This is a genomic window from Acidovorax sp. Root70, from assembly GCF_001428225.1.
GTDB lineage: Bacteria > Pseudomonadota > Gammaproteobacteria > Burkholderiales > Burkholderiaceae_C > Acidovorax.
Window position 1 is genome coordinate 1 of the sequence record NZ_LMHQ01000004.1, and the last position, 56423, is coordinate 56423.

The window sequence follows — 56423 nt, forward strand, 5'->3', positions numbered from 1 at the left end:
CAAGTGGGAGAAGCCGTCACCCAGATGGACCAGGCCACCCAGCAAAACGCCGCCCTGGTGGAAGAAATGGCCGCGGCCGCCAGCGCGCTGAACGCCCAGGCTGGCGAACTGGTCAACGCCGTGGCCGTATTCAAGCTCGACGCCAGCAGCACGAACAGCAGCTACAGCCAGAGCCGCAGCACAGCAGCCCCCGCCCGCACCCCCATCGCAGCGCCCAGCTACAAAGCCCCGGCCCGCAGCACCAGCCTGGGCAGCAGCGCCAAGAGCGGCAGCAAACCCGCCGCCAGCCTGGCAGCGCCCAAGGCCAGCAGCGCAGCCCCAGCAGCAGCTGCCAAACCTGCCGCGCCCAGCCCGGCCCCGGCGCCCAAGGCAGGGGGAAGTGACGACGACTGGGAGAGCTTCTGACGAGGGCCAGACAGGTCTCGGTATGAAGAATTCAGGTCAAAACGGCCGCAAGCGCAGGTAAATCATGCGCTGATAGCTATCAAAACAGAAGTGAAGAAGCACGCAGAGGGGACACCTTCTGCGTGCTTTTTGCTGGGTGATGTGGTGGCGCTTGGTTCGTGGTTTCGAAGGCAAGTGGGGCCGAGAGCGTTGCCTGCCGGCGCAATGCCTGCTGCAGTGTGGGGCGCAACGGGTCGATGTCGGCGGCGGTGTTCCAGCGCTTGGGCGCAACTTGTACGCAAACGTAACGGAAAGCGCTATGCTGAGCGGGACCGCCGCGGCGCGCGGTCTTTCGGTGAGTGGGCAGCGTTTCTTTTTTGCGCCGTTCTCCCCAGGAGCTCCGCAATGGACCTTGGTTTCACCGCTTCGCGCTCGCGCACGAAGCACCCTCCGGTAGCCGAGGCGACCCGCCGGGCTTCGGCCCGATGGTCTGTGGCGCCTACTACGGCGCCCCCACGACAGCCGCCGCCCACCGCGCTTGCCGCTCCCCGCATGTCTTCTCCCCACCAGTGGCGCGCAGTCAGTCGGGCGCAGCCTTTTGCATTGTTTCCATCAGGAGTGCCGTCATGAACCAGTTCAAGATTTCCACCCGCCTGGCAGGTTTGCTTGCGGTCCTGTGTCTGCTGGTGCTGCTGGTGGGCGCGGCGGGGTTGTATGGCATGGGCAACTCCAATGCGGGGCTCAAGTCGGTGTATGACGACCGGGTGGTGCCGCTCAAGCAGATCAAGGTGGTGGCGGACATGTATGCCGTGAACGTGGTGGACACGGCCCACAAGGTGCGCGACGGTGCGCTGACACCTGCGCAGGGCCTGCAGTCGGTGGCCGACGCGCGCAAGGCCATCGATGCCAACTGGAAGGCCTACCTGGCCACGCAGTTGGTGCCGGAGGAGACCCAGCTGGTGGAACGCTTCAAGCCGCTGCAGGCCAAGGCCGATGCGGCGACCGACGTGCTGGCGGGGCACTTCAGGTCGGGCGACGTGGCGGCCCTGACTGCATTTGCGGCCAAGGAGATGTACCCCGCCATTGATCCGCTGCAAGAGGTGCTGGGCCAGCTGATGCAGGTGCAGCTGGACCGCGCCAAGGCCGAATACGACAGCGCCGCTGCCAGCTACCAGACCATCCGCGCGCTGGCCATCGCGGCGGTGGTGGCGGGGATTGCGCTGGCGGTGTTGATGGGTGGCGCCATGATCCGGCAGATTTCGCGCGCTCTGGGCGACGCGGTGCAGATCACCAATGCGGTGGCGCAGGGTGACCTGACCGTGGCCATCCACGCGCGGGGCAAGGACGAGATTGCCCAGTTGCTCGGCGGCCTCACCGCCATGCGCGACAACCTGGCGCAGGTGGTGGCCGGCGTGCGCGGCAATGCCCAGGGCGTGGCGTCGGCCAGCGCCGAGATTGCATCGGGCAACAACGACTTGTCCATCCGTACCGAGGAGCAGGCCAGCGCGCTGCAGGAGACGGCCGCATCGATGGAGGAGCTGAGCTCCACCGTCAAGCAGAACGCTGACAACGCACGCCAGGCCAACCAGCTGGCAATGAGCGCATCCACCGTGGCGGGGCAGGGCGGCGACGTGGTGGCCGAGGTGGTGACCACCATGAAGGGCATCAACGACAGCAGCAAGAAAATCGCGGACATCATCAGCGTGATCGACGGCATTGCCTTCCAGACCAACATCCTCGCGCTGAACGCCGCGGTGGAGGCCGCCCGCGCGGGCGAGCAGGGCCGGGGCTTTGCGGTGGTTGCCGGTGAGGTGCGCAATCTGGCCCAGCGCAGCGCCGAGGCTGCCAAGGAAATCAAGTCGCTCATCACCGCCAGCGTGGAGCGGGTGGAGCAGGGCTCGCAATTGGTGGACAAGGCGGGCACCACCATGACCGAGGTGGTGGGCGCCATTCGCCGTGTGACGGACATCATGGGCGAGATCAGTGCCGCCAGCAGCGAGCAGAGCACAGGCGTGTCGCAGGTGGGTGAGGCGGTGACGCAGATGGACCAGGTCACCCAGCAGAACGCCGCGTTGGTAGAGGAAATGGCCGCCGCCGCCAGCAGCCTGAGCCATCAGGCCCAAGCCTTGGTGGGCGCGGTGGCGGTGTTCAAGCTGTCGACCGAACAGGCGCGGGCACCACAGCCGGGCGGCGCTGCGACCTCTGTGCCGCACCCCGCGCCCGCTGCGGACCCGCGCAAGGCGACCGGCGGCAATGCGGCGGGCAAGGCGACCCTTGCCCTGCGCTCAGCATCTGCGCCTGCCTCCAAGAAGGTGCCCACGGGCGGCGCCACCCCCTCTACTGCCAGCAGGGCAGCGGGCACTGCACCCCAAGCGGCCCCGCAGGCAGTGGCCGCAGGCGCCGAGGACGACTGGGAGAGCTTTTGACAGGTAGGCAGGCCATTCGGGCACTGTTTGTGGGCTTTGCGCACCGTTTTGGGGCGTAGACTCCCTCCCATCGATTCGTCTCTGGGGGCTACTGCCATAGCGTCCTCCGAGTTGGGCGCCTCCAATTCAGAGGCTTTCCGGCCTTAGCAAGGCTCACCCGCGCGGCCCTGCTTTTTTTTGACGCACCCTGGCAGGCTGGCTAGCGGATTCTTTTCGGTCAAAATTGATACTATCATTTTTATCAAAAATATGATAGTATGCATACATTCCAGCTGCTGATTCCCTGGCTGACTCAGCACCGGTGCCCTGTCTCTGCATCGGCACACCAAGGGCTGGCAAAAGTCCATAAGAACCACGAAAGATCCCCATGAGCAATCTGAAAATCGGAGCACGCCTGAGCCTGGCCTTTGGCCTTGTCCTGTTGATCACGGCCGCCATCGCTGCCACCGGCGTCTGGCGGCTCGCTGTTCTCAAAGAGGCCAGCGTGCATATTTCCACCGTCGAGATGGAACGCAACGCCTTGGCGCAGGAGTGGAAAGCGGCCATCGACCTGAACTGGGTGCGTGCGTCCGCGTCGCTCAAGGCCACGGATGCGGGCTATATCCAGTCGCTCACGGCCGACATGGCCGCCACGTCGCAACGCGCCAGCGCGGCGCAGAAGAAGCTGGAGGCGCTGGTGGACGACGCCACCGAAAGGAGCCTGATGGAGCGCGTGGCGGTTGCGCGCGTGGCCTATGTGGACGCGCGTGCCAAGCTGCTGGAGCGCAAGAAGGCTGGTGAAGATGTGTTTGCCCTGGTGGACAGCGACCTCAAGCCCCTGGCAGCCACCTACTTGCAGTCACTGGCCGATGTGGCGGACAACACGCACAAGCAGCTGGATGATTTTGAAGGCAGCATCATCCAGGCGGCGGGCACCAGCCAGTGGGTGCTGGCGCTGGGCGCTGTGGCGTCGGTGGTGCTGGGGGCGTTGTTTGCGCTGTGGACCACGCGCTCCATCGTGGGGCCCGTGCAGCGTGCCGTGCAGGCGGCCGATGAAATCAGCCATGGCAACCTGTCGGTTCAGATTCGCGACGTGGGCAATGGCCGCAATGAAATGGCCCAGTTGCTGCGCTCGCTGGACGACATGCAGCAAAACCTGTCGCGCATCGTGGGGCATGTGCGTTCGGGCTCCGAGAACGTGGCCACGGCGTCGTCCGAGATCGCCCAGGGCAACAACGACCTGAGCGCACGCACCGAGCAGCAGGCCAGTGCCCTGCAGGAGACGGCGGCATCCATGGAGCAGCTCAATTCGACCGTGCGCCAGAACGCCGACAACGCCCGGCAGGCCAACCAGCTCGCGCAGAGCGCGTCGTCGGTGGCCGTGCAGGGCGGCGAGGTGGTGAGCCAGGTGGTGGACACCATGAAGGGCATCCACGACAGCAGCAGCAAGATCGCCGACATCATCGGCGTGATCGATGGCATTGCCTTCCAGACCAACATCCTGGCGCTCAACGCGGCCGTCGAGGCGGCGCGTGCGGGTGAGCAGGGCCGGGGCTTTGCGGTGGTGGCCTCCGAAGTGCGCAGCCTGGCGGGCCGCTCGGCCGACGCGGCCAAGCAGATCAAGACCCTGATCGACGATAGCGTGGAACGCGTGGCCGCAGGTACCACGCTGGTCGATCAGGCGGGTGCCACGATGACCGAGGTGGTGGGCTCCATCAAACGTGTGACGGACCTGATGGGTGAGATCAGCGCCGCCAGCGCCGAACAAAGCCAGGGCGTGACCCAGGTGGGCGAGGCGGTGACGCAGATGGACCAGGTCACCCAGCAAAACGCGGCGTTGGTAGAAGAAATGGCCGCAGCGGCCAGCAGCCTCAACAACCAGGCGCAGGATCTGGTGAGTACCGTGGCGTTCTTCAAGCTATCGCCGGGGCAGGCGGTGCGGGCAGTGCAGGCGGTGCAGCCGCCCGCATCCGCGTACGTGCCCAAGCCCGCAGGCGCGTCCCCTGCCTTGGCAGGTTCCCGTCGAGCAGCCCCTGCGGCCCTGCCCAAGGTGGTGCCCCCCCGTACGGCCGCCAAGCCTGCGCCGGTGCTGTCGGCAACGGCTGCTGCTGGCACGGGTGGCGGCAATGATGCCGATTGGGAGAGCTTTTGACGGTGGCTCACCGCCTGACCGCCCCCGGGGAGGAGTGGGTCCTGCGGTCGCTGCGCGGGCGGTCAGACCTTGCACAGATGTCGCAAGCGAGCCCAGCCTGGTCAGAGTAAGTCAGGCGGCCTTGAAGGGGCTTCGCGCCTGTAGATCGCCGAGGTAGCTTTCCACCCCGGCGCCTTCGCGGTCCAGAAAGCGCTGTACCGCCTCGGCAAACGCCGGGTGCGCCAGCCAGTGCGCGCTGGTGGCCTGTACGGGCAGCAGCGCGCGGGCCATCTTGTGCTCGCCCTGGGCGCCCCCTTCAAACCGCACAGCACCGTGGGCGATGCACCACTGCAGCGGCTGGTAGTAACAGGCCTCGAAATGCAGGCAGTCCACCCGCTCCAGAGCTCCCCAGTAGCGGCCGTAGGCTACCAGCTCGGAGCCTGATTCAGGGCCTGAGTTTGAGTTATTTTGGCCTGCAGTGCTGGATTCATCTGCGCTGATAGCTATCAAACTGCTAGCAATAGGCCGCCCGTCCCGCTCCCCCACAAACAGCAGCCAGGCCTCGGGCATGTGCGTCGCCATGCGGGCAAAGAAGTCGCGTGTGAGGTAGGGCGGGTTGCCGTGCTCCAGGTAGGTGCGCTCGTAGCAGCGGTAGAAAAAGTCCCAGTCCGCAGCGCTGATGCCGTCCCCGCGCGACCAGCGGAAGCTGACCCCCGCATCGGCCACCCGGCGGCGCTCCTGGCGGATCTTCTTGCGCTTGTCCTGCGACAGGCTGGCCAGGAAGTGGTCAAAGTCCCGGTAGCGCGGGGTCTGCCCATCCGTGGCCGCCTCCCCTTGCGCAGCAGCCGGCGCAGGGGGCTCATTCTTCCAATGAAACTGCACGGTGTGCCGCAGCATCAGGTCCTGCTGCACGCTGGTCAGCACATCGTCATCGCTGGCAAACAGCACGTGCACGGACGAGACGTTCTCTTGCTCGCACCACTGGCACACCGCCTGCACCAGCAGAGCCCGCGCGGCGGCATCGCGTGCCAGCAGGCGGCTGCCCGGCACGGGGGTGAAGGGCACGGCGATGACGGCCTTGGGGTAGTAGGGCACGCCATGCTGCTCATAGGCGCTGGCCCAGGCCCAGTCGAAGACGTATTCGCCGTACGAATGGCTCTTGAGGTACAGCGGGCAGGCAGCCACCAGGGTGTCGCCTTGCCACAGCGCCATGAAGCGGGGCGTCCAGCCGGTGCGGGGCGTGGCGCTGCCGCTGCTTTCCAGCGCCGCCAGGTATTCATGCCGCATGAAGGGCGTGGGGTGGCTTTGCTGCGCCAGCAGGCGGTTCCAGGCCTCTGCGCCCACGTCCTGCACGCAGGGGAGCACGCGGGCGATAATGGCAGCTTCAGCCATGCAGGCCCCTGTGATGCTCCCTTGATAGCGGGCCTGCAACGGCGGTATTCAACCCGGCCGCAGGGGCCGATTCCAGTTCCATGACGCTCTCCATTTGCACTGCGCAGCTCAACTTTGTTGTGGGCGACATGCCCGGCAACGCCCAAAAGATCATTGCGGCAGCCCGCGAGGCCTATGCCCAGGGCGCCCGCCTGTTGCTGACGCCGGAGCTGGCCATCTGTGGCTATGCGGCCGAAGACCTGTTCCTGCGCCCCGCTTTCATTGCGGCCTGTGATGATGCCGTGAAAACCGTGGCCCGCGAGACTGCGGGGTTGAAAGGCCTGGCCATCGTGCTGGGCCACCCGCAGGCCATGGCCCCTGGCGCGCAGGCCTTCAGCGTGTGCTTCAACGCCGCCAGCGTGGTGCGCGACGGCAAGATCGAGCAGACCTACGCCAAGCGCGAGCTGCCCAACTACCAGGTGTTTGACGAGCGGCGCTACTTTGTGCCGGGCAGCAAGCCCTGCGTGTTCGAGGTGGAGGGCCTGAAGGTGGGCGTGCTGGTGTGCGAAGACGCCTGGTTTGCCACCCCCGCACGCGACACCGCCGCTGCCGGGGCGCAGCTGCTGGCGGTCATCAATGCATCGCCTTTCCACCTGGGCAAGGGCACGGAGCGCGAGGCCACGATGTGCGCCCGTGTGGTCGAGACGGGTCTCCCGCTGGTCTATGCCCACCTGGTGGGCGGGCAGGACGAGGTGGTGTTTGAAGGCCGGTCGTTTGCGCTGGCGGCCGACGGCTCGGTGGCGGCGCGGGCGCCTGCTTTTGTGGAAAAACTGGTCTATGCGCTAGTGGAACCTGCCCAGGGTGCTATCAAAATTACAGCGGAGGTGGCCCCTGAGCGCACGCTGGAGGCCGACCTGTGGGACGCCCTGGTGCTGGGCGTGCGCGACTATGTGGGCAAGAACGGTTTCCCGGGCGCGCTGCTGGGGCTGTCGGGCGGTATCGACTCGGCGCTGGTGCTGGCGATTGCGGTGGATGCGCTGGGTGCCGACAAGGTCCGCACGGTGATGATGCCGTCGCCCTACACCGCCGACATCAGCTGGATCGACGCGCGCGACATGGCCGCGCGCATGGGCGTCCGCTACGACGAGATCTCGATCAAGCCCCAGTTCGAGGCCTTCAAGGCTGCGCTGGCCACCGAGTTTGCTGGCTTGCCTGAAGACACCACCGAAGAAAACTTGCAGGCCCGCATCCGGGGCACGCTGCTGATGGCGCTGTCCAACAAGTTCGGCGCCATTGTGCTGACCACGGGCAACAAGAGCGAAATGTCCACCGGCTACTGCACCCTTTACGGCGACATGGCCGGCGGCTTTGCGGTGATCAAGGACGTGGCCAAGACCCGGGTGTTCGACCTGGCGCGCTGGCGCAACGCCAACGATCCGTACGGCACGGGTGCCAGCCCCATCCCCGAGCGCATCATCACCCGCCCCCCCAGCGCCGAGCTGCGGCCTGACCAGAAGGACCAGGACAGCCTGCCGCCGTACGAGGTGCTGGACGCCATCGTGGCCCGCTACATGGAGAACGATGAGCCCATCGAATCCATCATTGCCAGCGGCTTTGAGCGCGCGGATGTGGAGCGCGTGACACGCCTCATCAAGCTCAACGAGTACAAACGCCGCCAGGCGCCCGTAGGGATTCGCGTCACGCGCCGCAGCTTCGGCAAGGACTGGCGTTACCCTATCACCAGCAAATTCAGGGCGTGACGCGTTCGCGCCGTGCCCTCAGCCCGATTTTTTACATCCTCCAGGAGACCCGCTATGAAAATGATCACCGCCGTCATCAAGCCCTTCAAGCTCGAAGAAGTCCGCGAAGCCCTGGCCGAATGCGGCGTGACCGGCCTCACAGTGACCGAGGTGAAGGGCTTTGGTCGCCAGAAGGGCCACACCGAGCTGTACCGTGGCGCGGAATACGTGGTGGACTTTCTGCCCAAGGTGAAGGTCGAGGTCGTGGTCAAGACCGAGGATGTGGACCGCTGCGTGGACGCCATCGTGAACGTGGCGCGCACCGGCAAGATTGGAGACGGCAAGATTTTTGTGACCGCCGTGGAGCGCACGGTGCGTATCCGCACGGGTGATCTGGACGACGCAGCGGTGTGAGGTGACAACCCTCTGAGTCGCTTCGCGCCTTTCTTCTCCCTTCTCTCGAACGGCCGCGCTGTTTGAGAAGGGGGATACCGCCAGCGCGTGGAGGGGGCCCTGGCGCGGCGGTCCTGGCTCGCGCCGCGCCAGTTTTGGAGTGCGGAGAGAGTTAGATCACAGAGCGCAGCGGGATGGCCGCTTGGTCGGGCCCCGCGTCTTGCACCAGCGTGCGCAGCAGGGCCTCTGTGTCGGTATAGGCGTGCAGCAGGCCCATCTGCCACTCGCCCATGAAGCCGCTGGCCACGCTGGTCTGCAGAAAGCCCAGCAGGCCGTCGTAATAGCCCGCCACATTGAGCAGGCCCAGTGGCTTGTCGTGGTAACCCAGCTGGCGCCAGGTCCACACCTCAAACAGTTCTTCAAACGTACCAATGCCCCCGGGCAGGGCAAGGAAGGCGTCGCTGCGTTCGGCCATCATCGCCTTGCGTTCGTGCATGGTCTGCACGATGTGCAGCTCGTCGCACTGGCGGTTCGCCAGTTCCTTGTCCACCAGCGCCTGCGGAATCACACCCACCACCCGGCCGCCCGCCAGGCGCGTGGCTTCGGCCACCGTGCCCATCAGGCCGCTGCGGCCACCGCCGTACACCAGTTGCCCCTGGTGGGTGCCAATCCACTGACCCACGGCCTGCGCCGCCTGGGTATAGGCGGCGTTGTCACCAGGGCGCGATCCGCAATACACGCACACAGAAAAAGCAGGTTCAGGCATGGAAAAACCTCTGAAATAACGCTGCTGCCCAGATGCCCATGCACAGCAGCAAAGCCAGCAGAACCGCCGCACTGCCCATGTCCTTGGCGCGTTTGGACAGGTCATGCCATTCGGGCCCGATGCGGTCGATGGCGGTTTCGATGCCGGTGTTGAGCAGCTCCACAATCATCACGATGATCACCGAGCCCGCCAGCAGAGCGACCTCGACCCAGCTGCGGCCCAGCCAGAGTGACAGCGGCAACAGCACCACGGCAGCGATGGCCTCTTGGCGAAACGCCTTTTCGTTCCACCCGGCCCGCAGCCCTTCCAGGGAATAGCCCGCCGCATGCCAGATGCGGTTGAGGCCGGAGCGTGCCTTTTGGGGGTTGGCGGGTGCCGCTGATGGAGGAGAAGAGGGTTGCATGCGCTTATTTTTTGGGTATTTCGTAGTGCACCAACCGGGTGCCCGCCAGCGCGTCATGCCAGAACTGCTGTGTGGGATGAAACCGGCTGAGCAAGGCCCAGATGGCCACCCATCCCAGTACGATGACGGCGGATTCGCCCCCCGACAGGGAAAACAGCGCTGCCGCTGCCAGCGGGGGCAAAAACCACAGCCAGCTCAACACGTAACGCAGCAAGGCGCGCGTCTGGCTGATGGGTTGCCCGGCAGTGCCCACCACGCGGATGTGCCAGGTCTTCTGCGCCAAGGTCTGTCCCTTGGCCCAGAACCACGTGAAGTAGATGCCGAACACCACGAACAGGAAGGCCTGCAGTGCATGGCGGTTGTCCATGGCATTCCGGGTCTGGCTCAGTGTGCCGAACAGGTAGCCGGCAATGAAAACCACACCGAACATCAGCATGCCTTCGTACAGCCAGCAGGCCATGCGCCGCCACAGGTTGGGAGTAGGGGCGCCCGCCAAGGCGCCAGTTAGGGCGCTGGCAGCGGCCTGCGGCGTGGGGGTAGGGTGAGAAACAGACATTCCAGAGGTCAGGCCCGTCGGGCCGAGGCAGGTTACAAACCTACTGAGGATACAGGCCGGAGGTGTCAGGTGTTACCGGGGGCGGTGTGGGCGAGGCTGTGCTGTCGGCTCCCCCGGTGCCCAGGGGCGGAAGCGCTGCGGGCACCGCACTGGGGATCGCCACAGGCGCCGTTTCCACCCCACCGGGCGAGGCGGCAGGCGCTGCAGGCACGGGCGTCGAGCCCGCCGTCGCCGGGGCTGCCGGTTGGGGGATTGGGGCTGCAACGCGCGGCGAATGGTCTACCACCGGTGGGATCTTGGGGGCATTGGGCCGGTCGGGGCTCGCTTGCGTCGCAGCGGGTACCTGGACCAGCTTTCTGGGCGAGACCGGTCGCAGGGCCGTGGCCGCGCCATGGGGGTTGGGGGCTGCTTTGGAGGCCAGCGCCTTGCGCTCTTCTTCAGACAGTGCCTGGTAGGCCTCCCATTGCGCCCGCTTGCCGTCCCCCGCCAGCCGTTTGGTGACAGCGTAGTTCAGCCGTGCCTGGTTGCGCTGCTGGGCGCTCAGGCTGGCCCAGTCGGTGATGCGGTCATGGAACTTGTGTTGTTCCTCTTCCGAAAGGCTGGGGTAGTTGGTGGCCAGGTCAAGCCAACGGCGTTTTTGGGCTTCGCTGATCAACGCCCAGCGTTCTGCCAGTGGATACAGCGCCAGTTTTTGCGCAGTAGTGAGCGTGCCCCAGCCGGGTCCTGCCTCCGTGGCGGGGGGCATGTTCACGACCGACAGGTCGGCGCGCGCATTGTTGGGGCGTGCCACTGCCGCCTCGGCACCGGCCTCCAGCAATGTGCTGGGCGCCATGCGCATCTGCATCCACGCCTGCCAGCCGCCGGCGCTGAGCGCGCCCAGAAGCGCCAATGCCAGCACAAAGGCTGGCAGCGTGGAAGGAGCTTCAGAGGGGCTTGGGTGCATGCAGTCCAGAGTCAGGCAGGTCAGTTTGGCTGCGCGGAGGTCTTGAGGAATTGTACGAAGCCTGGGTCCGAGTAAGCGGCGGGTGGCAGGTCGTCGGTCAGCAAAGCGGAATCCACCTCGGCCACATCATTGGCGGCGCGCTCGTCCTGGGCAATGTTGATAACCACCAAGCCCACTACCAGTGCCAACAGCGGCACGGCGGATACCAGCGCATTCCACCAGCTGCTGCCTTCGCCGCCACGGCCCAGCGTGGCCGTGCTGCCCGCGCTGACCACTGCAGCCGCAGGGGCGGTGCGACGCACCGGGACGGTGACCTTGCGTTTGGCCAACGCCTGCATGCGAGAGGCACGCAGACGTTCGGAAATGTCATAGGGCAGGGCGTCGGTCCCGCTGGACAGGCGCGCCGTGACGCGCAACGCAAAGCGCTCTGCAGAGGCTTCAGCTTGGGTCGATGGGGTCTGTACAGTGTTTTTCATGGCTCGATTCCTTTGGCCTTCAGTGCCTTGCTGAGGGTTTGTATGGCACGAAAGCAGTGCGTTTTGACACTGCCTTCGGAGCAGCCCATGGCGGCAGCCGTCTCTGCGACGTCCATTTCTTCCCAGTAACGCATCAGGAACGCTTCCCGTTGACGTGGCGGCAATTCGGCAATTTCTTCTTCAATGCCCTGGAAGATCTGTGCCCGGCGGGTCAAATCTTCCGCGCTTTCCGCCTTGTCGCCGTCTTCTGTTCCTGAATACGCTTCGAGCAGATCAAAATCCGTGCCATCTTCACCCGGGCCCTCGAAGTCGCTCATGCTCGAAAATAGTGCATTGCGTGTCTTCTGGCGCCGGAACCAGTCCAGGGTGCAGTTGGAAAGAATCCGCTGGAAGAGCATGGGCAGCTCGGCTGCCGGTTTGTCGCCGTAGTGCTCTGCCAGCTTGAGCATGCTGTCTTGCACGATGTCGAGCGCCGCTTCCTCATTGCGAACGTGGTAGACCGAGCGCTTGAACGCACGCTTTTCTACGCTTTTGAGGAAATCGGAGAGTTCTTGTTCGGTTGCCAAGACGGGTCAGCCCGGGAGGGGATCGGCGCCAAAGTCTTCAGTTTTGAACTGATCGACGCCATAAAGCTGCAGATTATCGCACCCGCTGGAGTTTTTTTTGGCAGTGGAGCGTTTTGTGAGTGTTGCAGTGCGATAATTGACGTTGCAATTCAAAAGGCAAACGGGTCACGGTCCGGCGCGGCAATCATCCCGCCCATGTCCTTGGCCTCAAGTTCCAAGCTGGCTTCACAAGAGCGCGTGCGAGGAGCACCCAAGGTTTTTCGTCAGAGAAATTCACAAAGGTTGATCGATCATGGAAATCTCCAAGGCTGAAATCTCTTCAGCAGCCGCTGCTTCGCAGGGCAACACTTCCCCCGCTTCCGGCTCGCAGGACCTCATGGGTTCTGAGATCCTCATCAAGGCCCTCCAGGCAGAGAACGTCCAGTACATCTGGGGTTACCCGGGTGGTGCGGTCCTGTACATCTACGACGCGCTGTACAAGCAAGACACCATTCAGCACGTGCTGGTACGCCACGAACAGGCGGCGGTGCACGCCGCCGACGGCTATGCGCGCGCCACCGGCGAAGTCGGCGTGGCTCTGGTCACTTCGGGCCCCGGCCTGACCAATGCCGTCACCGGCATCGCCACCGCGTACATGGATTCGATCCCCATGGTGATCATCTCCGGCCAGGTGCCGACGCCCGCCATCGGGCTGGATGCCTTCCAGGAATGCGACACGGTCGGTATCACCCGCCCGATCGTCAAGCACAACTTCCTCGTCAAGGACCCGCGCGATCTGGCAGCGACGATGAAAAAGGCCTTCCACATCGCCCGCACTGGCCGCCCCGGCCCTGTGGTGGTGGACGTGCCCAAGGACGTTTCCTTCAAGAAGGTGCCCTACACCGGCTACCCGCAGACGGTGGAAATGCGCTCTTACAACCCGGTGCGCAAGGGCCATGGCGGGCAGATCCGCAAGGCGCTTCAGTTGCTGCTGGCGGCCAAGCGTCCATACATCTATACCGGGGGCGGTGTGCTGTTGGGCAATGCCACCAACGAGCTGCGCACGCTGGTGGACATGCTGGGCTACCCCGTCACCAACACGCTGATGGGTCTGGGCGCCTACCCCGCGTCCGACCGCAAGTTCCTGGGCATGCTGGGCATGCACGGCACCATCGAAGCCAACAACGCCATGCAGAACTGCGACGTGCTGCTGGCTGTGGGTGCCCGGTTTGATGATCGCGTGATCGGAAACCCCAAACACTTCGCACAGAACGACCGCAAGATCATCCACGTCGATATCGACCCATCGAGCATCTCGAAGCGCGTGAAGGTGGATATCCCCATCGTCGGCGACGTGAAGGACGTGCTCACCGAGCTGATCTCCATGATCCGCGAGAGCAGCACCCGCCCGGATGCCGGAGCACTGGCCGCCTGGTGGGACACCATCGAAGGCTGGCGCAAGCGCGACTGTCTCAAGTACAGCATGGGCAGCGGTGACGTGATCAAGCCGCAGTACGTGGTTGAGACGTTGTGGAACATGACCAAGGACGGGGACACCTACATCACGTCCGACGTGGGCCAGCACCAGATGTGGGCGGCGCAGTACTACCGCTTTGACGAACCCCGTCGCTGGATCAATTCCGGTGGCTTGGGCACGATGGGTGTGGGCATTCCGTACGCCATGGGTATCAAGCTGGCCAAGCCGCAGTCCGAGGTGTTCTGCATCACGGGCGAAGGCTCGGTGCAGATGAACATCCAGGAGTTGTCCACCTGCCTGCAGTACAACACGCCGATCAAGATCTGCTCGCTGAACAACCGCTATCTGGGCATGGTGCGCCAGTGGCAGGAGATTGAATACTCCGGCCGCTACAGCCACAGCTACATGGACGCGCTGCCCAACTTCGTGAAGCTGGCAGAAGCGTACGGCCACGTCGGCATGCTCATCGAGCACCCCAAGGATGTGGAGCCCGCCCTGCGCGAAGCCCGCAAGCTCAAGGACCGCACGGTGTTCATGGACTTCCGAACCGACCCCACCGAGAACGTGTTCCCGATGGTGCAGGCCGGCAAGGGCATCACCGAAATGCTGCTGGGGTCGGAAGACCTTTAAGCCCAATCGGCCCAAAGCGCACGTTTTTTATGCGCTACCAGCTATCGAATAGATAGCATCCATTTTTTGACGAATCTATTGCCTGCCAAGCCCATGCATTACCGTGCATGGGGGAGGGCAGCGAAAAGAGGAATCGCTTCATCATGAAACACATCATTGCTGTCCTGCTGGAAAACGAGCCTGGCGCTCTTTCCCGCGTCGTGGGCCTGTTCTCGGCCCGTGGTTACAACATCGAATCGCTCACCGTGGCGCCCACCGAGGATGCATCGCTGTCGCGCATGACCATCCAGACCACGGGCTCCGACGATGTGATCGAGCAGATCACCAAGCACCTGAACCGCCTCATCGAGGTCGTGAAGGTGGTGGACCTCACCGAAGGCGCCTACACCGAGCGCGAGCTCATGATGGTGAAGGTGCGTGCGGTGGGCAAGGAGCGCGAGGAGATGAAGCGCATGGCCGACATCTTCCGGGGTCGCATCATCGACGTGACCGAGAAGAGCTACACCATTGAGCTCACCGGCGACCAGTCCAAGAACGACGCGTTCCTGCAGGCCATTGACCGCACTGCCATCCTCGAAACTGTCCGCACAGGCGCCAGCGGCATTGGCCGTGGCGAGCGCATTCTGCGCGTGTAAGACAATTCACCCCGTTTTTTCCCAATTTCAACCCCCAACAACGCATTTCAACCGGAGCGACCCATGAAAGTTTTCTACGACAAAGACACCGACCTGAGCCTGATCAAGGGCAAGACCGTGGCCATCATCGGCTACGGCTCGCAAGGCCATGCCCACGCACAAAACCTGAACGACAGCGGCGTGAAGGTCGTGGTCGGCCTGCGCAAGGGCGGTGCATCGTGGGACAAGGTTGGCAAGGCCGGCCTGAACGTGCTGGAAGTCAACGATGCGGTCAAGGCCGCCGACGTGGTCATGATCCTGCTGCCTGATGAAGACATCGCAGCGGTGTACAAGAACAACGTCGAACCCAACATCAAGCAAGGCGCTTCGCTGGCCTTTGCCCACGGTTTCAACGTGCACTACAACCAGGTCGTGCCCCGCGCTGACCTGGACGTGTGGATGGTCGCCCCTAAGGCCCCTGGCCACACTGTGCGCAACACCTACACCCAAGGCGGCGGCGTGCCCCACCTGGTCGCTGTGCACCAGGACAAGTCCGGCAAGGCCCGTGACCTGGCCTTGAGCTACGCAGCTGCCAACGGCGGTGGCAAGGCCGGCATCATCGAGACCAACTTCAAGGAAGAAACCGAGACCGACCTGTTCGGCGAACAGGCGGTGCTGTGCGGTGGTGCCGTCGAGCTGATCAAGATGGGTTACGAAACCCTGGTCGAAGCCGGTTACGCCCCTGAAATGGCTTACTTCGAATGCCTGCACGAGCTCAAGCTCATCGTCGACTTGATCTACGAAGGCGGCATTGCCAACATGAACTACTCGATCTCGAACAACGCTGAGTACGGCGAGTACGTGACCGGTCCTGAAGTGATCAACGAGCAATCGCGCGCCGCCATGCGCAATGCCCTGAAGCGCATCCAGAACGGCGACTACGCCAAGATGTTCATCCAGGAAGGCCGCCTGAACTACCCATCGATGACGGCACGCCGCCGTAACACGGCAGACCACAGCATCGAGAAGGTGGGCAGCCAACTTCGCGCCATGATGCCCTGGATCGCCAAGAACAAGCTGGTCGACCAGACCCGCAACTGATTCTTCATTGCTGGAGCGTCAAAAGGCCACTTCGGTGGCCTTTTTCCATTGGCGTTGGGCACTGCGCGCAGGCGCTACACTGCGGCCTTCGCCTTTTGTGTGCGCGGCGGCCTGCTGTCTTGCGGAAAATGGCTGGATACTATAAATTTAATAGCTGCTCGCGCAATGCGGGTAAGCGCTGGAGGTCTGTTTGATGCATGACGGCAATGAGTCCACCGACAAGCCCGGTGTGATGGTGCGCAAAAGGCGCAAGGGCATCTACATCCTGCCCAACCTGTTCACGCTGGCGGCCTTGTTTGGTGGTTTCTATTCCATCGTCATGGCCATGAATGGCCGTTTTGACCAGGCGGCGGTGGGCGTCTTCTGTGCCATGGTGCTCGACAGCCTCGACGGGCGCGTGGCCCGCATGACCAATACTCAGAGCGCGTTTGGCGAGCAGATGGATTCGCTTTCCGACATGGTGTCCTTTGGGGCAGCGCCTGCCTTGATTGCTTATGAATGGTCCCTTCAGGGTCTGGGCCGCTGGGGCTGGATCGCCGCCTTTGTGTATTGCGCCTGTGCGGCGCTTCGCCTGGCGCGTTTCAATGTGAACACGGGGGTTGTGGACAAGCGCTATTTTCAAGGGTTGCCTTCGCCCGCCGCGGCGGCCTTGGTGGCTGGATTCATCTGGCTGATGACCGAACTGGGCGTGCGTCCCGGCGAAGACCACTGGCTGAGCTGGAGCCAGGTGACCTGGATCATGTTCGCCTTCACGCTCTATGCGGGGCTGACCATGGTGACCAACGTGCCGTTCTACAGCTTCAAGGATGTGCAGATGAAAAAGAGCGTGCCTTTTGCCGCCATCGTGCTGATTGCCCTGGGCATTGCCGTCATCAACATTCACCCTCCCATCGTACTTTTCGGCGTGTTTGTTTTCTATGGCTTGAGCGGTTATGCCGTGTACGCCTGGCGCAAGGCCAAAGGCCAGCACAGCAGCGTGATCAGCACCTCTACCGACGAACCCGACGAGCGCGGTCTGCACAAGTAAGGGCCATGGGGTCCTGACACTTGTGCTACATTGCGATGCATGAACTTGTTTGCTCTGGCACTACTGCTACCTCCCCACGGGCGGAGTCAGTAGGCGCACGCGCACACTATTCCACAAAGGCCCGTATGCACCCGCAACGGGCCTTTTGTTTTGGGCGCCAGTTTTTTCGTTGCGGGCCCCACCCACTGATACCAGGAGAACAACATGGCTGACAAACTGATCATTTTCGACACCACCTTGCGCGATGGTGAGCAGTCCCCCGGGGCTTCAATGACCAAGGACGAGAAGCTGCGTATTGCGCGCCAGCTGGAGCGTCTGAAGGTGGATGTGATCGAAGCCGGTTTTGCCGCCAGCTCCAACGGTGACTTTGAGGCCGTGCAAGCCATTGCCAATGCCATCAAAGAGTCCACCATTTGCTCGCTGTCGCGTGCCAACGACCGCGATATTTCACGCGCTGCAGAGGCTCTCAAGGGTGCGGCGAATGCGCGCATCCACACCTTCATTGCCACTTCGGCGCTGCACATGGAGAAGAAGCTGCGGATGACGCCCGACCAGGTACTCGAGCAAGCCAAGCAGTCGGTTCGCTTTGCGCGCAACCTGGTGGGTGACATCGAGTTCAGCCCCGAAGATGGCTACCGCAGCGACTCTGACTTTCTGTGCCGTGTGCTGGAGGCTGTGATCGCCGAAGGCGCCACCACCATCAACGTGCCAGACACCGTGGGCTACGCCGTGCCCGAGCTGTACGGCAACTTCATCAAGACGCTGCGCGAGCGCATTCCCAACAGCGACAAGGCGATCTGGTCCGTGCACTGCCACAACGACCTGGGCATGGCCGTGGCGAACTCGCTGGCCGGTGTGAAGATCGGTGGTGCACGCCAGGTGGAATGCACGATCAACGGCTTGGGTGAGCGCGCCGGCAACTGCTCGCTCGAAGAGATCGTGATGGCCGTGAAGACCCGCAAGGACTATTTTGGGCTTGAACTGGGCATCGACACCCAGCACATCGTGGCTGCCAGCCGCATGGTGAGCCAGACCACGGGCTTTGTGGTGCAGCCCAACAAGGCCGTGGTGGGCGCCAACGCGTTCGCTCATGCCAGCGGCATTCACCAGGACGGCGTGCTCAAGGCACGCGACACCTATGAAATCATGCGGGCTGAGGATGTGGGCTGGAGTGCCAACAAGATCGTGCTCGGCAAGCTCAGTGGTCGCAACGCCTTCAAGCAGCGCTTGCAGGAACTGGGTGTCAGCCTGGACAGCGAAACCGAAGTCAACACCGCTTTCACGCGCTTCAAGGAGCTGGCCGACCGCAAGAGCGAGATTTTTGACGAGGACATCCTGGCGTTGGTCAGCGACGAAAGTGTCACAGCCGAAAAAGAACAATATGGTTTCGTGTCGCTGTTTCAGCAGAGCGAAACCGGCGAGCAACCCCGCGCACGCATTGTCTTTACCGTCGATGGGAACGAAGTGCGGGGCGAGGCAGAGGGCAATGGGCCAGTCGATGCTTCGCTCAAGGCCATTGAATCGCACGTGAAGAGTGGCGCCGAAATGGTGCTGTATTCGGTGAACGCCATCAGTGGCTCCACCGAGAGCCAGGGCGAGGTCACCGTGCGTTTGCAAAACAGTGGTCGCGTGGTGAATGGCGTGGGTGCGGACCCCGACATCGTCGTGGCGTCGGCCAAGGCCTACCTCAGCGCCTTGAACAAGTTACAAAGTAAAGCCGATCGGGTCGCTGCCCAAGGCTGAGTGATCAATTTATAATTCACTCACTTTCTCGGAAAGTCGCGCAAGGTATTGATCTTGCGCGACTTTTTTTGATTCTGTACACTGCCCCATAATTCTTACCGTTTGGAGCACTTTGATGCACCATCGCCGCAACGCTGCAGTGAATCGATTTTTCCAGTGGATGGGTCTTGCGCTTGTGAGCGCAGCCCTCCTTTCGCCCTCTGCGCATGCGGCAGAGGTCAAAAAGCAAGGGGCTAAAAAGCAGCAGGCGGGCGCAGTCCATGCCAAGCGTGCCGTGGCCCCGCGCAAAGTCGCTGCAAGCATCAAGCCCACACGCGTGAGCGCCAAAACGGTCAAGGCCCCTACCAAGGTGGCCTTTGTGCCGGCCAAACCCTCTTTTGGGCAGATGGCGGGCTTGCACGATGTCAATGACCCGCTCGACCTGAAGTCCAGTGTGGCGCTGGTGGTGGATCAGGACACCCACGAGGTGTTGCTGCGCAAGAACGATCAGGCTGTGCTCCCTATCGCGTCCCTGACCAAGCTCATGACGGGCATGCTCATCTCGCAGGCCAAATTGCCGATGGACGAGCCCGTCACGATCACGCAGGACGACGTGGATACCGAAAAGGGTAGCCGATCGCGCCTCACGGTGGGCACTACGCTGACCCGAGGAGAGATGCTGCACCTTGCGCTTATGTCCAGCGAGAATCGGGCGGCCCATGCCTTGGGTCGCACCTACCCTGGGGGCCTGGAGCTGTTTGTGTCCCAGATGAACGCCAAAGCGAAGGCGCTGGGGATGAACGATACCCACTATGTGGAACCTACAGGCCTGTCCAGCCGCAATCAGTCGAGTGCTCGCGATCTCGCCACCTTGGTGGGTGTGGCGCATGGCGACCCCCTGTTGCGCGAACTGTCAACGTCGCCCGGCTACGAGGTGGCTGTGGGGCACAAGACGCTCCAATACAACAACACCAACGGGCTGGTGAAAAACCCTACCTGGGATATTGGTCTGCAGAAAACCGGCTATATCTCCGAGGCAGGTCGTTGTCTGGTGATGCAAGCCCAGGTGGCAGGGCGCAAGCTGATCATGGTGTTTCTGGACTCAGCAGGCAAATTCAGCCGGCTGGGCGATGCAGAGCGGGTGCGCCGCTGGGTGGAGTCCAACCCTGCGCTGGCCGCGCCATTGCAGGCGGCTCGCAATACCAACGGCTGAGCCGACGGATTCAAAAAAAGCACCTGACAGCGTGATGCTGTCAGGTGCTTTTTTGTTTTAGCGTCCACCACCAAACCGTCTTTGACGGGGCCTTTCGGTTACTCCTCGAGCGACTCGGTGAGCGACAGGGGGCGGCGTACTGTAGGTGCCCCGGTGCGGTAACTACAGTGTGTCGCAAGGTGGGAGCCGTACCTCGCCCCTCAGACCTGTGTTGAACGGTGTTCAACGCAGTTCAGCGCGCTGGTTGCTCAAGGTGTTGGGGTGGGCATCGGGCTGAGGTGTATGGCCCAGCGCCAGTGAAATCTCGTTCGCGGTTGCCTGCAGCTTGGGCAGCCAGCCTTCATCCAGGCGGTCTGCGGGGGCAGAAATCGACAGGCCTGCCACCAGCTTGCCCTGGTCGTCGTACACGCCGGCCGCCATGCAGCGCACGCCCAGTTCCAACTCCTCGTTGTCTCGGGCGATGCCGTATTGGCGTGCCTTGGCCAGCTCCCGCTCCAGCACCGGCAACTGCGTAATGCTGTTGCGGGTATGGCCAGCCAGACCGGTGCGGGTGGCGTAAGCGCGAACGCGCTGGGGGTCGTCCAGTGCCAGGAAAAGTTTGCCGGTTGAAGTCAGATGCAGCGGGGCCCGGCCGCCTATCGCACGCACCACCTGCATGCCCGAACGCTCGCTGTAGGCGCGCTCCACATACACAATCTCGTCCCCCTGGCGCATGCTCAGGTTCACGGGTTGCTGGATCAGCTTATGCAGACTGCGCATGGGGGTCAGCGCGGCGTCGCGCACGCTCAGGCGGGCCTTGACCAGATTGCCCAGTTCCAGCAATCGCATCCCCAGTCGGTAGCTGCCTGATTCAGGGCGGTCCACGAACCGGCCGATGGTCAGATCGTTGAGGATGCGGTGGGTTGTGGAAGGGTGCAGCCCGGTTTTCTCGCTGATTTCCTTGAGGGAAATCGCCTCTTCGCGAGAGGCCAGCACATCGATCAGGGTGAACATGCGCTCAAGTACCTGAACGCTGGGTTTGAGAGGAATGCTGGGATCGGTTTTTTTCATGAGCGGCGATGGTGCGAAGGCCGCCACATTTTATCTTGTGAAATGTGAGTGCGTGTTCAGGGGGTCGCGCGCCCAGTGTCTCCGACCCGATGCCAATGGCCGTCCGTACGGATTTCGTGCGGCAGAAAACGCGCCTTGTAGTTCATCTTGGGGCTGGTTTCAATCCAGTACCCCAAATAAACATGGGGCAGCCCCAGCGCATGGGCTTGCGCGATTTGCCACATGACGTTGTAGGTGCCATAGCTGCAATGGGGTTCCGGTTCGTAAAACGTGTAGACGGCGGACAGGCCGTCATCAAGCACGTCGAGAATGGAGACCATCTTGAGAGCGCCGGGCTCGCCCGATGCATCGGTCTCGCGAAACTCCACCAGCCGCGAGTTCACCCGGCTTTGCAGCAGAAATTGTGTGTATTGGTCGATGCTGTCATGGTCCATGCCGCCGCCCGCGTGGCGGCCGTTCTGGTAGCGCAGATACAGCTGGTAGTGTTCGGGCACGAAACACAGCCGCAGCACGCGTGCCTGCAGTTTTCCGTGGCGCGCGGCAGCGCGTTTCTGGCTGCGATCAGGCTTGAACTCGTTGACCAGGACTCGCAGGGGGGTACAGGCCTGGCATCCGTCGCAATAGGGGCGGTAGGTGAACATACCGCTACGGCGAAACCCCTTGGCCACGAGGTCGGAATACAGATCGCTCTGGATCAGGTGGCTGGGCGTGGCAACCTGCGACCGCGCCTGCCGGTCCGGCAGGTAGCTGCAGGGGTAGGGGGCTGTCGCATAAAACTGCAGGGTTTGCAGCGGAAGGTCGTTGAGTTGCGTCATGCCGGGGCGGTCAAGGAGGGCAGCAGCTTGTCCCAGTATACGGGCTCAAATATCCAGGGAAAGGCAGGCTGTTGCCGAGCGCTGTCTACGTGTTTCAGAAACTTTGAGCGGGGTATTTCCCGGGCGCCCAGCGAAGCCAGATGATGGGTATTTTGCTGACAGTCCACGAGGGAGACCCCATGGCGGCGGCATAGGCACACCAAAGCTGCTAGGGCGATCTTGGACGCATCTGTGGTGTATGCAAACATGGATTCGCCAAACACCGCGTGGCCCAGCGCTACGCAATACAGGCCGCCCACCAGCCGCCCGTCCACCCACGTTTCCACACTGTGCGCGTGGCCTGCTCGGTGCAGGTGTGCGTAGGCATCGATCATTTCGGGCACGATCCAGGTTCCTGCCTGGCCCTCGCGTTCTTTCATGGCACAGGCGGTGATGACGTCCTCGAACGCACTGTCAATGCGGATCTCGCAACGCGCCTGCCGGCGGAACGACTGCAGCCTTTTGCGCAGCGAGCGGTGCAGGCGAAACTCTGACACAGGCAGCACCATGCGCGGATCGGGCGCCCACCACAGAATGGGTTGACCGGGGCCGTACCAGGGGAAGGTGCCTTGCGCATAGGCGGCACGCAGGCTGGCCACGTCCAGACCGCCCCCTGCGGCCAGCAGTCCTGGCGCGGGGTCGCCATCCCCCCAGGCAAGGGTCGGGGCGGGAAACGGGTCGCGGGGTTCGAGCCAGGGCAGTTGCGAGGGCATGCGGACGTGTGTCACAAAGACACCATTGTCTGGCATGCGACTGCTGGTTGGGGGTGGCAAAGGTTCAGGCGAAAAAAAGCCCCGCACGTTTTGTGCAGGGCTTTTTAACTGGCTCCTCGACCTGGGCTCGAACCAGGGACCTACGGATTAACAGTCCGGCGCTCTACCGACTGAGCTATCGAGGAATGATCGGTACAACTTGCAAACTAACTCATCAAAAGGCCCCGCGTACACATGCAGGGCCTGAAAAATTCTTGGCTCCTCGACCTGGGCTCGAACCAGGGACCTACGGATTAACAGTCCGGCGCTCTACCGACTGAGCTATCGAGGAACAAGACTTAGATTATATACACAAAAACACCTGTCTGAAAACTCGTGCGTCTGGTCTCGTGACCTTTGCAAGCGTGCCTGGCGGGCGCGGGCCGCACCGTGCACGCAAGCGGGGTATCAAGGCTCAGGCCTGCGCCACAACCAGATCAGCACGCAGGCCATGCAGGCCGAAACAGCGACGGCCACCCAGGTGCGGGTTGCGCCCATCCACAGTACGGCGGCGCTGGCGGCCATGAAGACTGCTGCACTCCATTTGGCGCGGCGGCTGACCTTGCCGCCTTGGGCCCAGTTGCGCAGCAGTGGTCCGAAGAGGCGGTGGTTCCACAGCCAACGGTACAGGCGCGGCGAGCTGCGCGCGGCCGCCCAGGCAGCCATCAGGATGAATACCGTGGTGGGCAGGCCGGGAACGATCACACCGATGACGCCCATTGCCAGGCACAGCACCGCAAACCCCAGCAGCAGCCACCGCACGGGCCATGGCAGCGGACGTGGGGGGTCTGCAGCGGTGGCGATGTCGGTGGTGTTCGGGTCCTCGGGCAGGGTGGCCATGGCCTTTATTGTCGCCCCGCGCGCGAAGGGCCCGGGGTGTGCCGCCTGCCCGCTGCGTGCAGCGCTGCGCCGCCCGCGCTATGCTGCGCCCCACCGGCCTCACGCCGACTGCCTTCGATACTTCCACGATGACCGTCCATACCATCCTCAAGATGGGCGACCCGCGCTTGCTGCGAGTCGCCCAACCCGTCACCGAATTCGATACCGATGCGCTGCACCTGCTGGTGCGCGACCTGTTCGACACCATGCGTGCCGTCAACGGCGCAGGGCTGGCCGCGCCGCAGATTGGTGTGGACCTGCAATTGGTGATCTTCGGCTCCAACGAGCGCAACCCCCGCTACCCGGACCGCCCGCTCGTGCCGCCCACGGTGCTCCTCAACCCCGTGATCACGCCATTGGGGGCGGAGGAGGAAGAGGACTGGGAAGGGTGCCTGTCCGTGCCTGGCCTGCGTGGGAAGGTGCCGCGCTGGTCGCGCATCCGCTACACGGGCGTGGACCCGTATGGTGATCCCATTGACCGCACGGTGGACGGCTTTCACGCGCGGGTGGTGCAGCACGAATGCGACCACCTGATCGGCAAGCTGTACCCCATGCGGGTGCGCGATTTCACGCAGTTCGGGTTCACGGAAGTGCTGTTCCCGGAGATCGATGCCGCAGAGGACGACTGAGCCTGATGAGCCCTCCCGATTCGGGCTGGAGGGGCGTCAGGACGACAGCTCTTGTAGCAGCTCGGTTTCGATCTGGATCTGACGGGCGTTGTTCTGCAGCTCGGGGCCTTGGATGAGAAACGTGTCCTCCACCCGTTCGCCCAAGGTGCTGACCTTGGCCAGCTGCACGCTCAGGTGGTGCTGCGCCAGGATGCGCGCCACCAGATAGAGCAGGCCTGCCCGGTCGCTGGCCGAGATCGCCAGCAGCCAGCGCTGCGCTTTTTCGTCGGGCCGCAAGGTGACGCGGGGCGCCACCGGAAAGCTCTTGACCCGGCGTGAAACCCGCTTGCGGGTGGGCTCCGGCAGGGGGCCGCCTTCCTCGATCACGCGCATCAGGTCGCTCTCGACCATGTGGGTCAACTCGCGGTAGTGCCCCGGCTGCGATGAGGCCACCACCTGGAAGGTGTCGAGCGCATAGCCGTTGTTGGCGGTGTGCACGCGCGCGTCGAGGATGCTGAAGCCCGCTCGGTCGAAATAACCGCAGATCCGGGCGAACAGGTCGGCCTGATCGGCGGCGTACACCATCACCTGCAGCCCGTCGCCCGCCAGCGACTGGCGGGCGCGCACCACGGGCCGTGCGGAGCCCACATGGCGCGACAGGTGCCGCGTGTGCCAGGCAATGTCGGCCGCGTCGTGGCGCATGAAATAGCTCACGTCGAGCGTTGTCCACAACGCCTTGTGTGCTTCGAAGGGCAGGGCGTTGAGCGCCAGCAGCACCAGCGCCTCGCGTTTGCGGGCCTCGATCTCGGCGGCTGCATCAGGTGCGCGGCCGCCCAGCGTGCGCAGCGTGGCGCGGTACAGGTCTTCCAGCAGCTTGCCCTTCCAGGCGTTCCAGACCTTGGGGCTCGTGCCGCGGATGTCCGCCACGGTAAGCAGGTACATCGCCGTGAGGTTGCGCTCATTGCCCACGCGGTGCGCAAAGGCGCCGATCACATCAGGGTCGCTCAGATCCTGCTTTTGCGCCACGGTGCTCATGGTCAGGTGCTCACGCACCAGAAACTCGATGAGCCGGCCGTCCTCGCGGTCCACGCCGTGCTGGCGGCAAAAGCGCCGGACTTCTTCTGCGCCGATCTGCGAATGGTCGCCTCCGCGTCCCTTGCCGATGTCGTGGAACAGCGCGGCCACATACAGGATCCAGGGCTTGTCCCACCCGCCCGCCAGCTGCGAGCAAAACGGGTATTCGTGCGCATGCTCGGCCATGAAGAAGCGGCGTACGTTGCGCAGCACCATCAGGATGTGCTGGTCCACCGTGTAGACGTGGAACAGGTCATGCTGCATCTGCCCCACGATGCGGCGAAACGGCCACAGGTAGCGCCCTAGCACCGAGGTCTGGTTCATCAACCGCATGGCATGGGTGATGCCTGAAGGCTGCTGCAGGATGCGCATGAACGCATCGCGGTTGACCGGATCGCGCCGGAAGGCGCTGTCCATCACGCCGCGTGCGTTGTACAGCGCGCGCAGGGTGCGCGCCGACAGGTCCTTGAGCCCCACCGTGGTCTGGTAGAGCAGAAAGGTTTCCAGGATCGCATGCGGGTCGCGGGTGTAGAGGTCATCACTCGCCACTTCGATGAGGCCCGCCTTCTCGAAGAAACGTTCGTTGATCAGGCGCGGCTCATGGGTCGATGGGCTCAGGCGCTCTTCGATGTTGAGCAGCAGGATCTGGGTGAGCTGCGATACCGCCTTGGCCGCCCAGTAGTAGCGGCGCATCAGCGTCTCGCTGGCCCGCATGGGCAAGCGTGAGCCATCGGGTGCCTGCGAGCGGTAGCCGAACGACTCGGCCACCGCCGTTTGCAAGTCAAACACCAGGCGGTCTTCGTGTCGCCCGGCCGCCGCATGCAGGCGGGCGCGGATCAGGCACAGCAGCGCCTCGTTGCGCTCGATCTGGCGCACTTCGAACGCAGTGGCCAGACCACTGGCGGCCAGTTCCATCCAGTTGCTGCCCAAACCTGCCGCCTGAGCCACCCACAGGATCATCTGCAGGTCGCGCAGCCCGCCGGGCGACTCCTTGCAGTTGGGCTCCAGCGAATAGGGCGTGTTCTCGTACTTGGTGTGGCGCTGGCGCATCTCCAACGTCTTGGCGACCAGAAACGCCTGGGGGTTCATCTGCGCCCGATACTGGCGCTGGAACTCGGCAAACAGCGCGGCATTGCCGCAGACCAGTCGCGATTCGAGCAGCGAGGTCTGCACGGTGACATCCCCTGCGCTCTCGGCCAGGCACTCCGCCACGGTGCGCACGCTCGACCCGATCTCCAGGCCCGTGTCCCAGCAACTGCCAATGAAGCCTTCCAGCTTTGTGCGCAGGGCACTGCCGGCTTCCGGCGCCGCGCCGTTGGGCAACAGCAGCAGGACATCGACATCGGAATAAGGAAACAGCTGGTCGCGTCCAAACCCGCCGACTGCCACCAGGGCCATGTCCTCGGGCAACTGGGCGCGCAGCCACAAAGTCTGCAACAGGTTGCCCGCCAGCGATGACAGCTTGCGCAGCAGCACGCGGATGCCGCGTGTGGAGGCGCCGGTGGATTGCATGGCCGCCAACAGGGCGGCCTTGTCGCTGCGGTAGGCATCCCGCAGGGCATGGAGTTCAGTCATGGTCGGTGTGCGCTGGTAAAGGCCATGAAAATGCCACGCAAGAATTGTGCGAGCGCCTGTGTGTCAAGGAGTAGCACTGGCGTCGCAGGGCCGGGTCAGGTGGCCGTGGCGGTCACAAACGGCGGCAGTGGCGGCGAGCCGGCCGACAGCGTCATCACCTCGTACCCCGTGGGCGTGACCAGCACCGTGTGCTCCCACTGGGCCGACAGGCTGTGGTCCTTGGTCACGATGGTCCAGCCGTCGTTGCCAAAGTCCTTCACCTCGCGGCGACCGGCGTTGATCATGGGCTCGATGGTGAACACCATGCCGGGTACCAGCTCTTCGAGTGTGCCGGGCTTGCCATAGTGCAGCACCTGGGGCTCTTCATGGAACTTCTTGCCAATGCCGTGGCCGCAGAACTCGCGCACCACTGAGAAGCCGTGCCCTTCGGCGAACTTCTGGATCGCGTGGCCGATATCTCCCAGCCGTGCGCCGGGCTTGACCTGCACGATGCCGTGCCACATGGCCTCAAAGGTCAGGGCGGACAGCCGCTTGGCGGCGATCGAGCACTCCCCGATCATGAACATGCGGCTGTTGTCGCCGTACCAGCCGTCTTTCGTAATCACGGTCACGTCCACATTGACGATGTCGCCCTTCTTGAGCGGCTTGTCATTGGGGATGCCGTGGCACACCACATGGTTGACCGAGGTGCACAGCGACGCCGGGTAGGGCGGGTAGCCCGGTGGCTGGTAGCCCACGGTGGCCGAGATGGTGCCCTGCTGGGCCATGCATTCGGCGCCCAGGCGGTCGATCTCTTTGGTGGTGATGCCGGGCTTGATGTGCGGCGTGATGTAGTCCAGCACTTCGGAGGCCAAGCGGCAGGCCACGCGCATGCCCTCGATGTCCTCGGCGCTTTTGATAGTGATGCTCATGTCGCAATTATCCCATTGGCCCCCCGGCCGCGCAGGCGGCCGGGCCATGCCCGGTAAAATGGAGGGCTCCGGTGCTGGTTGCACGCTGGCGCCCGGAGCCACCCTCTACCCCTGACACCCCCCAACAGGCCGCTACCGTGACCTTGCACATGACCACGCTGGCGGGCGGCAACGCCCTCAGCACCTTCCGCGCCCAGCAACTTCAACCCGCCCTGGAGGCGATCCACCCCAAGATCAGTGGCATTGCAGCGCGTTTCGTGCATCTGATCGCCACCGATGCGGCCCCCACGCCCGCCGAACAAGAACGTCTGGCCGCGCTGCTGACCTATGGCGACCCCTACGCAGGCCCCGAAGACGGCGCCGCGCTCATCGTCACGCCCCGCCTGGGCACGCTGTCGCCCTGGGCCTCCAAGGCCACCGACATTGCCCGCAACTGCGGCATCGCCATCCGCCGCGTCGAGCGCATCACCGAATACCGCATCAGCCTGAAATCCGGCCTGCTGGGCAAGACGCCCGAGCTGACCGCCGAGCAACTGGGCCAAGTCGCCGCCTTGCTGCACGACCGCATGACCGAGTCGGTCGTGGCTGACCGCAGCGCGGCCGCAGCCTTGTTCACCGAACTGCAGCCCGCGCCCATGGAGCATGTGGATGTGCTGGCCGGTGGTCGCGCTGCGCTGGAGGCCGCCAACACCCGCTTTGGCCTGGCCTTGGCCGACGATGAAATCGACTACCTCGTGACCGCCTTCACCGGCCTGAAGCGCAACCCCACCGACGTGGAGCTGATGATGTTCGCGCAGGCCAACAGCGAACACTGCCGCCACAAGATCTTCAACGCCGAGTTCACCATCGACGGCGTGGCGCAGGACAAATCGCTGTTCGGCATGATCCGCAACACCCACCAGTTGGCGCCCCAGCACACGGTGATTGCGTATTCAGACAACGCCTCGGTCATGGAAGGCCACCAGGTGGAGCGTTTTGTGGCAAAAATGGCCGCAAGCGCTAGTGAATCAAGCGCCAATAGCTATCAAAAAAGTAGCGTCACCCAGCATGTGCTGATGAAGGTGGAAACGCACAATCACCCCACGGCCATCTCGCCCTTCCCGGGCGCATCCACCGGCGCGGGCGGCGAGATCCGCGACGAAGGCGCCACGGGCCGGGGCTCCAAGCCCAAGGCGGGCCTGACGGGCTTCACCGTGTCCAAGCTCTGGGGCAGCACCGTGGGCAAGCCCGAGCACATTGCCAGCCCGCTGCAGATCATGGTCGAAGGCCCCTTGGGCGGCGCCGCTTTCAACAACGAATTCGGTCGCCCCAACCTGAACGGCTACTTCCGCGAGTACGAACAAAACGTCGGCGGCGTGCAGCGCGGCTACCACAAGCCCATCATGATCGCCGGCGGTGTGGGCGTGATCGACGCCGAGCTGACGAAGAAGATCGAATTCCCCGCCGGTTCGCTGCTGATCCAGCTGGGTGGCCCCGGCATGCGCATCGGCATGGGCGGCAGCGCCGCCAGCTCCATGGCCACCGGCACCAATGCGGCCGAGCTGGACTTTGACTCGGTGCAGCGCGGCAACCCCGAGATTGAGCGCCGTGCGCAAGAGGTCATCAATCATTGCTGGGCGCAAGGCAGCAACAACCCCATCCTGGCCATCCACGACGTGGGCGCGGGCGGCTTGTCGAACGCCTTTCCCGAGCTGACCAACGACGCAGGCCGTGGCGCGCGCTTTGACCTGCGCGCCGTGCAGCTCGAGGAATCGGGCATGGCGCCCAAGGAAATCTGGTCCAACGAATCGCAAGAGCGCTACGTGCTGGCGATTGCGCCCGAGTCGCTGGAACAGTTCATGGCCTTCTGCGAACGCGAGCGCTGCCCATTTGCCGTGATCGGCACGGCCACCGAAGAACGCCAACTGGTGTTGCACGACCCCGCCGCCACGGCCGAAGACCAAAAGCTGCCCGTGGACATGCCCATGAACGTGCTGCTGGGCAAGCCGCCCAAGATGCACCGCGACGTGAAGACGGTGGAGCGCCAGTTCCCGCCCATGGACTTGACCGGCGTGCCGCTGCAAAAGGCCGTGATCGACGTGCTGGCCCACCCCACGGTGGCGTCCAAGCGTTTCCTCATCACCATCGGCGACCGCACCGTGGGCGGCCTCATCCACCGCGACCAGATGGTCGGCCCCTGGCAAGTGCCCGTGGCCGATTGCGCCGTGACACTGGCTGACTACAAGGGCTTTGCGGGCGAAGCGATGAGCATGGGCGAGCGCACACCGCTGGCCGCCATCAACGCCCCTGCCTCTGGCCGCATGGCCGTGGCAGAAGCCATCACCAACCTGCTGGCCGCACCCATCGAGCTGCCGCGCGTGAAGCTGTCGGCCAACTGGATGGCCGCCTGTGGCGAACCCGGCGAAGACGCCGCGCTTTACGAAACCGTGAAGGCCGTGGGCATGGAGTTGTGCCCGGCGCTGGGCGTGTCCATCCCCGTGGGCAAGGACAGCCTGTCCATGCGCACCCAATGGTCGGAAGGCAGCGACAAGAAGAAGGTCACATCCCCCGTCAGCTTGATCGTGAGCGCGTTTGCCTCGCTGTCCGACGTGCGCGGCACGCTCACGCCCCAGCTCAACGCCACAGAGGCTGACACCACCCTGGTGCTGATCGACCTGGGCAAGGGCCAGAACCGCATGGGCGGCAGCATCCTGGGCCAGACGCTGGACCAGAGCGGCGATGTGGTGCCCGATGTGGACGATCCGAAAGACCTGGTCAATCTCGTCAACGCCGTGAACGCGCTGCGCGCCAAGGGTCAGATCCTGGCCTACCACGACCGCAGCGATGGCGGCCTGCTGGCGGCTGCTGCCGAAATGGCCTTTGCCGGCCATGTGGGCGTGGCGCTGAATGTGGACATGCTCGTGACCGAAGGCGACGGCGTGAGCGACAGCCGCATGGACACGGGCGACGCCAAGAACTGGGCCACGCAGGTGGGCGCCCGCCGCGATGAGTTGACGCTCAAGGCCTTGTTCAACGAAGAATTGGGCGTGGTGCTGCAGGTGCGAACCGCCGAGCGCAACGACGTCATGCAGACCCTGCGCGAGCACGGCCTGTCCAAGTTCAGCCACTTCGTCGGCAAGACGCGCCCTGTGTCCTCTGAAATCGATGCGGGCAAGGGCGAGTTGCAGGTCTGGCGCGATGCCAAGGCCGTGTTCAGCGCTCCGCTGGCCGATCTGCACCAGGTGTGGGATGCGGTGAGCTGGAAGATTTGCCAGCAGCGCGACAACCCCGCCAATGCCGATGCCGAGCACGCCGCAGCGGGTGAGCCTACCGACCCCGGCTTGCATGTGCACCTCACGTTCGATGCGGCCGACAACGTGGCCGCGCCGTTCCTGAACCTCGCCAAACCCAAGGTCGCCATCCTGCGCGAGCAGGGTGTGAACTCGCACATCGAAATGGCGTACGCCTTCACCGAAGCGGGCTTCGAGGCCTACGACGTGCACATGACCGACCTGCAGACTGGCCGCGTCAAGCTCGAAGACTTCAAGGGCGTGGTCGCCTGCGGCGGTTTCAGCTACGGCGACACGCTGGGCGCAGGCATCGGATGGGCGCGTTCCATCACCTTCAACCCGGTGCTGGCCGCGCAGTTCCAGGGCTTCTTTGGCCGCACGGATACGTTCGGCCTGGGCGTGTGCAATGGCTGTCAGATGTTTGCCGAACTGGCGGACATCATCCCCGGCGCGCAAGACTGGCCACGCTTCACCACCAACCAGAGCGAGCGTTTCGAGGCCCGCCTGTCGCTGGTGGAAGTGCTCGAATCCCCCAGCCTGTTCCTGCAAGGCATGGCCGGCAGCCGCCTGCCGATTGCCGTGGCGCATGGTGAGGGCTATGCCAACTTCAAGTACCGGGGTAACGCCGACAAGGCCATCGCCGCGATGCGCTACGTGGACAACCACGGCCGCGCCACCGAGCAATACCCCTTCAACCCCAACGGCAGCGCGGGCGGCCTGACGGCCGTGACCACGGCTGACGGCCGCTTCACGGCCATGATGCCGCACCCCGAGCGCGTGTTCCGCAATGTGCAGATGAGCTGGACCAGCGAGGACCAGGCCCAGTACAGCGCCTGGATGCGCATCTGGCGCAATGCGCGCAAGTGGGTGGGGTGAGCAGGTACAACCCCCTGAGCGGCTGCGCCGCTTCCCCCTTCTCTCAATTCGCTTTGCGAATCGGGAAGGGGGACACAGCCCTCGCTGCGGGGCGGCCCTTGCTTGGCTGCTCTGGCTTTGGGGCCGTGCGCTTTCGACGAAGGGTGACGAGCGCTAGGTGCCGTGAAATTTGAGTCGCACGGACAGTGTTTGTCGGTGGCGAGGGTGACGTTGAACGGGGCTCAGGCCCCGTTGTTGTTGCGGTCTTGTCTGGCGTAGAGACGTCTTGGCGCGTTGCTATAGTCGGCGCTCTTCACCATTCCCAAGGACCTCCCATGGCTTCTGGCAGCCTGCTTGCCCTGCTCGACGACATCGCCACCATCCTCGACGACGTGGCCTTGATGACCAAGGTGGCGGCCAAGAAGAGCGCTGCCATGGCCGACGATGTGTCGGTGATGACCAAGGTGGCCGCGCAGAAGACGGCGGGCGTGCTGGGGGACGACCTGGCGCTCAACGCCCAGCAGGTGACCGGGGTGCGTGCCGAGCGCGAGATTCCGGTGGTGTGGGCGGTGGCCAAGGGCTCGTTCATCAACAAGGTCATCCTGGTGCCCGCCGCGCTGCTGATCAGTGCCTTTGCGCCCTGGGCGGTGACGCCGCTGCTCATGGTGGGGGGCGCCTTCCTGTGCTTTGAAGGTTTTGAAAAGGTGGCGCACAAGCTGCTGCACGCCCAGCACGAGGATGAGGCCGAGCACGAAAGCCACGCCAAGGCCAATGCCAATCCGGCGGTGGATCTGGTGGCCTTTGAAAAGGACAAGGTCAAGGGCGCCGTGCGCACCGACTTCATCCTGTCGGCCGAAATCATTGCGATCACACTGGGCACCGTGGCCTCCGCGCCCTTTGTGCAGCAGTTGACCGTGCTGTCGGGCATCGCGGTGATCATGACCATCGGCGTGTACGGTCTGGTGGCGGGCATCGTCAAGCTCGACGACCTGGGCCTGTGGCTCAACAACAAGGCCAGCAGCGCAGCGCGTGCCCTCGGGTCAGGCATTTTGCGCGCGGCGCCCTGGCTGATGAAGGGGCTGTCCATCGCGGGCACGGCGGCCATGTTCCTGGTGGGCGGCGGCATTCTGGTGCACGGAGTGCCCGTGTTGCACCATGCGGTGGAGGCTGCAGGCACAGCAGCTTCGCAATGGCCCGTGGGCGGGCTGTGGGCGGTGTTGGTGCCCAACCTGCTGAACGCGGTGGTGGGCGTCGTGGCGGGTGGGCTGGTGCTGGTGGGGGTGACGCTGGTGCAGCGCCTGCGGGGCAAGTCCACATCCCAATAGTGGGTATTTCTTGATCTAGGTCTAAGGGTTACTACCGAGGGCTTGAGGTAAGGCAAGGCCGGGTGGGGGGCGCAGCGGTTCAATGCATGTACGGGGGTCGTCCCCGTCCAACCGATGCGAAATACCATGAAAAAGAACCTGCTGGCTGTCGCCGTTCTCTGTGTCCTGTCCTCTGGCGCCGCCATGGCGCAACAGGCCGAGGGCCCCTGGATGGTCCGTGCACGTGCGGTGCACCTGGACAGCGCCAACAAGGACAGCACGCCGCTGGGCCTGTCGGTCAACAACAAGACCATCCCTGAAGTGGATGTGACCTACTTCTTCAACAAGAACATCGCTGCAGAGCTGATCCTGACCGTGCCGCAAAAGCACACCCTCAGCGCTGGCGGCGCCGCCATCGGCACGCTCAAGCACTTGCCCCCCACACTGCTGGCGCAGTACCACTTTGACGCCCCTGGCTTCAAGCCCTATGTGGGCGCGGGCCTGAACTACACGCGTTTTTCCAGCGTCAACCTGCCTGCAGGCGTGAGCATTGACCGCAACAGCTTCGGCCCTGCGCTGCAAGTGGGTGTGGACATTCCGCTGGCCAAGAACCTGTACCTCAACTTCGACGTGAAGAAGGTTTTCATCAAGACCGACGTGAGCGCAGGCGGTGCCAAGCTGGGCACCTTCAAGGTGGACCCCGTTCTGGTGGGCGTGGGTCTGGGCTGGCGCTTCTGAGGGCACAGGGCCCCAGCCGGGGCCCTGCGTTCCTGACGGCAAAAGTTCTCCAAGGGTCTAAAGGGCTGGCGCCTGCGCCAGCCCTTTTTTGTGGGTGCGGAATTGGCCTACATACGGCAGTCAACGAGGCAACGCACAATGGGGTGGGGGAGCGTGTGGGGCGTGCCGCAATGTGGGCGCCCCAGGTGCCTCTGCTTTTGACCACCCGGCGGCGTTGCCGCACCAACGTGTTGACGACCCATGCTCCTGCCTCGCTATTCCGACATCACGCACGGGCTGACCCAGCGGCCCGCACGCATCTCCCCCAAGTATTTTTACGACCAGCACGGCTCGCAGCTGTTCGAAGCCATCACGCGCTTGCCGGAGTACTACCCCACGCGCACCGAGATGGCGCTGATGCAGACGCATGCAGACAGCATTGCGGAGGCCGTGGGCGCAGGGCGCACTTTGATCGAGCTGGGTGCGGGCAACTGCCAGAAGGCTCGCACCCTGTGCCGCCTGGTGCAGCCGGCCTGTTTTGTGGGGGTGGATATTTCGGCGGATTTTCTGGAGCAGGCGGTGCAGGGGCTGCGCGATGACTTTCCGGCACTCGATGCCCGCGCACTCGCGGGCGACATGACGCTGGGGGTGTCACTGCCCGACGACATTCCCCGCACCGGGCGCCTGGTGTTTTACCCGGGCTCGTCCATCGGCAACTTCGACCCGCCGCACGCGCTGGATCTGCTGGCCCACATGCGCGAGCTGATCGACGACGATGGTGGTCTGCTCATCGGCATCGATTTGCCCAAGGACGTGGCGGTGCTCGAAGCCGCCTACGACGATGCAGCGGGGGTCACCGCCGAGTTCAACCGCAATGTGCTGCGGCATGTGAACCGCCTGATCGGCAGCGACTTTGACGTGGCGCAGTGGCAGCACCGTGCGTTCTTCAACACCGAGGCATCGCGCATCGAAATGCACCTGGAGGCCGCCTCTGACACCGAGGTGTGCTGGCCCGGCGGCGGTCGCAGGTTCGACCAGGGCGAGCGCATCCACACCGAGAACAGCTACAAGTACCCGTTGCCCGTGTTCACCGACATGCTTGCGCGCGCCGGTTTTGCGCAGGCCCAGGCGTGGACGGACGAGCGGGGCTGGTTTGCGGTGGTCCATGCCCGTCCTTGACCAGTGGCTGCTATGACCGTGACATCCCCCGCATTCGATACGCTGCTGGCGCGCTACGCCGCGGTGCGCGGTCGCTCGCTGGCCATGGCGGCACCGCTGTCGGCCGAGGATTGCGCCGCGCAGTCCATGCCCGACGCCAGCCCCACCAAATGGCACCTGGCCCACACCACCTGGTTCTTTGAAACCTTTGTGCTCGAAGCCTACGAGCCAGGTTTCCAGCCGTTTGCACCGGCGTTCCGCGTACTGTTCAACTCCTACTACAACGGTGTGGGCGCCAAGCACCCGCGCCCGCAGCGCGGGCTGCTCACGCGGCCATCGCTGGACGAGGTGCTCGCCTACCGGGCCAACGTGGACGCCCGCATGGCACGCCTGTGGCCCGCCGTGGTGCGCGATGCCGCGCTGTGCAGCCTGATCGAGCTGGGCCTGCAGCATGAGCAGCAGCACCAGGAGCTGATGCTCACCGACATCCTGCACCTGCTGTCCTGCAACCCCTTGTTCCCCGCCTATGCCAAGGCGTCTGACGCTGTGGTGCCCGAGGCCGCCGGGGCGCTGGCATGGCACTCTTTTGATGGCGGGTTGGCCGACATCGGCCACGCAGGCAGCGGCTTTGCCTTTGACAACGAGGGCCCCCGCCATCGCGTGTATCTGCACCCGTACGCACTGGCCTCGCGGCTGGTGACGCAGGCCGAGTACCTGGCGTTTGTGGAAGGCGGTGGCTACCGCAACCCGCTGCTCTGGTTGGCCGAAGGCTGGGACTGGCGGACGGCGCAGGGCCTGGAGCAGCCGCTGTACTGGCATTGCGTCGATGGCGCCTGGCACCACTTCACGCTGGCCGGCCTGCAGCCGCTGCAGGGCGAGCAGCCGACGGTGCATCTGTCGTATTACGAGGCCGACGCCTATGCGCGCTGGGCCGGTGCACGCCTACCTACCGAGGCCGAATGGGAGCATGCGGCCGCGCAGGAGGCCGCAGGCATGGCGCAGTGGCATGGCGCTGCGTGGCAGTGGACGCAATCGAGCTATGCCCCTTACCCCGGCTTCCGGGTGGCGGAAGGCGCAGTGGGCGAGTACAACGGCAAGTTCATGGTCAACCAGTACGTGCTGCGGGGCTCGTCCAGCGCCACGCCGCCAGGGCATGGGCGGCTGACCTACCGCAACTTCTTCCCGGCCACGGCGCGCTGGCAGTTCACGGGCATTCGGCTGGCGCGCGACCTTGGCTGAGCACGGCCAGCGCCCGGCGCTGACCGCCATCGCTCCGCCGTGCGCGGGCAGGCATGACGGCGTTGCTAGGTGTTGTCGATCTGTTTGCTATCAAATATGTAGCTGGCAGTGCTTATTCCACTAGCGCTTGAACGCAGAAATCCTCAAAAGTTAGGTGCAGGGTGTCTGGCCATGCGCTTGGGAGGCGCATGGCCCTTTGCACATCACACCTTGTCGAGTGCCTGCGCCAAGTCGGCCTGCAGGTCGTCGATGTGCTCGATGCCGACCGACAGGCGCACCATGCCTTCGCTCACGCCCGCCTTGGCCAGCTCTTCGGGGTTGAGCTGGCGGTGGGTGGTGGACGCGGGGTGCGTGGCCAGCGACTTCGCATCGCCAATGTTGACGAGGCGCGTGAAGAGTTGCAAAGCATCCAGGAAGCGCGCACCGGCTGCACGCGGGTCGGCGTCGCTGTTCTTCACGCCAAAGCTCAGGATGCCCGAGGCCTTGCCGCCCGACTGGCGCTGCACCACCGCGTGGTCCGGATGGTCGGGCAGGCCCGCGTAGCGCACCCATTCCACCTTGGGGTGGCTCTGCAGGTATTTGGCGATGGCCAGCGTGTTGTCGCAGATGCGGTCCATGCGCAGGGCCAGGGTCTCGATGCCTTGCAGGATCAAAAACGCGCTTTGCGGCGACAGGGCCGCGCCCGTGTTGCGCAGTGGCACCACACGCGCGCGGCCGATGAAGGCGGCCGGGCCCAGGGCCTCGGTATAAACCACGCCGTGGTAGCTCACGTCTGGCTCGTTCAGGCGCGGGAAGCGGGCCTTGTGCTGCGCCCACGGGAACTTGCCGCTGTCCACAATCGCGCCGCCCACGCTGTTGCCGTGGCCGCCCAGGTACTTGGTGAGCGAGTGCACCACGATGTCGGCACCGTGTTCGATGGGACGCAGCAGGTAGGGGCTGGGCACGGTGTTGTCCACGATCAGTGGCACGCCATGGTCGTGCGCCACCTTGGCCAAGGCCGCGATGTCGGTCACGTTGCCCAGCGGGTTGCCGATGGACTCGATGAAGATGGCCTTGGTGCGTGCATCGATGTGCTGCGCAAAGCTGGCCGGGTCGCGCGGGTCGGCAAAACGGGTGGTGATGCCCTGCTGCGGCAGCGTGTGGGCAAACAGGTTGTAGGTGCCGCCATACAGCGTGCTGGCTGACACGATGTTGTCGCCGGCTTCCGCAATGGTCTGGATGGCGTAGGTGATGGCCGCCATGCCCGAGGCCACGGCCAGCGCGGCGATGCCGCCTTCGAGCGCCGCGACGCGCTTTTCGAGCACGTCGGTCGTGGGGTTCATGATGCGGGTGTAGATGTTGCCCGGCACCTTCAGGTCGAACAGGTCGGCGCCATGCTGGGCGCTGTCAAACGCGTAGGCCACCGTCTGGTAGATGGGCACGGCCACCGCCTTGGTGGTGGGGTCGGGGCTGTAGCCTGCGTGGACGGCCAGGGTTTCGATCTTCATGACGTATTGCTCCTCCTCAAGGTGAATGGGCGCAGCGGGCGCCGCTGCAGGCCCATTCTTGCATCGGAAGATGCACGGGTCATCGAATCGTTCGTGATGAGCTTATGCGGCGGCCGCTGCGGGCGCGGCGCGGCGCGTGCCCGGCTCCGCCCAGGTGTGTTCGGCCAGGCGCACGGCGTCAGGGATGTGGATGTCGCGCTTGTCCATGTGGATCAGCCCTGCGTCTTCCAGCTCATGCAGCACGCGCGAGAAATACTCGGGCGTGAGCGACAGGCGCGATGCGATGGTGGCTTTGCTCACTGGCAGCGTCAGGCTCAGGCCACCCGGTTCCTGCGGTTCGCCGCAGCCCGCGCAGGCCAGCGCAATGCCGGCGGCGTCGCTGGAGTCTTCGGGCAGCTCGTGCAGCAGGTAGCTGATGACGCGCTGCATGCCGCTGTGCAGTGTGTAGGTCTGCACATCGTGCACCAGCCCGTGCAGGCGCCGCGAGATGCCTGCCAGCATGCGCATGGCAAAGCGCGGATCGGCCTCGATTTCACGCTCCACCGTGGTTTTGTCCACGCTCAGCAACAGGGTCTCGGCCAGTGCCTGGGCGTTGATGATGTAAGGCTTGCCCGTGAACATCAGCGCCTCGGCAAAACTGGAGCCCGGGCCCACCAGTTCGATCACCTTCTCCTGCCCGGAGGGCGAGAGCGCGAACAGCTTGACCTGGCCCAGCACCGTCACGTGGAATTCTTCACAAGGGGTGCCCACGCGGAAAACGCTGTCACCTCGCGCGAAGCGGCGCAGCCGGCAGCCCTTGGCCAGACGTGCCAGCTCTTCGGGGGTGGATTCCTGAAAAAGCGGCAGGGCCGACAGGTAGCGCGGAATGTCAAATTGCCGGATGTCCATGGTGGGGCTGCAGTGGGAGTAATGCAGCGATTACACGGGGACGTTCCCGGCAGGGCCTTGTCCAAAGTCAAAGGTGCATGCTGCACCGCGTCATATTTGCGTGCGCGTGATCTGGCTGTAGACCGCAGCCAGCCGCTGCGCCAGGTCGCGCGGGCGGTGGACCAGCGCGTAGCCCTGCTGGCCGAAGAGGTAGGGCAGGTAGTCGTGCCCTGCATCGTCAATCGTCACCGCAAAAGGCGTGAGGCCCTGGGCTCGGGCCTGCTGCACCGCGTGGCGGGTGTCCTCCAGCCCATAGCGGCCCTCGTACACGTCCAGGTCGTTGGGTTTGCCATCGGTCAGCAGCAGCAGCAGGCGCTGGCGTTCCGGGCGCTCTGCCAGCCGCGCCGTGGCATGGCGAATGGCTGCGCCCATGCGCGTGTAGTAGCCGGGTTTGATGGCGGCGATGCGCGCGCGTGCTGGGGCGGCCCAGGCATCGTCGAACCCCTTGAGGTGCTGGATGCGCACGTTCTGGCGCCGCACCGAGCTGAAGCCCAGCATCTCGAAGGTATCGCCCCCCGTGGCCAGCGCCTCGCCAAACACATACAGCGCGTCGCGGATCACGTCGATGACGCGCATGGGCTGGCCTGCGCCGCCCACGTGGGCGTCGGTGGAGAGCGACAGGTCGGCCAGCAGCAGCGTGGCCAGGCTGCGCTCAGCGCGCACACGGCGTTGCCACACGGCGGGCGACTCGCTGCGCCAGGCGGCGCCATCGGTGGCATGGCGCACCCAGGCATCCACGTCCAGCTCGTCGCCGTCGGGCTGGGCATGGGCGCGCAGCGGCGCGGCGCGCAGCACCTCCAGGCGGCGCCGCACCTGACGGGCGGTGGTGCGCAGCCGGGCGTCGGGGGCAAACGGCGGGGCTTCGCGCGCCACCATGCGCTGCACGGCACAGTGGGCGGGGCGCAGCACGCGGGCTTTCCAGTCCCACTCCGGCTGGTGCTCGCCGGGGCCCAGGGCGATGTCGTCGGCGCTGGCGCTGGGCAGGTCCAGGTCGAAACGCACACGCGAGGCCAGGCGCCGTGCATTGCCTGGGTCTTCGGCAATGGCCAGCACGTCCATGTCGCGTGCGGCGTCCAGCGCGTGGCCGTCGTCGCTGTCGTCGTCGGCGCGCTGCACCTTGGTGAATTCGCCCCAGGAGAGGATGGACTCGGCGCGGAAGAACAACATCAGTGGCGCGGCGTGGCGCTCATCGCGCACCCGTTCGGCCTTGCGGCGCGTGCGGTCGTCGGGGGCGGGCGCGGTGGCATCTTGGCCTTCGGGGGGCTCGGGTGGATCGGTGGGGCGGTGGGTGGCTGCCGCCAGTGCCTGGCCGTTGTCCAGCCACAGCCAGACCGGTGCGGTGGCACCGGGCGGCTGCGCGGGCAGGGCGCAGTCCGGTGCGGTACTGTCCAGCTCGCCACGCAGTGCGCGCTGCACCCAGGCCTCGGCCTCGGCGGCGGGGCCACGCAGGCGGTGCAGCGGCGGGCGCTGGGCCAGCTGCGCGTGCCGCAGCCGGTCGTGGGCAGCGGCCAGGCCGGGGAATGCGGCGCGGGCTGCCTGTTCCGCCGCCAGGTTGTGGGCGAGCCAGCCGGGTTGCGCGGGCCGCGCGGTGTGCCACTGCGAGCCCAGGGCCGCCAGCCACAGGTACAGGTCGCGGTTGAGTGCGCGGTCGGCAAAAACGGCGAGCGTGGCGGGCAGGGCCAGCACGTCGCTTTGGTATTCGGGCAGCGCGGCGCGTGTGCCGGCGCCCGCGGCGCGCTGCAGCCATCCGCGTGGGCCGCCCACGGTGCGGTCAGCGGCCGGGGCGATGCGCATGGCGGCGGGGCCACCCCCGCAGCGGAACAGCAGGCCCAGCGGCTTGCGCACTTCTTCGAGCGTGACGGCGGCCTCCGGGTGGCCGCCGGCGGCCCAGTGCGTAATCAGGCGGTGCCATTGCTGGCCGATCCATTCTTCCATGTCATTGCTCCGTGCCGTTGCTCGCGGCGTGTTGCGCGGGGGCCGAGGGGGTTTCACGTTGCCGTGCGCGCAAGGACTCGCGCAGCGCATCCACACCAATGCTCCACTGCAGCAGAGGCTCGCGCTGCTGGGCCGATTGCGAGTGTTCGCAGGCCTGCACGCACAGCCCACATTGCACACAGGAGAACTTGCGTCGCTTGAACTGGCGCGGCGGCAGGTGCATGGGGCAGGCGCGGTCGCAGGCATTGCCATGGGGTTCGTCGCAACTGCGGCACTGCGAAGGGTGGGCGGCCTGCAGGCCGTACGAGGCCGCTGGGGCGGTGGAAGCAGGCGGCAGGCGCCCGGCATCGCGCGCGAAGCCCACCACACGCCCGCGCGGGTTGGCCATCCACACCAGGCTCTGGAACAGGCCCACCGCGCAGCCAAACCGGCAGAACAGGTGGCGCGCGAACAGGAACTCGGCCGTGAACACAGCCGTGCCTGCCACCAGAAAGCGCACCTGGCCCGGGGTGGATGTGCCGTGCAGCAGGCGGCCCCACACATCGGCAGGGGGCAGCAGGTAGGTCAGCAGCGTGATGGCCCAGGCAAAGCCCATCAGCAGACACAGCAGCGCAAACACGGGCCACCAGCGCCGGTCGGGCGTGAGGCCGCGTTGGGGCGTGGGCTTGGGGTCCCACAGCGAGAGGCGGCCGCAGGCCTTTTGCAGCACATGGTTGAGCAGCTCCACCAGCGAAAAGTGGGGGCAGAGCCAGCCGCAGTAAAGGCGCCCGTAGCGCCAGGCCACGGCCAAAAAGCCCCCCACGATAAGGAGCGCTGGCAGCAGCGCGCGCAGCAGCAGGCGCGCGGCCATCTCGCCGGGGCCGATCAGTCCCTGGCGAAAGGCGTCGATCCCCAGGCTCCAGCGCTGGCCCAACACCCAGAGCTGCACTTCCGTGAGGTCAAACCGCAGCAGGTTCAACGCCGGCGCACACAAGAACAGCGCGAAGAACGCGATCTGAAAGGCGCGGCGCTGGCGTTGCATGGCGGGGGCATCACCCCAGCAGGGCGCGCAGCACCTCGTCCAGCGCAGCGGCGGTGTCGGCGTCGTCGGTGAGCGCGTCCACAATGGCCGCGCGGCAGGCGGTGGCCAGTGGCACCCCCGAGACGGTGAGGCGTGCAGCCATCACCAGCAGGCGGGTGCTGGCCACTTCCTCCAGATCGTGGTCGGTGATCTGGCGCAGGGCCGTGCCCAGGCGCACCAGCGTGGCCGCCAGTTCGGCGCTGGCCCCGGCTTCCGTGCGCAGCACGGCTTCTTCCACCGCCGGGGTGGGGTAGCCCAGGTTCAGCGCCACAAAGCGCTGGCGGGTGCTGGGCTTGAGGCTTTTGAGCAGGCTTTGGTAGCCGGGGTTGTACGAGATGACGAGCATGAACTCTGGCGGTGCCGCCAGCAGCTCGCCCGTGCGCTCGATGGGCAGCACGCGCCGGTCGTCGGCCAGCGGGTGCAGCACCACGGTGGTGTCCTTGCGCGCTTCCACCACCTCATCCAGGTAGCAGATGGCGCCCTGGCGCACGGCGCGCGCCAGGGGGCCGTCAGCCCACACCGTGCCGCTGGTGCCCAGCAGGTGCCGCCCCACCAGGTCGGCGGCCGACAGGTCGTCGTGGCAGCTCACGGTGATGAGCGGTCGCCCCAGGCGCGCCGCCATGTGCTCGACAAAGCGCGTCTTGCCACAGCCTGTGGGCCCCTTGATGAGCAGCGGCAGGCGCTGTCGCCAGGCATGCTCGAACAGGGCGGCCTCGCCGCCCTGCTGGGCATAGAAGGGCAGGGCCGTGGTGGCGATGTGTTGCAGTTCGCTGTGGTCCATGGGGGCCTTTGCCTTGTTTGCCGCTGGTGTGGGGTCAGGCGGGGTTCAGCGACCGGGCAGGCAGCACGCCGCTCTTGGCGCCCTTGCCACCTGCGTCTTCGGTCACCGGGTCACCACCAATGAAGAAGCTCGCGAAGAACAGGAACTGCCCCAGCAGGAAGATCACGCCGCCAGCGATACGCACCCAGTAAAAAATGGTGAGCTGGTCTTGCGTGGCCATGAAGCCCATGGCGTTGGTCAGGGGCATGCGTTGCAGCCAAACCTGCAGGATGCCCGCGCCCGTGAGGGCCAGCACCATGGTGGCCATGCCGATGGTCATGATCCAGAAGCTCCACATCTCGGCAGCCTGGGCCTTCTTGCTGTTGGCGATGCGGCCACGCAGCGTGGGCATGGCGTAGCTGATGAGTGTGATGACCACCAGCACATAGGCGCCGTAGAAGGCCAGGTGCCCGTGGGCTGCAGTGATCTGCGAGCCGTGGGTGTAGTAGTTCACGGCCGAGAGCGTGTGGATGAAGCCCCACAGGCCTGCGCCCAGAAAGCCCAGCACCGCGGTGCCCACGGCCCACAGCACGGCAGCCTGGTTGGGATGCTCGCGGCGGCGGCGTTGCACCATGTTGAAGGCAAACACCGTCATCATGAAGAAGGGGATGGGTTCCAGCGCACTGAAGATGCTGCCGATCCAGTGCCAATAGCCTGGCAGGCCGATGAAGTAGAAGTGGTGGCCCGTGCCCAGGATGCCGGTCATCAGCGCAAAGGCGATGATCACGTACAGCCACTTGTCGATGACCTCACGGTCCACGCCCGTGGTCTTGACCAGCACGTAGGCCAGCAGTGCGCCCAGGATCAGCTCCCACACGCCTTCCACCCACAGGTGCACCACGAACCACCAGTACATCTTGTCGCGCACCAGGTTGTGCGGGTTCACGAAGCTGAACAGGAACATCAGCGCCAGGCCCCACAGGCCCATCAGCAGCACGAGGCTGATGGCGGTCTTGCGGCCCTTGAGCACCGTCATGCTGATGTTGTAGAGAAAGCCCAGGGCCACGATCACGATGCCCACCTTGGTCGGCAGAGGCTGCTCCAGGAACTCGCGGCCCATGGTCTGCAGCAGGTCGTTGCCGGTCAGCTCCGCCAGCTTGGCGTAGGGCACGGTCAGGTAGCCCACGATGGTGAGCGCACCTGCCACCAGGAAGATCCAGAACAGCACCTTGGCCAGCAAGGGTGAATGCAGCTCGGTCTCGGCCTCCTCGGGCACCATGTAGTAGGCCGCGCCCATGAAGCCGAACAGCAGCCACACGATCAGCAGGTTGGTGTGCACCATCCGTGCCACGTTGAACGGGATGTAGGGGAAGAACAGGTCGCCCACCACGTACTGCAGGCCGAGCGTGATGCCAAAGATGATCTGCCCGGCGAACAGCGCCATGGCTGCGATGAAGTAGAGCTTCGAGACCGATTGGCTCTGGTATTTGAGTGTGGAGATATGCATGGTGTTGTTCCCTCTCTCAACCTTCGATGTTGGGTGGCCACTTTTCGTTGTTGATCTCGCCCGTCCACTTGAGGAACTCGACCAGGTCGTCAAGCTGCTGGTCGGTCAGGTTGAACTGCGGCATCTGGCGGCGATGGGCCACGCCGGTGGGCTGCGCCTTGATCCACACCTTGATGAAGTCGCCGCCCCGGCGCTTGTAGACATTGCCCAGCTCGGGTGCGAAGTACGCGCCTTCGCCCAGCAGCGTGTGGCAGCCGATGCAGTTGCGCGTCTCCCAGATCTTCTTGCCCGCCACGACGGCCGGGGTGATGGCCTGGGCGTTGGACCGCTCGGGAATGCGGCGCTCGCTATCGAACACGATGGCGGCGAACAGCAGGGCAAAAAACACCGTGCCCCCGTAGAACATATTGCGGGCCATCTGCTTGGTGAAACCGCTGTGTGACTGGCTCATTCGTAAGCCCTCCTTCGAACTTGAGGGCCTTATCCTCCCAAAATGGTCGGCTTTTTTCCTTGAACGGGTTCAAGGAAAGCGCCTTTGCCTGGGGAAACGGTCTGTAAGCGGTTTTTGAATGAAATGCGCCGCTAGTGCATATGAAATATGCGCTTTTAGCTATTAAATAAATAGCAAAATGGGTGTCTCTAGCGGGGCCAGGCCGTGGCCACCAGAAGAATGAGCGTGGTCAGCACCAGCCAGCCCAACAGCAGCCGCCGCCACAGGGCGGGTGCGTGGCGCAGCTCCATGTAGTCGAGCACGATGAACACGCCCTTGCCTGCGGCCAGAGCCAGCACCACAAAGGCCAGTGGGGTGCCGGGGGTGACACCCGGGTGTTCGCCCAGCCACCAGGTGGTGGCCGTGGCGGCCAGCAGGGCCAGCCAGATCCAGTCGATGCGGTCAGGGCGTTTCATGGTCTTCACCGCAACACGTAAACCAAAGGGAAAAGCAGCATCCACAGCAGGTCCACCATGTGCCAGAACACCGCGCCGGTCTCCAGCGCATGGCAATTGCCAGGGCCATAGGCGCCGCGCCGTGTGGGCCCCCACAGCACTGCAAAGATGATGCAACCCACGGCAGCGTGCAGAAAGTGAAAGCCTGTGAGCATCACATACAGCAGGTAGAAGCTGTTTTCGGCTACGTCGATGCCTTCATTCCACTTGTGCACGTACTCCAGCGTCTTGAGCACCAGAAAGCCGCAGCCGCCGGCCAGTGCACCCAGCAGCCAGCGTGCGCCGGGGCCGGATTGGCCGGCCCGCACGGCATGCACGCTGCGGGCCACGCACCAGCTGGCCGACACCAGTAGCACCGTGTTGATGGCGCCGCTGGACAGGTCGAGCGTGGCCTGCCCGGCGGCAAACAGCGCGCGTTCGCGCACCCGCGTCACGGCAAAGGACGCGAACAGGATGCCGAAGGTGAGGAGTTCGGCCAGCACCAGCAGCCACACCACCAGGTCGCCTGGCAGGCGCTGCACTGGCGCGGGCTCGGGTTTGGAGAGGGTTCCCAGGGAATCACTCGGTGCAGCCATGCCGGTCAATGCGAGGTGCCTTCCGAGCGCGTGATCTTGTTCCACACGTTGTATTTGCCCACGGGCTTGCTCATGGGCAGGCGCTTGACCTCTTTCAAGGTCGTGGCGTCATACACGATGAGCGCGCCGTCCATCTCCCACACGCTGGCCAGGGCGTACTTGCCGTCCTTGGTGAACTCGATGTGCGCCAGGGTCTTGCCCGGCTCGCGCACGGTGGCCACGGGTTGCAGCGTGGCCTTGTCGATGAGGGTCATGGTGTCCTTGGCGGAGCGGCTCATCATCGAATCGGTCCAGGCGTAACGCGTCTTCTCGTGGCTGCGCATGAAGAAGCCAGGGCCAGGGGTGGGGATGGTGGCCACCGGCTTCCACGTGTGCATGTCGATCACATCGATGGCGCCGCCCTGGAGGTTGGGGGAGGCCAGCACCGTGGTCCCGTTCCACGCGAACGTGATGCCCGAGCCCAGGTGCGGCATGCCCGCAATCGGCAGGTCGGCGATCTTGCGGCGCACGTCCAGATTCACCACCTGGGCAGTGGCCGCGCCGTTGCCGGTGCCAGCGCCGGTGGCCGCAGCGTCCTTGGGCCGCGTCGCACCCAGCACGTTGCGGTAGCTCTGGTCGAAGAAGAAGTCGTCCAGCGGCTCGTCGAGCGGCGTGCGCCGCACACCCAGGTAGCCGGGCGTGGCAATCGCCTCGCCCATCTTGTAGTCATGCACCAGGCCGTCGTGGATGGGCGCGGCCTGGGGGTCGTAGGAGATCTCCCAGATTTCGGGGATGTCCTTCAGTGCCACCACGAAGCTGTGGCGAGGCGCAGCGTCGTACACGGCCGACACGCGTGAGCTGGCTTTGCCGTCGAGCGTGCCTGCGTTGTAGGTGCGCACCAGTTGCAGGTCGCTGTCGAACAGGGCCAGCGTGTGGGGCAGGTAGTTGGCGGCCATGACCCAGCGGCCGTCGGCGCTCACGGCCACGTTGCGCATGTTCAGTCCCGCGCGCACTTCGGCCACCACGGCAAGGCGCCACAGGTCGTATTTGGTGATCCAGCCATCGCGCGAGCCAAAGTACACATACCGCCCATCGGGCGAAAACTTGGGCCCGCCGTGCAGCGCATAGCGGCTGGCGAAGCGGGTGATGACCTCGAAGCGGTCGCCGTCGACCAGGCTCACATGGTGGTCGCCGCCTTCCACCACCACAAACAGGTTCATGGGGTCCGCCTGCCACCGTGGTGCGGCGGGTTCATTGGCCGGGGCGGGGTGGAATTCACGCGAGGCACGGATGTCGCTCTCCGCCCAGCGCGGCGCTGGCACCACCGGTGTGCGGATGAAGGCCGCCAGGGCCCGGACCTCGGCGGCCGACAGCGTGCTACCAAAGGCGGGCATTTGTGTGGCTGTGCGGCCCTGGGTGATGACCTGCAGCGCTTCGGCCGCGGGCAGGCGGCTGAGGCTTTCGGGCAGCAGGGCGGGGCCCATGCCCCCGGTGCGTTGTGCGCCGTGGCAACTGGCGCAATGGGTGCCGTAGAGGGTTGCGGCCGGGATGTCCTGGGCCGTGGCGAGGTCGTAGCCCATCCAGCACAGACCGGCCACGAGGGCTGCACGGGCCGCATCGGCCAAGTGCACACGCCAGCGGGGAGTGGGGGTCTCACGCATGGAGCTGCTCCCGGATGGGGATGGTGACGCGCTGGCGCTGCCCATGGGCTGCGGCGCCCTGGGGCTGTTGCAGACCGATTTCGCTGTCTTCGAGGTAGCAGCCGGGGTCTTCGGCCCAGGCGTTGCCGGTGAGCTGCTGGGCGCGCACGCGCGTGTTGCCGCCACACAGCGCGAGGTAGCGGCACTGCGCACAGCGGCCCTGCACGGGGCGCGGCTGCTGCTTGAGGCCGGCCATCAGCGGGTCGGAGGTGTCGCTCCAGATGGCGGAGAACGGGCGCTCGCGCACGTCGCCCAGTGTGTGGTGCCACCACATGGTGTCGGGGTGCACATGGCCCAGGTTGTCGATGTTGGCCACGTTCAGGCCGCTGGCGTTGCCGCCCCAGGCGGCCAGGCGCTGCTCCAGCTGCGGCGCCCAGCGCGGCAACCGCGCCTGCACCCACTGCAGCAGGAAGGGGCCGTCAGCGTCGTTGTTGCCGGTCACGTATTCCTCGGCCAAGCCGGTTTGCGCCGCGTGCCAGGCCCGGTCGAATAGCTGCGTGAGCGCATCGCGCGTGGCCTGGAACTGTGCGTCCTTGCCCCGGTGGATGTTGCCGCGCCCGGCGTAGTTCAGGTGCGAGAAGTAGAACTTGTCGATCTGCTCTGCGCGCATCAGGGCCAGCAGCGCGGGCAGGTCGTGTGCGTTCATCGCGGTCATGGTGAAGCGCATGCCCACCTTCACGCCCCGCTCGAGCAGCAGCTTCAGCGCGTTCAGGCTCAGGTCGAACGCGCCCTGCATGCGGCGGAAGCGGTCGTGGGTGTCGCGCAGCCCATCCAGGCTGATGCCCACATAGTCAAAGCCCATGGCGGCAATGCGGTCGGCCATGGGCGCGTCGATCAATGTGCCGTTAGTGGACAGGCCGGTGTAGAAGCCCAGGTCCCGCGCGCGGGCGGCAATGTCGAACAAGTCCGGGCGCATCAGCGGTTCGCCACCCGAGAGGATGAGCACCGGCACGCCATAGGCGCGCAGGTCGTCCATCACGCCGAACACCTCGTCGCGCGAGAGTTCGCCCGCGTAGTCGTGGTCGGCCGACAGTGCGTAACAGTGCTTGCAGGTGAGGTTGCAACGGCGGATCAGGTTCCAGATCACCACCGGGCCCTTGGGGCCGGTGGCCTTGCGTTCGCGTATTTCGGGATAGGTGCCGGTCGCCTCGGCGGCGGCCAGCTCGCGCATGTATTGGCTAATCCTGAACATCGTGGGTACCTTTCAGGCGCAGTCCTGTCTTCTTGAGGATGGCCGTGGAATAGAGGATGTCGCGTGCCCGGCAGGCAGGGCCCAGCAGCGCAGCCACCACATCGGCCTGCCGCTCGACCTCGTCGCGTGTGCGGCCATGGAGCATGGCGAACAGGTTGTAGGGCCAGTCGGGTAGATGGCGGGTGCGGCGGTAGCAATGGCTCACGCCATTGAGCTGGGCGATCTGGGCGGCCAGCGCATCCACCTGGTGGTCGTCCACATCCCACACGCTCATGCCATTGGCGGTGAAGCCCAGGCGGTAGTGGTTGGGCACGGCGCCAATGCGGCGCACCAGGCCTTCGTCCAGCATGGACGCAAGGCGCTCGCGCACCTGTTCGCCGCTCACGCCCAGCATGGCCCCCACCGCCTCGTAGGGGCGGGCCACCAGCGGCAAGCCACCCTGCACGGCGGCGATCAGGGCGCGGTCGAAGGCATCAAGCGCCATGGCGGGCTCCTTCCGGGGGAATGAGGGGCAGGCGCAGCTCGACGCGGTATTCGTGCTCCTTGGGGAACTGGAACACCGTCAGGCCGGTTGCCTGCTCGATGCGGCGGGCCGCGTCGGCCACGGCGGCTGCAGACTCTCCGGCCAGCACGAACCACATGTTGAGCGATGGGTGGTCACGCCGGTAGTTGTGGGCCACTTCGGGCAGGGCGTTCACCAGCGCCGTGACTTCGTCAAAGCGCTCCTCGGGCACGGCCAGCGCCGCCAGCATGAACTGCCCGCCGGCGCGCTCGATCTGGAACAGCGGGCCAAAGCGCGTGAGCACGCCGCTGGCCAGCAACTGGCGCAGGCATTCGATGACATGGTCTTCGCTCCAACCCAGGGCCGCGCCCACGGCCGCGAAGGGGCGGTCCACCACGGGAAAGCCGCCGTGCAGGTAGTCCACAAGGAGAAGCTGGTCTGGCCTAAGCATGGAGGGCCTCCTGGAGGGCGGCAAACCGGCGTGGGCTGCGTTGGGTGAACCTCCGCAAGGAGAACAGGGTTTCGCGGCGCAGGTGTGCAATGCCGGCCTGCTGTGCGGCCTGCTGGATCAGCGCCAGCACCTCGGCGCGCTCCTGCCCGTGCACCATGCAATACAGGTTGTAGGGCCAGTGCTGCGAGCGCGCACGCTGGTAGGCCAGGGTGATGCCGGGCTGCTGTGCCAGCAGCTTGCCGCAGGCGTCCACCTGGTCCTGCGCTACATCGAATACGGTCATGGCGTTGGCGGTGTAGCCCACCTCATGGTGGCGTACCACCATGCCGAAACGGCTCAGGGTGCCTTGCTCCAGCCAGCGGTGCAGGGTCTCCAGCACGGTGGCGGGGCTCCATCCCAAATGTTCTGCCCAGGCGTCGTAGGGCCGAGCGATGAACGGCAGGCCCTGCTCGGCCAATGCCGCCAGTCCTGATTCGTGGGCGGGGATGGGTATGGAGGCCGTGTGCGTGGTGCCCCCGGCAGCGGCGGTGGTGGCGTTGAGGTCGAAGCCCAGGTCGATGCGGTAAGGCCGCACCATGGGCAGCCGCAGCACGTCAAGCCCCGTGTCCTGCTCAATGCAGCAGAGCATCTGGTCCAGGGCGAGTGCGTCTGTGGCAGTGGCGACAAACCACAGGTTGAGCGGGTTTTCGCGCTCGTAGTTGTGGCTGACGCCCGGGTGGCTGGACACCAGGGCGGCCACCTCGTCCAGCCGCGCAGGGGGAACGGCCATGGCAGCAAGCAGGCCCGCGCCGCCTGCACCTGGCGCGAAAACGGCTCCGATGCGGCCCAGAACCCCCGCGTCCTTCAGGCGCTGGCAATGCGCAATGACCGCGTTGGCGGGGCGGCCCAGGGCGCGCCCCAGCACATCGAAGGGTGCCGGGCAGAGCGGGAAATCGCGTTGCCACGCGTTGAGCAACGGCAGGTCGCTGGTGTGCGCGCACATGCTAGAAACCCATGCGCTGGGCGCGTGCCGTGAAGAAGATACCGCTGGGCGCCTGCGCGACCAGCGATGCCTGCGTGGCCAGCGTGGTGGTGTCCAGCACCTGCACCTTGTCATCGTCGCGGCAGCTGATCCACACAGATTCACCGCGCGGCGTGAATTCCATGTGCATCACGGCCTTGCCGGGCTGCAGCGTGGCGGCCACGCGCTGGGCCACGGTGTCGATGACCTGCACGCGGTGGTAGTCGGGCACGGCGAAGTTCACCCACACCTGGCGTCCGTCGGGTCGCGCCATCACAAACACAGGCTGGCCCGCCACGGGGATGCGGCCCACCTCGGCCCAGGTGGTGGTGTCCACCACCAGCACCTCGTGGCGGCCGATGGCGGGCAGGTAGGCGTGGCGCCCGGCCACGGCCCAGCCGCGCAGGTGGGGCATCTTGAACACCGGCAGGGGCTCCTGCCCCCGGCCGTAGCCGGCGAGGATGCGGCGTGCCACGGGCGCGTCGGCCCAGGTGTCCACCAGGGCCAGGCCGTCTTCGCCAAACAGGCCGGCGATGTAGTGCCGGCCATCGGGGGTGACCAGCGCGTCATAGGGCTGGCGGCCGATGCCGTCGATGCGGGTCACGCGCGGCTGTGTGGGCTGGGTGCAGTCCGCGATGCAGATGGCGTTGGCATCGAACAGGCTGTAGATGAAGCGCCGCCCTGGCAGGTCGGCCAGGCCCACCACGCGCGAACGCTGGCCGTCGGCAGTGAGGGCGGGGATATCGGCCAGCAGTGTGAGCCGTTCGGCGTCAAACACCTTGACGCCGCCGGGCGTGTAGTTCTGTGCGGCCACCAGCGTGCCGTCGGCGCTGATGGCGCCGCCGATGGAGTTGCCCGCCTGCTGCTCGCGGGCGGTGACGCGCTGGGTGAGCAGGTCGATGCGCGTGAGCGCGCCATCGCGGCCGAACACATAGGCGTTGCGGCCATCGCGCGAGAACACCACCGAGGCGTGCGACAGGTCGCCCAGCCCGGTCACGCGGGTGAGCACGGCACGCTGGCTGGTGTTGACGATGAGGACGGCGCCTGTGGCGCGCTCGATGACGACCCCGAGATCGCCCGTGCCCATCAGCGGCAGGGCAGGGGCCAGGGGGGTTGCGCAGCCACTGACTGCTAACAGGGGCAGGGCGGCAAGGCCACCCAGCAGCGAGCGCCGCTGCATCGCCAGGCCCCCCCAGGATGAAAAGCCTGCCGTGTCGGAGGGCTGCGACCGCGCGAAATGGGGAGCGTGGAGGGCGTTCTTCATGGCTTGGATGGCGGCGACTGGGGGAAGCCGCCGAGCAGTTGCCCGGCGATCCACAGCGCTTCTGCCTCGGTAACAAAGGCGCGCCACGGCGGCATGGGGGTGCCGGGGCGGCCGTGAAAAATGGTCGCGGCCATGGATTCGACAGGCTTGTCCGCCAGGGCCGCAGGGGTAAGGGGCGGGCCAAGCCCGCCGGTGAGGTGCATGCCGTGGCACGAGCCGCAGTCCTGCCGCACCATGCGCACCAGCTCGCGCTGGCGCTCTGGCGTGCCCGGCACCTGCGCTGCCGCCCCGGCACAAGCCAGGGCGCAAATCAGCAGCATGGCGGGGCGGGTGAAGGCAGGCATGGAAGGCTCGCGCAGCGGCTCAGGACTTCAGGATGAACTCGATCGCGGCCTTGAGGTCGGCGTCATCGATCTTGTCTGGCCCGTTGGGTGACATCGGAATGGGGCCGAAGACCCCCGAGCCGCCCTTGCGCACCTTGTCGCTCAGCTGGGCGATCACGTCCTTGCCTTTGTACTTGGCCGCGATGTCTTTGAACGAAGGGCCGACAAGCTTCTTGTCCTTGGAGTGGCAGGCCATGCAGCCCGCCTTGTTCAAGGCTTCTTCCGGTCCGGCTGCGCTGGCGGCGCCACTGGCCAGCGCCAGGGCCGCCGCCACGGCCAGGGGCCATGCAATGCGGTGGTTCTTCATGGTGTGTGTGCTCCTGTCGTACGGGTCAGTACACGTCGTGCTGGGTGTTGTAGACGTTGAAGTGGCCCGTGGGCGTGATGAGGCGCGGGTCCTTGATCACGGCCTTGAGCTTGAGCGTCTTGTCGTCCACGATCACCAGAGCGCTTTCCTTGTTCTTGGCGCTCCACACCGAGAACCACACCTCGTCGCCCGCCTTGTTGAACTCGGGCTGCACCACGCGCTTGGCGCCGTCATCCTTCAGTCCGGCCCACTCTGCAACGGGAAGGGTCACAAAGCCCTTGTCCAGGTTCTTGATGTCGTACACCACGATGGACTGCGAGATCTTCGGATCGGGGTTGAGCGGCGCGTCGGAGTACAGGTGCGTGCTCTTGGGGTGGCTCTTGATGAAGAGCGCGCCACCGCCAGGGCCCGTGAGCTTGGCCACTTCCTTGAAGGCGTACTGCTTGTGCTTCTTGGGGTCGGTGCCGATCAGCGAGATGGTGTCGTCGCCCAGGTGGCCGGTGGCCCAGACGGGGCCGAACTTGGGATGCAGCAGGTTGGCGCCACGGCCGGGGTGGGGGATCTTGCCCACTTCGGTGATGGCGGCCAGCTTGCCTTCCTTGGCGTCAATGGCAGCGATCTTGTTGCTGTTGTTGGCAGCGACCATGAAGTAGCGCTTGCTCGAATCCCAGCCGCCGTCATGCAGGAAAGGCGCCGAGCCGATCTCGGTGACCTTGAGCGCATCGATGTTGGAATAGTCCACCATCAGCGTCTTGCCGGTTTCCTTCACGTTGACCACGAACTCGGGCTTGAAGTGCGATGCCACGATGGAGGCCACGCGGGGCTCGGGGTGGTATTCCTGCGTGCCCACCACCATGCCGCGGGTGCTGACGATCTTCATCGGTTCCAGCGTGTCGCCGTTCATGATGGTGTACTGCGGTGGCCAGTAGCTGCCTGCAATCGCCAGCTTGTCTTCGTAGCCTTTGAACTTGGAGGTATCCACCGAGCGGGCTTCCAGCCCCACGCGCACTTCGGCGACGTTGTCGGGCTTTTCCATCCACAGGTCGATCATGTTGATCTTGGCATCGCGGCCGATCACGAACAGGTAGCGGCCCGAAGCGGATGTGCGCGAGATGTGCACCGCGTAGCCGGTCTTGACGATGTTGATGATCTTCTTGGTGTCGCCATCGATCAGCGCCACCTCGCCGGTGTCGCGCAGCGTGGTCGAGAAGATGTTCTCGATGTTGTAGTTGTTGAGCTTCTTCTTGGGGCGGTCCTTGGGCTCAACGATCACCTTCCAGGTCTTCTTCATGTCGGCCATGCCGAATTCTGGTGGTGTTGGTGGCTCGTGCTGGATGTAGCGCGCCATCAGGTCCACTTCCTGCTCGTTCATCTCGCCGGAGGTCAGCCAGTTGGGCATGCCGGCGGGGGAACCATAGGAGATGAACACCTTGAGGTAGTCCGTGCCCTTGGCGGTCGTGATGTCGGGTGTCAGTGGTTTGCCCGTTGCACCCTTGCGTAGCACGCCATGGCAGCCCGCGCAGCGCTCGAAGTAGGTCTGGCGCGCTTTCTCGAACTCGGCCGCTGTCATGGGCGGCGCCTTGGGGTTGGTGCTCTGGTGCATGGGCTCATTCACCAAAGGGGACCCGCCAGCCTGGTAGTTCATTTCGGGTTGCGAGACTCCCTTGCCTGCCTGTGCCATCACCGAGGTGGCCACGGCCATGGCGGCGGCAGCCAGTGCAAGGTGCTGGACGGTTTTGATTGCTTTCATCATCGGTCCTCTGCGTCATGGAGCAGCGATTGGTTTTCGGCAAGGCGCGGCTGCGCTCTGCGGCCCGGCCAACGGCTGTCCTTCGTCTGGTGCGGGCCTGCGTATCGTCCTGCGGGCGGTGTGCGCTGTCCTTGAACTGGTTCAAGGACGCGCGGGCCTGTGTGTCAGAACAATGCATCACCCCACAGACAACCCGAAGGCCACACGATGAGCTTCATGGACAACCCCCAATGGCTGGAGCCGGTGCGTGGCTCGGCCACCGGTGCCCCGGTGCCCACAGGGCGCGTGACCCTGGTGGGCGCGGGCCCGGGCGACCCTGACCTGCTGACGGTCAAGGCTGCGCGCGTGCTGCGCGAGGCCAGCCTGGTGCTGTACGACCACCTGGTGGGTGAGCAGGTGCTGGACCTGGTGCCTGCCACCGCCGAACGCATCTACGTGGGCAAGGAGTCCTCCCGCCACACGCTGCCGCAGGAGGCCATCATCGACCTGATGTGCCGGCTGGCGCTCAGTGGAAGGCCGCTGGTGCGCCTGAAGGGGGGCGACTGTTACGTGTTCGGGCGCGGTGGAGAGGAAGCGCTGGGCCTGGCGCAGGCAGGCATCCCGTTCGAGGTCGTGCCCGGTATCACGGCAGCGCAGGGGGCGGGCGCCAGTGCGGGCATCCCGCTCACGCACCGCGACCATGCCGGCACCCTGGTGCTGGCCACGGGCCACCTGCGCGGCGACAACGACACGGCGCTGGACTGGCCGCTGCTGGCGCGTGCACGCCAGACCGTGGTGTTCTACATGGGCGTGGCCACGCTGCCGACGATCTGCGCCCAGCTCATGGCGCATGGGATGCCGGCCGACACACCAGCGGCCATTGTGGAACGCGCAACGCTGCCCGGGCAACGCTGCCTCACGGGCACCCTGGCGTCGCTGCCCGGTGTGGCCGCCAGCCAGGCGGTCCAGGCGCCAGCCTTGGTGATCGTGGGTGGTGTGGTGGCGCTGCAGCCGTTGCTCGCGCAGGGCATGGCCCGCGCGGAGTGAGGGGAGGGCGGAGGGCGCTTTAGGGGCAGTCCTGGCCCTGGGGTGGGGCTGCCGCCCGCCTTCAGCGCGTGGGCGCTGCGGGCGCGGGCCGGGTGCGGTAGAAGGTCAACGGCACGCCGGGCTCTTGCTGGAGCACCTGGCGCTTGATCTTGCCCACCACGTGCATCTCGCAGGGCTTGCAGTCAAAGCGCAGCGTGAGTTTTTCCTTGCCGTTGATGAGCATCAAAGGTTCGGCCTTGATCGTGCCCTGCACGCCGGTCACGCCCTTGGCCTGCTTGGGGCACAGGCTCATCGAAAAGCGCACGCAGTGCTTGGTGATCATGAGGCTGACTTCGTTTTCCTCCTCGTGCGCCTCGTAGGCTGCGTCGATCACCTTCACACCATGGCGCACGTAAAAGTCGTGCGCCTTGTGGTTGAACACATTGCCCAGGAACGAGAGTGTGTCTTCGGGGTAGGGCGCAGGCGGTTCCACAGGCGTTGCGCGCGGCAGGCGGGCGAAATTGCGGGCACGGTGGGCCTCCAGGTCGGCCAAGGCATCGCGGCGCAGCGCGTTGAGCACCGAGGCAGGAACGAACCAAGGCTGCGACAGCTGCAACGCAATGTCGTGCACCGCAAATACCGTCGCGCCAAAGCGGCCCAGCTGTTCGCGCAGGCTGGCCTCGGCCTTGGCGGCATCGGTGGCGCTCTGGTGGGGCTGCTGCACGTCGGCGCAGCCCGTGTTGCCGTCTTCGTCGGTCAGCGTCAGGCGGAAGCCGGTGGGGGTTTCGCTCAGGTGCGCCCACAGGCCGATGCGGCGGTCGCTGGACTTTTTCTCCAGCGTGCGGACCCAGTCCATGTCGCGGTTGCGGTTGACTTCGGTGCCCTTGCGCAGGTCTTTGAAGCCGTCCATGGGGTCTTTGGGGTACACGCGCCACTGGCCCACGCTGCGGGCGGACACCGGTTCAGCCACATTGATGGCCATGCCGATCAGCTCCTTGTGCAGGTCGTAGTAGCACAGTCCGTCGCCGTTGTGCAGCACGGTGGCGGGGTCGCTCACTTCCAACTCGACAAAATCGGGGCCCACCTTGGTCACCCAGCCGATGGCCTGGCCAGGGTTCTTGGGGCTGTCGAAGGCGCCGATGTCTTCCTTGCGGCCGGTCACGAAGTAGTCGGTGAACTCGCGGTTGAAGTTCTGCAGCGGGTCAGGGGTGAAGGTGAAGGTGGTGCTGCCGCTGGATGAGCGGCCCAGGGGCCGGCCCTGCGTCTCGCGCTCCTCGATGATCTCGTCGAGCAGCGTGCGGTAGTGGGCGGTGATGTTCTTCACATAGCCCATGTCCTTGTAGCGCCCTTCGATCTTGAAGCTGCGCACGCCCGCGTTGATGAGGGCGCGCAGGTTGTCGCTCTGGTTGTTGTCCTTCATGCTCAGCACGTGCTTATCGTGCGCAATGAAGCGGCCCTGCGCGTCCGTCACTTGGTAGGGCAGGCGGCAGGCCTGGCTGCAGTCGCCGCGGTTGGCGCTGCGGCCGGTCTGCGCATGGCTGATGTTGCACTGG

The 56423-nt window shown here is 65.1% G+C and carries 49 protein-coding genes, 2 tRNA genes and 1 pseudogene (1 of these 52 running past the window's edge); 18 read left to right on the plus strand and 34 right to left on the minus strand.

The window, feature by feature from the left end:
- From ASD94_RS23760 to ASD94_RS03120, 3 genes and pseudogenes are all read left to right on the plus strand, one after another.
- Positions 1–405 (plus strand): annotated as a pseudogene (locus ASD94_RS23760) (methyl-accepting chemotaxis protein); the annotation flags it as partial.
- A gap of 605 nt (positions 406–1010) precedes the next feature.
- A complete protein-coding gene (locus ASD94_RS03115) occupies positions 1011–2810 on the plus strand; it encodes a methyl-accepting chemotaxis protein (RefSeq protein WP_056638488.1) in 1800 nt (599 codons plus the stop codon).
- A 367-nt stretch (positions 2811–3177) separates the two neighbouring features.
- On the plus strand, positions 3178–4941 hold the full coding sequence (locus ASD94_RS03120) for a methyl-accepting chemotaxis protein (RefSeq protein WP_056638492.1): 1764 nt from the start codon (positions 3178–3180) through the stop codon (positions 4939–4941).
- A gap of 111 nt (positions 4942–5052) precedes the next feature.
- On the opposite strand, the gene ASD94_RS03125 is transcribed toward ASD94_RS03120, so the two are convergent.
- Entirely contained in the window at positions 5053–6312 is a 1260-nt protein-coding gene (locus tag ASD94_RS03125) for a GNAT family N-acetyltransferase (RefSeq protein WP_056638493.1), read from the minus strand.
- Between the two features lie 80 nt (positions 6313–6392).
- On the opposite strand from ASD94_RS03125, the gene ASD94_RS03130 reads away from it, so the two are divergent.
- Positions 6393–8051: an NAD+ synthase gene (locus ASD94_RS03130; protein WP_056638494.1), complete on the plus strand. Its 1659-nt coding sequence runs from the start codon at positions 6393–6395 to the stop codon at positions 8049–8051.
- A gap of 54 nt (positions 8052–8105) precedes the next feature.
- Positions 8106–8444, plus strand: a complete 339-nt coding sequence (locus ASD94_RS03135; protein WP_056638495.1) for a P-II family nitrogen regulator — start codon at positions 8106–8108, stop codon at positions 8442–8444.
- A gap of 151 nt (positions 8445–8595) precedes the next feature.
- Here ASD94_RS03135 and ASD94_RS03140 read toward each other — a convergent pair whose 3' ends face one another.
- Genes ASD94_RS03140 through ASD94_RS03165 form a run of 6 tightly spaced genes read right to left on the minus strand, consistent with a single transcriptional unit; the run spans position 8596 to position 12133 of the window.
- Positions 8596–9189, minus strand: coding sequence for a TIGR00730 family Rossman fold protein (locus ASD94_RS03140; RefSeq protein WP_056638498.1), 594 nt, complete (start codon positions 9187–9189; stop codon positions 8596–8598).
- Positions 9182–9592, minus strand: a complete 411-nt coding sequence (locus ASD94_RS03145; RefSeq protein ID WP_056638500.1) for a diacylglycerol kinase — start codon at positions 9590–9592, stop codon at positions 9182–9184. The genes ASD94_RS03140 and ASD94_RS03145 overlap by 8 nt, the downstream gene beginning before the upstream one ends.
- Positions 9593–9596: 4 nt before the next feature.
- Complete coding sequence (locus ASD94_RS03150; protein WP_082576729.1) at positions 9597–10148, minus strand: RDD family protein; 552 nt, start codon at positions 10146–10148, stop codon at positions 9597–9599.
- A gap of 40 nt (positions 10149–10188) precedes the next feature.
- A complete protein-coding gene (locus tag ASD94_RS03155) occupies positions 10189–11091 on the minus strand; it encodes a DUF3106 domain-containing protein (protein ID WP_056638505.1) in 903 nt (300 codons plus the stop codon).
- 20 nt (positions 11092–11111) lie between these two features.
- Entirely contained in the window at positions 11112–11567 is a 456-nt protein-coding gene (locus ASD94_RS03160) for a DUF3619 family protein (protein ID WP_056638508.1), read from the minus strand.
- On the minus strand, positions 11564–12133 hold the full coding sequence (locus ASD94_RS03165; RefSeq protein WP_056638511.1) for an RNA polymerase sigma factor: 570 nt from the start codon (positions 12131–12133) through the stop codon (positions 11564–11566). The genes ASD94_RS03160 and ASD94_RS03165 overlap by 4 nt, the downstream gene beginning before the upstream one ends.
- 292 nt (positions 12134–12425) lie before the next feature.
- Between ASD94_RS03165 and ASD94_RS03170 the strand changes: the two genes are divergently transcribed.
- The 6 genes from ASD94_RS03170 to pbpG all read left to right on the plus strand — a co-directional run bounded on the left by ASD94_RS03170 (position 12426) and on the right by pbpG (position 19896).
- Positions 12426–14219 (plus strand): acetolactate synthase 3 catalytic subunit, encoded by a 1794-nt coding sequence (locus ASD94_RS03170; protein ID WP_056638513.1) that lies wholly within the window; start codon positions 12426–12428, stop codon positions 14217–14219.
- Positions 14220–14362: 143 nt separating this feature from the next.
- Positions 14363–14854 carry an acetolactate synthase small subunit gene (ilvN, locus tag ASD94_RS03175; RefSeq protein ID WP_015013659.1) on the plus strand — a complete coding sequence of 164 codons (492 nt, stop codon included), beginning with the start codon at positions 14363–14365 and terminating at the stop codon, positions 14852–14854.
- A 63-nt stretch (positions 14855–14917) separates the two neighbouring features.
- Complete coding sequence (gene ilvC / locus ASD94_RS03180; protein WP_056638514.1) at positions 14918–15934, plus strand: ketol-acid reductoisomerase; 1017 nt, start codon at positions 14918–14920, stop codon at positions 15932–15934.
- 193 nt (positions 15935–16127) lie between these two features.
- Positions 16128–16961 carry a CDP-diacylglycerol--serine O-phosphatidyltransferase gene (gene pssA, locus ASD94_RS03185; RefSeq protein ID WP_056638519.1) on the plus strand — a complete coding sequence of 278 codons (834 nt, stop codon included), beginning with the start codon at positions 16128–16130 and terminating at the stop codon, positions 16959–16961.
- Between the two features lie 204 nt (positions 16962–17165).
- Entirely contained in the window at positions 17166–18704 is a 1539-nt protein-coding gene (locus ASD94_RS03190) for a 2-isopropylmalate synthase (protein ID WP_056638522.1), read from the plus strand.
- Positions 18705–18819: 115 nt separating this feature from the next.
- Positions 18820–19896: a D-alanyl-D-alanine endopeptidase gene (gene pbpG, locus ASD94_RS03195; RefSeq protein WP_056638525.1), complete on the plus strand. Its 1077-nt coding sequence runs from the start codon at positions 18820–18822 to the stop codon at positions 19894–19896.
- A 222-nt stretch (positions 19897–20118) separates the two neighbouring features.
- On the opposite strand, the gene ASD94_RS03200 is transcribed toward pbpG, so the two are convergent.
- The 6 genes from ASD94_RS03200 to ASD94_RS03225 form a co-directional block, all read right to left on the minus strand.
- Positions 20119–20946, minus strand: coding sequence for an IclR family transcriptional regulator (locus tag ASD94_RS03200; protein ID WP_056638528.1), 828 nt, complete (start codon positions 20944–20946; stop codon positions 20119–20121).
- 56 nt (positions 20947–21002) lie between these two features.
- The gene (locus ASD94_RS03205; RefSeq protein ID WP_056638531.1) at positions 21003–21761 is read right to left on the minus strand and encodes an arginyltransferase; all 759 of its coding nucleotides are present in this window, start codon (positions 21759–21761) and stop codon (positions 21003–21005) included.
- Positions 21758–22513 carry a leucyl/phenylalanyl-tRNA--protein transferase gene (aat, locus tag ASD94_RS03210; RefSeq protein WP_056638780.1) on the minus strand — a complete coding sequence of 252 codons (756 nt, stop codon included), beginning with the start codon at positions 22511–22513 and terminating at the stop codon, positions 21758–21760. Before aat ends, ASD94_RS03205 begins: the two co-directional genes overlap by 4 nt.
- Before the next feature lie 109 nt (positions 22514–22622).
- Positions 22623–22698, minus strand: a tRNA-Asn gene (locus tag ASD94_RS03215).
- A gap of 70 nt (positions 22699–22768) precedes the next feature.
- Positions 22769–22844 (minus strand) — tRNA-Asn (locus ASD94_RS03220).
- A 116-nt stretch (positions 22845–22960) separates the two neighbouring features.
- Entirely contained in the window at positions 22961–23392 is a 432-nt protein-coding gene (locus ASD94_RS03225) for a YbaN family protein (RefSeq protein ID WP_082576730.1), read from the minus strand.
- A 128-nt stretch (positions 23393–23520) separates the two neighbouring features.
- Between ASD94_RS03225 and def the strand changes: the two genes are divergently transcribed.
- A complete protein-coding gene (def, locus tag ASD94_RS03230) occupies positions 23521–24060 on the plus strand; it encodes a peptide deformylase (protein ID WP_056638787.1) in 540 nt (179 codons plus the stop codon).
- A gap of 36 nt (positions 24061–24096) precedes the next feature.
- Here the strand turns inward: def and ASD94_RS03235 are convergent, their stop codons facing one another.
- Positions 24097–26688: a [protein-PII] uridylyltransferase gene (locus ASD94_RS03235; RefSeq protein WP_056638532.1), complete on the minus strand. Its 2592-nt coding sequence runs from the start codon at positions 26686–26688 to the stop codon at positions 24097–24099.
- 95 nt (positions 26689–26783) lie between these two features.
- The gene (gene map / locus ASD94_RS03240) at positions 26784–27599 is read right to left on the minus strand and encodes a type I methionyl aminopeptidase (protein WP_056638533.1); all 816 of its coding nucleotides are present in this window, start codon (positions 27597–27599) and stop codon (positions 26784–26786) included.
- A 137-nt stretch (positions 27600–27736) separates the two neighbouring features.
- Here map and purL point away from each other — a divergent pair, with 137 nt between their 5' ends.
- The 5 genes from purL (at position 27737) to egtB (ending at position 36141) form a co-directional block, all read left to right on the plus strand.
- Entirely contained in the window at positions 27737–31744 is a 4008-nt protein-coding gene (gene purL / locus ASD94_RS03245; protein ID WP_056638788.1) for a phosphoribosylformylglycinamidine synthase, read from the plus strand.
- Positions 31745–32058: 314 nt separating this feature from the next.
- Positions 32059–33048: a DUF808 domain-containing protein gene (locus ASD94_RS03250; RefSeq protein WP_056638536.1), complete on the plus strand. Its 990-nt coding sequence runs from the start codon at positions 32059–32061 to the stop codon at positions 33046–33048.
- 126 nt (positions 33049–33174) lie between these two features.
- Positions 33175–33765: an OmpW family protein gene (locus ASD94_RS03255; protein WP_056638539.1), complete on the plus strand. Its 591-nt coding sequence runs from the start codon at positions 33175–33177 to the stop codon at positions 33763–33765.
- 240 nt (positions 33766–34005) lie between these two features.
- Positions 34006–34923: an L-histidine N(alpha)-methyltransferase gene (gene egtD / locus ASD94_RS03260; RefSeq protein WP_056638542.1), complete on the plus strand. Its 918-nt coding sequence runs from the start codon at positions 34006–34008 to the stop codon at positions 34921–34923.
- A gap of 12 nt (positions 34924–34935) precedes the next feature.
- Positions 34936–36141, plus strand: a complete 1206-nt coding sequence (egtB, locus tag ASD94_RS03265) for an ergothioneine biosynthesis protein EgtB (RefSeq protein WP_056638546.1) — start codon at positions 34936–34938, stop codon at positions 36139–36141.
- A 203-nt stretch (positions 36142–36344) separates the two neighbouring features.
- Here egtB and ASD94_RS03270 read toward each other — a convergent pair whose 3' ends face one another.
- The 18 genes from ASD94_RS03270 to ASD94_RS03355 all read right to left on the minus strand — a co-directional run bounded on the left by ASD94_RS03270 (position 36345) and on the right by ASD94_RS03355 (position 53868).
- Positions 36345–37628 (minus strand): O-acetylhomoserine aminocarboxypropyltransferase/cysteine synthase family protein, encoded by a 1284-nt coding sequence (locus tag ASD94_RS03270; protein ID WP_056638549.1) that lies wholly within the window; start codon positions 37626–37628, stop codon positions 36345–36347.
- 102 nt (positions 37629–37730) lie between these two features.
- Positions 37731–38516 carry a Crp/Fnr family transcriptional regulator gene (locus ASD94_RS03275; protein ID WP_056638556.1) on the minus strand — a complete coding sequence of 262 codons (786 nt, stop codon included), beginning with the start codon at positions 38514–38516 and terminating at the stop codon, positions 37731–37733.
- 90 nt (positions 38517–38606) lie between these two features.
- Entirely contained in the window at positions 38607–40490 is a 1884-nt protein-coding gene (locus tag ASD94_RS03280; protein WP_056638559.1) for a nitric oxide reductase activation protein NorD, read from the minus strand.
- A 1-nt stretch (position 40491) separates the two neighbouring features.
- The gene (locus tag ASD94_RS03285) at positions 40492–41511 is read right to left on the minus strand and encodes a 4Fe-4S binding protein (RefSeq protein ID WP_056638563.1); all 1020 of its coding nucleotides are present in this window, start codon (positions 41509–41511) and stop codon (positions 40492–40494) included.
- Between the two features lie 10 nt (positions 41512–41521).
- Positions 41522–42331: a CbbQ/NirQ/NorQ/GpvN family protein gene (locus ASD94_RS03290; RefSeq protein WP_056638565.1), complete on the minus strand. Its 810-nt coding sequence runs from the start codon at positions 42329–42331 to the stop codon at positions 41522–41524.
- 34 nt (positions 42332–42365) lie between these two features.
- On the minus strand, positions 42366–43817 hold the full coding sequence (locus ASD94_RS03295; RefSeq protein ID WP_056638568.1) for a cbb3-type cytochrome c oxidase subunit I: 1452 nt from the start codon (positions 43815–43817) through the stop codon (positions 42366–42368).
- Between the two features lie 16 nt (positions 43818–43833).
- Entirely contained in the window at positions 43834–44268 is a 435-nt protein-coding gene (locus ASD94_RS03300; RefSeq protein WP_056638570.1) for a cytochrome c, read from the minus strand.
- A 188-nt stretch (positions 44269–44456) separates the two neighbouring features.
- Complete coding sequence (locus ASD94_RS03305; protein WP_056638573.1) at positions 44457–44723, minus strand: cytochrome C oxidase subunit IV family protein; 267 nt, start codon at positions 44721–44723, stop codon at positions 44457–44459.
- 5 nt (positions 44724–44728) lie between these two features.
- A complete protein-coding gene (locus tag ASD94_RS03310; protein WP_056638791.1) occupies positions 44729–45337 on the minus strand; it encodes a cytochrome c oxidase subunit 3 family protein in 609 nt (202 codons plus the stop codon).
- Positions 45338–45342: 5 nt separating this feature from the next.
- Positions 45343–46977, minus strand: a complete 1635-nt coding sequence (locus ASD94_RS03315; RefSeq protein ID WP_056638577.1) for a nitrite reductase — start codon at positions 46975–46977, stop codon at positions 45343–45345.
- Positions 46970–48208 carry a heme d1 biosynthesis radical SAM protein NirJ gene (nirJ, locus tag ASD94_RS03320; RefSeq protein ID WP_056638580.1) on the minus strand — a complete coding sequence of 413 codons (1239 nt, stop codon included), beginning with the start codon at positions 48206–48208 and terminating at the stop codon, positions 46970–46972. Before nirJ ends, ASD94_RS03315 begins: the two co-directional genes overlap by 8 nt.
- Positions 48195–48692 carry an AsnC family transcriptional regulator gene (locus ASD94_RS03325; protein ID WP_056638584.1) on the minus strand — a complete coding sequence of 166 codons (498 nt, stop codon included), beginning with the start codon at positions 48690–48692 and terminating at the stop codon, positions 48195–48197. Before ASD94_RS03325 ends, nirJ begins: the two co-directional genes overlap by 14 nt.
- Positions 48682–49161 (minus strand): Lrp/AsnC family transcriptional regulator, encoded by a 480-nt coding sequence (locus ASD94_RS03330; protein ID WP_056638587.1) that lies wholly within the window; start codon positions 49159–49161, stop codon positions 48682–48684. Before ASD94_RS03330 ends, ASD94_RS03325 begins: the two co-directional genes overlap by 11 nt.
- Positions 49154–50143, minus strand: a complete 990-nt coding sequence (locus tag ASD94_RS03335; RefSeq protein WP_056638592.1) for an Lrp/AsnC family transcriptional regulator — start codon at positions 50141–50143, stop codon at positions 49154–49156. Before ASD94_RS03335 ends, ASD94_RS03330 begins: the two co-directional genes overlap by 8 nt.
- Position 50144: 1 nt before the next feature.
- Positions 50145–51341: a cytochrome D1 domain-containing protein gene (locus ASD94_RS03340; RefSeq protein ID WP_056638794.1), complete on the minus strand. Its 1197-nt coding sequence runs from the start codon at positions 51339–51341 to the stop codon at positions 50145–50147.
- An 80-nt stretch (positions 51342–51421) separates the two neighbouring features.
- Positions 51422–51769, minus strand: a complete 348-nt coding sequence (locus ASD94_RS03345; RefSeq protein WP_082576731.1) for a cytochrome c — start codon at positions 51767–51769, stop codon at positions 51422–51424.
- Positions 51770–51788: 19 nt separating this feature from the next.
- Complete coding sequence (locus tag ASD94_RS03350) at positions 51789–52115, minus strand: c-type cytochrome (RefSeq protein ID WP_056638595.1); 327 nt, start codon at positions 52113–52115, stop codon at positions 51789–51791.
- A gap of 25 nt (positions 52116–52140) precedes the next feature.
- On the minus strand, positions 52141–53868 hold the full coding sequence (locus ASD94_RS03355; RefSeq protein WP_369818021.1) for a cytochrome D1 domain-containing protein: 1728 nt from the start codon (positions 53866–53868) through the stop codon (positions 52141–52143).
- A gap of 204 nt (positions 53869–54072) precedes the next feature.
- On the opposite strand from ASD94_RS03355, the gene cobA reads away from it, so the two are divergent.
- A complete protein-coding gene (gene cobA, locus ASD94_RS03360) occupies positions 54073–54891 on the plus strand; it encodes a uroporphyrinogen-III C-methyltransferase (RefSeq protein WP_056638602.1) in 819 nt (272 codons plus the stop codon).
- A 61-nt stretch (positions 54892–54952) separates the two neighbouring features.
- Here cobA and ASD94_RS03365 read toward each other — a convergent pair whose 3' ends face one another.
- On the minus strand, positions 54953–56423 hold the 3' portion of the coding sequence (locus tag ASD94_RS03365) for a U32 family peptidase (RefSeq protein ID WP_056638605.1). It continues 542 nt past the right edge of the window; the window shows 1471 of its 2013 coding nt (coding positions 543–2013); its start codon lies off the right edge, out of view; it ends in the stop codon at positions 54953–54955.

Excerpts from the sequence above, each read along its gene's own strand:
- ASD94_RS03130 (WP_056638494.1), top strand. The coding sequence starts at position 6,393 with ATGACGCTCTCCATTTGCACTGCGCAGCTCAACTTTGTTGTGGGCGAC.
- pssA (WP_056638519.1), top strand. The coding sequence starts at position 16,128 with ATGCATGACGGCAATGAGTCCACCGACAAGCCCGGTGTGATGGTGCGC.
- ASD94_RS03170 (WP_056638513.1), top strand. The coding sequence starts at position 12,426 with ATGGAAATCTCCAAGGCTGAAATCTCTTCAGCAGCCGCTGCTTCGCAG.
- ASD94_RS03305 (WP_056638573.1), bottom strand. The coding sequence starts at position 44,723 with ATGAAACGCCCTGACCGCATCGACTGGATCTGGCTGGCCCTGCTGGCC.
- ASD94_RS03235 (WP_056638532.1), bottom strand. The coding sequence starts at position 26,688 with ATGACTGAACTCCATGCCCTGCGGGATGCCTACCGCAGCGACAAGGCC.
- ASD94_RS03355 (WP_369818021.1), bottom strand. The coding sequence starts at position 53,868 with ATGATGAAAGCAATCAAAACCGTCCAGCACCTTGCACTGGCTGCCGCC.
- ASD94_RS03155 (WP_056638505.1), bottom strand. The coding sequence starts at position 11,091 with ATGCACCCAAGCCCCTCTGAAGCTCCTTCCACGCTGCCAGCCTTTGTG.
- ASD94_RS03270 (WP_056638549.1), bottom strand. The coding sequence starts at position 37,628 with ATGAAGATCGAAACCCTGGCCGTCCACGCAGGCTACAGCCCCGACCCC.
- egtB (WP_056638546.1), top strand. The coding sequence starts at position 34,936 with ATGACCGTGACATCCCCCGCATTCGATACGCTGCTGGCGCGCTACGCC.
- ASD94_RS03275 (WP_056638556.1), bottom strand. The coding sequence starts at position 38,516 with ATGGACATCCGGCAATTTGACATTCCGCGCTACCTGTCGGCCCTGCCG.
- cobA (WP_056638602.1), top strand. The coding sequence starts at position 54,073 with ATGAGCTTCATGGACAACCCCCAATGGCTGGAGCCGGTGCGTGGCTCG.
- aat (WP_056638780.1), bottom strand. The coding sequence starts at position 22,513 with ATGCCCTCGCAACTGCCCTGGCTCGAACCCCGCGACCCGTTTCCCGCC.
- ASD94_RS03325 (WP_056638584.1), bottom strand. The coding sequence starts at position 48,692 with ATGGCGCTTGATGCCTTCGACCGCGCCCTGATCGCCGCCGTGCAGGGT.
- pbpG (WP_056638525.1), top strand. The coding sequence starts at position 18,820 with ATGCACCATCGCCGCAACGCTGCAGTGAATCGATTTTTCCAGTGGATG.
- ASD94_RS03290 (WP_056638565.1), bottom strand. The coding sequence starts at position 42,331 with ATGGACCACAGCGAACTGCAACACATCGCCACCACGGCCCTGCCCTTC.
- ASD94_RS03200 (WP_056638528.1), bottom strand. The coding sequence starts at position 20,946 with ATGAAAAAAACCGATCCCAGCATTCCTCTCAAACCCAGCGTTCAGGTA.
- ASD94_RS03150 (WP_082576729.1), bottom strand. The coding sequence starts at position 10,148 with ATGTCTGTTTCTCACCCTACCCCCACGCCGCAGGCCGCTGCCAGCGCC.
- ASD94_RS03310 (WP_056638791.1), bottom strand. The coding sequence starts at position 45,337 with ATGGCTGCACCGAGTGATTCCCTGGGAACCCTCTCCAAACCCGAGCCC.
- ASD94_RS03315 (WP_056638577.1), bottom strand. The coding sequence starts at position 46,977 with ATGCGTGAGACCCCCACTCCCCGCTGGCGTGTGCACTTGGCCGATGCG.
- ASD94_RS03300 (WP_056638570.1), bottom strand. The coding sequence starts at position 44,268 with ATGAGCCAGTCACACAGCGGTTTCACCAAGCAGATGGCCCGCAATATG.
- ASD94_RS03140 (WP_056638498.1), bottom strand. The coding sequence starts at position 9,189 with ATGCCTGAACCTGCTTTTTCTGTGTGCGTGTATTGCGGATCGCGCCCT.
- ASD94_RS03190 (WP_056638522.1), top strand. The coding sequence starts at position 17,166 with ATGGCTGACAAACTGATCATTTTCGACACCACCTTGCGCGATGGTGAG.
- egtD (WP_056638542.1), top strand. The coding sequence starts at position 34,006 with ATGCTCCTGCCTCGCTATTCCGACATCACGCACGGGCTGACCCAGCGG.
- ASD94_RS03225 (WP_082576730.1), bottom strand. The coding sequence starts at position 23,392 with ATGGCCACCCTGCCCGAGGACCCGAACACCACCGACATCGCCACCGCT.
- ASD94_RS03115 (WP_056638488.1), top strand. The coding sequence starts at position 1,011 with ATGAACCAGTTCAAGATTTCCACCCGCCTGGCAGGTTTGCTTGCGGTC.
- ASD94_RS03345 (WP_082576731.1), bottom strand. The coding sequence starts at position 51,769 with ATGCCTGCCTTCACCCGCCCCGCCATGCTGCTGATTTGCGCCCTGGCT.
- ASD94_RS03285 (WP_056638563.1), bottom strand. The coding sequence starts at position 41,511 with ATGCAACGCCAGCGCCGCGCCTTTCAGATCGCGTTCTTCGCGCTGTTC.
- def (WP_056638787.1), top strand. The coding sequence starts at position 23,521 with ATGACCGTCCATACCATCCTCAAGATGGGCGACCCGCGCTTGCTGCGA.
- ASD94_RS03205 (WP_056638531.1), bottom strand. The coding sequence starts at position 21,761 with ATGACGCAACTCAACGACCTTCCGCTGCAAACCCTGCAGTTTTATGCG.
- ASD94_RS03125 (WP_056638493.1), bottom strand. The coding sequence starts at position 6,312 with ATGGCTGAAGCTGCCATTATCGCCCGCGTGCTCCCCTGCGTGCAGGAC.
- ilvC (WP_056638514.1), top strand. The coding sequence starts at position 14,918 with ATGAAAGTTTTCTACGACAAAGACACCGACCTGAGCCTGATCAAGGGC.
- ASD94_RS03145 (WP_056638500.1), bottom strand. The coding sequence starts at position 9,592 with ATGCAACCCTCTTCTCCTCCATCAGCGGCACCCGCCAACCCCCAAAAG.
- map (WP_056638533.1), bottom strand. The coding sequence starts at position 27,599 with ATGAGCATCACTATCAAAAGCGCCGAGGACATCGAGGGCATGCGCGTG.
- ASD94_RS03160 (WP_056638508.1), bottom strand. The coding sequence starts at position 11,567 with ATGAAAAACACTGTACAGACCCCATCGACCCAAGCTGAAGCCTCTGCA.
- ASD94_RS03120 (WP_056638492.1), top strand. The coding sequence starts at position 3,178 with ATGAGCAATCTGAAAATCGGAGCACGCCTGAGCCTGGCCTTTGGCCTT.
- ASD94_RS03340 (WP_056638794.1), bottom strand. The coding sequence starts at position 51,341 with ATGCAGCGGCGCTCGCTGCTGGGTGGCCTTGCCGCCCTGCCCCTGTTA.
- ASD94_RS03135 (WP_056638495.1), top strand. The coding sequence starts at position 8,106 with ATGAAAATGATCACCGCCGTCATCAAGCCCTTCAAGCTCGAAGAAGTC.
- ASD94_RS03250 (WP_056638536.1), top strand. The coding sequence starts at position 32,059 with ATGGCTTCTGGCAGCCTGCTTGCCCTGCTCGACGACATCGCCACCATC.
- ASD94_RS03255 (WP_056638539.1), top strand. The coding sequence starts at position 33,175 with ATGAAAAAGAACCTGCTGGCTGTCGCCGTTCTCTGTGTCCTGTCCTCT.
- ASD94_RS03350 (WP_056638595.1), bottom strand. The coding sequence starts at position 52,115 with ATGAAGAACCACCGCATTGCATGGCCCCTGGCCGTGGCGGCGGCCCTG.
- ASD94_RS03330 (WP_056638587.1), bottom strand. The coding sequence starts at position 49,161 with ATGCTTAGGCCAGACCAGCTTCTCCTTGTGGACTACCTGCACGGCGGC.
- ASD94_RS03295 (WP_056638568.1), bottom strand. The coding sequence starts at position 43,817 with ATGCATATCTCCACACTCAAATACCAGAGCCAATCGGTCTCGAAGCTC.
- ASD94_RS03280 (WP_056638559.1), bottom strand. The coding sequence starts at position 40,490 with ATGGAAGAATGGATCGGCCAGCAATGGCACCGCCTGATTACGCACTGG.
- ilvN (WP_015013659.1), top strand. The coding sequence starts at position 14,363 with ATGAAACACATCATTGCTGTCCTGCTGGAAAACGAGCCTGGCGCTCTT.
- nirJ (WP_056638580.1), bottom strand. The coding sequence starts at position 48,208 with ATGTTCAGGATTAGCCAATACATGCGCGAGCTGGCCGCCGCCGAGGCG.
- ASD94_RS03335 (WP_056638592.1), bottom strand. The coding sequence starts at position 50,143 with ATGTGCGCGCACACCAGCGACCTGCCGTTGCTCAACGCGTGGCAACGC.